This is a genomic window from Spirulina sp. LEGE 11439 (genome assembly GCF_059821285.1).
In genome coordinates this window covers 1-57,671 of the sequence record NZ_JCAMRX010000030.1, presented here as the reverse complement: position 1 = coordinate 57,671, position 57,671 = coordinate 1, and the positions used below count along the sequence as shown (strand labels likewise).

The 57,671-nt window shown below is 43.6% G+C and carries 50 protein-coding genes and 2 tRNA genes (1 of these 52 running past the window's edge); 30 read left to right on the top strand and 22 right to left on the bottom strand.

Annotated elements, in window-relative coordinates:
* Positions 1–1,086 carry the 3' portion of a DNA polymerase III subunit gamma/tau gene (locus AC6RV6_RS18865; RefSeq protein ID WP_500242425.1) on the top strand. 1,023 nt of this gene lie to the left of the window's left edge, so 1,086 of the gene's 2,109 nt are visible here — the last part of the coding sequence; its start codon lies beyond the left edge, outside the window; the stop codon is at positions 1,084–1,086.
* Between the two features lie 20 nt (positions 1,087–1,106).
* Here AC6RV6_RS18865 and AC6RV6_RS18860 read toward each other — a convergent pair whose 3' ends face one another.
* Positions 1,107–1,607: a methylmalonic aciduria and homocystinuria type D protein gene (locus tag AC6RV6_RS18860; RefSeq protein WP_500242424.1), complete on the bottom strand. Its 501-nt coding sequence runs from the start codon at positions 1,605–1,607 to the stop codon at positions 1,107–1,109.
* A gap of 172 nt (positions 1,608–1,779) precedes the next feature.
* Between AC6RV6_RS18860 and AC6RV6_RS18855 the strand changes: the two genes are divergently transcribed.
* From AC6RV6_RS18855 to AC6RV6_RS18840, 4 genes are all read left to right on the top strand, one after another.
* The gene (locus AC6RV6_RS18855; RefSeq protein ID WP_500242423.1) at positions 1,780–2,835 is read left to right on the top strand and encodes a Ycf66 family protein; all 1,056 of its coding nucleotides are present in this window, start codon (positions 1,780–1,782) and stop codon (positions 2,833–2,835) included.
* A complete protein-coding gene (locus AC6RV6_RS18850; protein ID WP_500242422.1) occupies positions 2,780–3,469 on the top strand; it encodes a TolB family protein in 690 nt (229 codons plus the stop codon). Before AC6RV6_RS18855 ends, AC6RV6_RS18850 begins: the two co-directional genes overlap by 56 nt.
* A gap of 19 nt (positions 3,470–3,488) precedes the next feature.
* Positions 3,489–3,998, top strand: a complete 510-nt coding sequence (locus tag AC6RV6_RS18845) for a TolB family protein (RefSeq protein WP_500242421.1) — start codon at positions 3,489–3,491, stop codon at positions 3,996–3,998.
* Positions 3,999–4,066: 68 nt separating this feature from the next.
* Entirely contained in the window at positions 4,067–5,239 is a 1,173-nt protein-coding gene (locus tag AC6RV6_RS18840; RefSeq protein ID WP_500242420.1) for a dual OB domain-containing protein, read from the top strand.
* Between the two features lie 15 nt (positions 5,240–5,254).
* Here AC6RV6_RS18840 and asnB read toward each other — a convergent pair whose 3' ends face one another.
* The 9 genes from asnB to AC6RV6_RS18795 form a co-directional block, all read right to left on the bottom strand.
* Positions 5,255–7,150 (bottom strand): asparagine synthase (glutamine-hydrolyzing), encoded by a 1,896-nt coding sequence (asnB, locus tag AC6RV6_RS18835; RefSeq protein WP_500242419.1) that lies wholly within the window; start codon positions 7,148–7,150, stop codon positions 5,255–5,257.
* 134 nt (positions 7,151–7,284) lie between these two features.
* Complete coding sequence (locus AC6RV6_RS18830) at positions 7,285–8,064, bottom strand: cysteine dioxygenase (RefSeq protein ID WP_500242418.1); 780 nt, start codon at positions 8,062–8,064, stop codon at positions 7,285–7,287.
* A 113-nt stretch (positions 8,065–8,177) separates the two neighbouring features.
* On the bottom strand, positions 8,178–8,738 hold the full coding sequence (locus tag AC6RV6_RS18825) for a GNAT family N-acetyltransferase (RefSeq protein ID WP_500242417.1): 561 nt from the start codon (positions 8,736–8,738) through the stop codon (positions 8,178–8,180).
* Positions 8,739–8,830: 92 nt separating this feature from the next.
* Complete coding sequence (locus AC6RV6_RS18820; RefSeq protein WP_500242416.1) at positions 8,831–9,868, bottom strand: ATP-grasp domain-containing protein; 1,038 nt, start codon at positions 9,866–9,868, stop codon at positions 8,831–8,833.
* A gap of 25 nt (positions 9,869–9,893) precedes the next feature.
* The gene (locus AC6RV6_RS18815) at positions 9,894–10,880 is read right to left on the bottom strand and encodes a DMT family transporter (protein WP_500242415.1); all 987 of its coding nucleotides are present in this window, start codon (positions 10,878–10,880) and stop codon (positions 9,894–9,896) included.
* Between the two features lie 64 nt (positions 10,881–10,944).
* Positions 10,945–11,700: a hypothetical protein gene (locus AC6RV6_RS18810; RefSeq protein ID WP_500242414.1), complete on the bottom strand. Its 756-nt coding sequence runs from the start codon at positions 11,698–11,700 to the stop codon at positions 10,945–10,947.
* Complete coding sequence (locus tag AC6RV6_RS18805; protein ID WP_500242413.1) at positions 11,693–12,751, bottom strand: Rieske 2Fe-2S domain-containing protein; 1,059 nt, start codon at positions 12,749–12,751, stop codon at positions 11,693–11,695. Before AC6RV6_RS18805 ends, AC6RV6_RS18810 begins: the two co-directional genes overlap by 8 nt.
* A gap of 39 nt (positions 12,752–12,790) precedes the next feature.
* On the bottom strand, positions 12,791–13,294 hold the full coding sequence (locus AC6RV6_RS18800) for a hypothetical protein (protein WP_500242412.1): 504 nt from the start codon (positions 13,292–13,294) through the stop codon (positions 12,791–12,793).
* A gap of 31 nt (positions 13,295–13,325) precedes the next feature.
* A complete protein-coding gene (locus AC6RV6_RS18795; RefSeq protein WP_500242411.1) occupies positions 13,326–13,688 on the bottom strand; it encodes a hypothetical protein in 363 nt (120 codons plus the stop codon).
* A gap of 575 nt (positions 13,689–14,263) precedes the next feature.
* Here AC6RV6_RS18795 and AC6RV6_RS18790 point away from each other — a divergent pair.
* Entirely contained in the window at positions 14,264–14,452 is a 189-nt protein-coding gene (locus AC6RV6_RS18790; protein WP_500242410.1) for a hypothetical protein, read from the top strand.
* Between the two features lie 62 nt (positions 14,453–14,514).
* Here AC6RV6_RS18790 and AC6RV6_RS18785 read toward each other — a convergent pair whose 3' ends face one another.
* The gene (locus AC6RV6_RS18785; RefSeq protein WP_500242409.1) at positions 14,515–16,740 is read right to left on the bottom strand and encodes an exopolysaccharide transport family protein; all 2,226 of its coding nucleotides are present in this window, start codon (positions 16,738–16,740) and stop codon (positions 14,515–14,517) included.
* A gap of 231 nt (positions 16,741–16,971) precedes the next feature.
* On the opposite strand from AC6RV6_RS18785, the gene AC6RV6_RS18780 reads away from it, so the two are divergent.
* The 3 genes from AC6RV6_RS18780 to AC6RV6_RS18770 all read left to right on the top strand — a co-directional run bounded on the left by AC6RV6_RS18780 (position 16,972) and on the right by AC6RV6_RS18770 (position 20,395).
* Positions 16,972–17,058: transfer RNA gene (locus AC6RV6_RS18780), tRNA-Ser, on the top strand.
* 286 nt (positions 17,059–17,344) lie between these two features.
* On the top strand, positions 17,345–18,466 hold the full coding sequence (gene ldpA, locus AC6RV6_RS18775; RefSeq protein ID WP_500242408.1) for a circadian clock protein LdpA: 1,122 nt from the start codon (positions 17,345–17,347) through the stop codon (positions 18,464–18,466).
* A 63-nt stretch (positions 18,467–18,529) separates the two neighbouring features.
* Positions 18,530–20,395 (top strand): R3H domain-containing nucleic acid-binding protein, encoded by a 1,866-nt coding sequence (locus AC6RV6_RS18770; protein ID WP_500242407.1) that lies wholly within the window; start codon positions 18,530–18,532, stop codon positions 20,393–20,395.
* A gap of 143 nt (positions 20,396–20,538) precedes the next feature.
* On the opposite strand, the gene AC6RV6_RS18765 is transcribed toward AC6RV6_RS18770, so the two are convergent.
* Both AC6RV6_RS18765 and AC6RV6_RS18760 read right to left on the bottom strand, forming a co-directional pair.
* Positions 20,539–21,873: an RNA-guided endonuclease InsQ/TnpB family protein gene (locus tag AC6RV6_RS18765; protein WP_500242406.1), complete on the bottom strand. Its 1,335-nt coding sequence runs from the start codon at positions 21,871–21,873 to the stop codon at positions 20,539–20,541.
* 178 nt (positions 21,874–22,051) lie between these two features.
* Positions 22,052–22,924: a helix-turn-helix domain-containing protein gene (locus AC6RV6_RS18760; protein WP_500242405.1), complete on the bottom strand. Its 873-nt coding sequence runs from the start codon at positions 22,922–22,924 to the stop codon at positions 22,052–22,054.
* A gap of 226 nt (positions 22,925–23,150) precedes the next feature.
* Between AC6RV6_RS18760 and AC6RV6_RS18755 the strand changes: the two genes are divergently transcribed.
* Both AC6RV6_RS18755 and AC6RV6_RS18750 read left to right on the top strand, forming a co-directional pair.
* Positions 23,151–23,780, top strand: a complete 630-nt coding sequence (locus AC6RV6_RS18755) for an NAD(P)-dependent oxidoreductase (protein ID WP_500242404.1) — start codon at positions 23,151–23,153, stop codon at positions 23,778–23,780.
* A gap of 36 nt (positions 23,781–23,816) precedes the next feature.
* Complete coding sequence (locus tag AC6RV6_RS18750; protein WP_500242403.1) at positions 23,817–24,314, top strand: anthrone oxygenase family protein; 498 nt, start codon at positions 23,817–23,819, stop codon at positions 24,312–24,314.
* A 99-nt stretch (positions 24,315–24,413) separates the two neighbouring features.
* Here the strand turns inward: AC6RV6_RS18750 and AC6RV6_RS18745 are convergent, their stop codons facing one another.
* Entirely contained in the window at positions 24,414–24,701 is a 288-nt protein-coding gene (locus tag AC6RV6_RS18745; RefSeq protein ID WP_500242402.1) for a hypothetical protein, read from the bottom strand.
* 197 nt (positions 24,702–24,898) lie between these two features.
* A complete protein-coding gene (locus AC6RV6_RS18740; protein ID WP_500242401.1) occupies positions 24,899–25,303 on the bottom strand; it encodes a phosphomannose isomerase type II C-terminal cupin domain in 405 nt (134 codons plus the stop codon).
* 115 nt (positions 25,304–25,418) lie between these two features.
* Between AC6RV6_RS18740 and AC6RV6_RS18735 the strand changes: the two genes are divergently transcribed.
* The 4 genes from AC6RV6_RS18735 (at position 25,419) to ccmO (ending at position 29,904) form a co-directional block, all read left to right on the top strand.
* Positions 25,419–26,246, top strand: a complete 828-nt coding sequence (locus AC6RV6_RS18735) for an ABC transporter permease (protein WP_500242400.1) — start codon at positions 25,419–25,421, stop codon at positions 26,244–26,246.
* A gap of 94 nt (positions 26,247–26,340) precedes the next feature.
* Positions 26,341–27,615, top strand: coding sequence for a M16 family metallopeptidase (locus AC6RV6_RS18730; RefSeq protein WP_500242399.1), 1,275 nt, complete (start codon positions 26,341–26,343; stop codon positions 27,613–27,615).
* Between the two features lie 58 nt (positions 27,616–27,673).
* The gene (locus AC6RV6_RS18725) at positions 27,674–28,918 is read left to right on the top strand and encodes a M16 family metallopeptidase (protein ID WP_500242398.1); all 1,245 of its coding nucleotides are present in this window, start codon (positions 27,674–27,676) and stop codon (positions 28,916–28,918) included.
* A 122-nt stretch (positions 28,919–29,040) separates the two neighbouring features.
* Positions 29,041–29,904: a beta-carboxysome assembly protein CcmO gene (gene ccmO, locus AC6RV6_RS18720; RefSeq protein ID WP_500242397.1), complete on the top strand. Its 864-nt coding sequence runs from the start codon at positions 29,041–29,043 to the stop codon at positions 29,902–29,904.
* A gap of 67 nt (positions 29,905–29,971) precedes the next feature.
* Here the strand turns inward: ccmO and AC6RV6_RS18715 are convergent, their stop codons facing one another.
* The gene (locus AC6RV6_RS18715) at positions 29,972–30,223 is read right to left on the bottom strand and encodes a TIGR02450 family Trp-rich protein (RefSeq protein ID WP_500242396.1); all 252 of its coding nucleotides are present in this window, start codon (positions 30,221–30,223) and stop codon (positions 29,972–29,974) included.
* Positions 30,223–30,873 (bottom strand): rhomboid family intramembrane serine protease, encoded by a 651-nt coding sequence (locus AC6RV6_RS18710; protein WP_500242395.1) that lies wholly within the window; start codon positions 30,871–30,873, stop codon positions 30,223–30,225. Before AC6RV6_RS18710 ends, AC6RV6_RS18715 begins: the two co-directional genes overlap by 1 nt.
* A 148-nt stretch (positions 30,874–31,021) precedes the next feature.
* Here AC6RV6_RS18710 and AC6RV6_RS18705 point away from each other — a divergent pair, with 148 nt between their 5' ends.
* The 6 genes from AC6RV6_RS18705 to AC6RV6_RS18680 all read left to right on the top strand — a co-directional run bounded on the left by AC6RV6_RS18705 (position 31,022) and on the right by AC6RV6_RS18680 (position 39,687).
* Complete coding sequence (locus AC6RV6_RS18705) at positions 31,022–31,579, top strand: NYN domain-containing protein (RefSeq protein WP_500242394.1); 558 nt, start codon at positions 31,022–31,024, stop codon at positions 31,577–31,579.
* Between the two features lie 109 nt (positions 31,580–31,688).
* Positions 31,689–31,761, top strand: a tRNA-Glu gene (locus AC6RV6_RS18700).
* 524 nt (positions 31,762–32,285) lie between these two features.
* Positions 32,286–33,755, top strand: coding sequence for a sensor domain-containing diguanylate cyclase (locus AC6RV6_RS18695; protein ID WP_500242393.1), 1,470 nt, complete (start codon positions 32,286–32,288; stop codon positions 33,753–33,755).
* Positions 33,694–35,211 carry a D-alanyl-D-alanine carboxypeptidase/D-alanyl-D-alanine endopeptidase gene (gene dacB / locus AC6RV6_RS18690; RefSeq protein ID WP_500242392.1) on the top strand — a complete coding sequence of 506 codons (1,518 nt, stop codon included), beginning with the start codon at positions 33,694–33,696 and terminating at the stop codon, positions 35,209–35,211. The genes AC6RV6_RS18695 and dacB overlap by 62 nt, the downstream gene beginning before the upstream one ends.
* A gap of 104 nt (positions 35,212–35,315) precedes the next feature.
* Positions 35,316–36,803, top strand: coding sequence for an exosortase O (gene xrtO / locus AC6RV6_RS18685; protein WP_500242391.1), 1,488 nt, complete (start codon positions 35,316–35,318; stop codon positions 36,801–36,803).
* Positions 36,804–36,870: 67 nt separating this feature from the next.
* Positions 36,871–39,687 (top strand): TIGR02921 family PEP-CTERM protein, encoded by a 2,817-nt coding sequence (locus AC6RV6_RS18680; protein ID WP_500242390.1) that lies wholly within the window; start codon positions 36,871–36,873, stop codon positions 39,685–39,687.
* A 5-nt stretch (positions 39,688–39,692) separates the two neighbouring features.
* Here AC6RV6_RS18680 and AC6RV6_RS18675 read toward each other — a convergent pair whose 3' ends face one another.
* Entirely contained in the window at positions 39,693–41,360 is a 1,668-nt protein-coding gene (locus tag AC6RV6_RS18675) for an eCIS core domain-containing protein (RefSeq protein ID WP_500242389.1), read from the bottom strand.
* A gap of 280 nt (positions 41,361–41,640) precedes the next feature.
* Here AC6RV6_RS18675 and mnmA point away from each other — a divergent pair, with 280 nt between their 5' ends.
* Positions 41,641–42,699 (top strand): tRNA 2-thiouridine(34) synthase MnmA, encoded by a 1,059-nt coding sequence (mnmA, locus tag AC6RV6_RS18670; RefSeq protein ID WP_500242388.1) that lies wholly within the window; start codon positions 41,641–41,643, stop codon positions 42,697–42,699.
* A 210-nt stretch (positions 42,700–42,909) separates the two neighbouring features.
* Here mnmA and AC6RV6_RS18665 read toward each other — a convergent pair whose 3' ends face one another.
* Together AC6RV6_RS18665 and AC6RV6_RS18660 are read right to left on the bottom strand one after the other, a co-directional pair.
* A complete protein-coding gene (locus AC6RV6_RS18665; RefSeq protein ID WP_500242387.1) occupies positions 42,910–43,515 on the bottom strand; it encodes a pyridoxamine 5'-phosphate oxidase family protein in 606 nt (201 codons plus the stop codon).
* Positions 43,516–43,586: 71 nt separating this feature from the next.
* Positions 43,587–44,210: a glutathione S-transferase family protein gene (locus AC6RV6_RS18660; protein ID WP_500242386.1), complete on the bottom strand. Its 624-nt coding sequence runs from the start codon at positions 44,208–44,210 to the stop codon at positions 43,587–43,589.
* A 112-nt stretch (positions 44,211–44,322) separates the two neighbouring features.
* Between AC6RV6_RS18660 and AC6RV6_RS18655 the strand changes: the two genes are divergently transcribed.
* Together AC6RV6_RS18655 and AC6RV6_RS18650 are read left to right on the top strand one after the other, a co-directional pair.
* Entirely contained in the window at positions 44,323–44,904 is a 582-nt protein-coding gene (locus AC6RV6_RS18655; protein WP_500242385.1) for a TetR/AcrR family transcriptional regulator, read from the top strand.
* Positions 44,885–45,169, top strand: coding sequence for a TehB family protein (locus AC6RV6_RS18650; RefSeq protein WP_500242384.1), 285 nt, complete (start codon positions 44,885–44,887; stop codon positions 45,167–45,169). Before AC6RV6_RS18655 ends, AC6RV6_RS18650 begins: the two co-directional genes overlap by 20 nt.
* A gap of 26 nt (positions 45,170–45,195) precedes the next feature.
* Here the strand turns inward: AC6RV6_RS18650 and AC6RV6_RS18645 are convergent, their stop codons facing one another.
* Positions 45,196–45,969, bottom strand: a complete 774-nt coding sequence (locus AC6RV6_RS18645; protein WP_500242383.1) for a class I SAM-dependent methyltransferase — start codon at positions 45,967–45,969, stop codon at positions 45,196–45,198.
* A gap of 242 nt (positions 45,970–46,211) precedes the next feature.
* Here AC6RV6_RS18645 and AC6RV6_RS18640 point away from each other — a divergent pair, with 242 nt between their 5' ends.
* The 6 genes from AC6RV6_RS18640 to AC6RV6_RS18615 all read left to right on the top strand — a co-directional run bounded on the left by AC6RV6_RS18640 (position 46,212) and on the right by AC6RV6_RS18615 (position 57,123).
* Positions 46,212–47,339 carry a PIN/TRAM domain-containing protein gene (locus AC6RV6_RS18640; protein ID WP_500242382.1) on the top strand — a complete coding sequence of 376 codons (1,128 nt, stop codon included), beginning with the start codon at positions 46,212–46,214 and terminating at the stop codon, positions 47,337–47,339.
* Between the two features lie 111 nt (positions 47,340–47,450).
* Complete coding sequence (gene htpG, locus AC6RV6_RS18635; RefSeq protein ID WP_500242381.1) at positions 47,451–49,418, top strand: molecular chaperone HtpG; 1,968 nt, start codon at positions 47,451–47,453, stop codon at positions 49,416–49,418.
* 138 nt (positions 49,419–49,556) lie between these two features.
* A complete protein-coding gene (locus tag AC6RV6_RS18630) occupies positions 49,557–50,264 on the top strand; it encodes a KAP family P-loop NTPase fold protein (protein WP_500242380.1) in 708 nt (235 codons plus the stop codon).
* Between the two features lie 541 nt (positions 50,265–50,805).
* Positions 50,806–50,934 (top strand): hypothetical protein, encoded by a 129-nt coding sequence (locus AC6RV6_RS18625; protein ID WP_500242379.1) that lies wholly within the window; start codon positions 50,806–50,808, stop codon positions 50,932–50,934.
* A 464-nt stretch (positions 50,935–51,398) separates the two neighbouring features.
* Positions 51,399–52,280: an EamA family transporter RarD gene (gene rarD, locus AC6RV6_RS18620; RefSeq protein WP_500242378.1), complete on the top strand. Its 882-nt coding sequence runs from the start codon at positions 51,399–51,401 to the stop codon at positions 52,278–52,280.
* A gap of 166 nt (positions 52,281–52,446) precedes the next feature.
* Positions 52,447–57,123 carry a PAS domain S-box protein gene (locus AC6RV6_RS18615; protein WP_500242377.1) on the top strand — a complete coding sequence of 1,559 codons (4,677 nt, stop codon included), beginning with the start codon at positions 52,447–52,449 and terminating at the stop codon, positions 57,121–57,123.
* Positions 57,124–57,305: 182 nt separating this feature from the next.
* On the opposite strand, the gene AC6RV6_RS18610 is transcribed toward AC6RV6_RS18615, so the two are convergent.
* The gene (locus AC6RV6_RS18610; RefSeq protein ID WP_500242376.1) at positions 57,306–57,518 is read right to left on the bottom strand and encodes a hypothetical protein; all 213 of its coding nucleotides are present in this window, start codon (positions 57,516–57,518) and stop codon (positions 57,306–57,308) included.
* Positions 57,519–57,671 lie beyond the last annotated feature (153 nt).

The following is a 57,671-nucleotide window of genomic DNA, read 5'->3' as shown; positions in this document are numbered from 1 at the left end:
ATCAAAAATACAACCCAACCGCGATTATGGTTGGAAGTCACTTTGCTGGGACTATTACCGAGTGCGATCGCAGCATTTTTATCTAATAATACAACATCTCAAAACAGTCAAAAGATAGCATCTAGTTCAACTCATATTCCGCCTCGACAAGCAACACAGAAACCGCCGCAATCTCAAGTTTCTCAATCTCGTCCTCCGGCTGAAAAAACACCGAATCCCAATATTGAAAAATCTTCACAACCTGTGGCAATTTCCCAACCTACACAAGCCTTATCCGATGAAGAAAGATTTCAAAAGAGAGTTGAAGAAAGTTGGCAAAAAGTTTTACAAACTATTGAACCTAATGCAGTACAGGCGCTGGTTAAACAAACTTGTACTTTAGTCAATTTTGATGTTGATGAATCTATTGCTTATTTGGGGATAAGGGCTGCTGGTTTATTGAAGATGGCGCAAGGAAAAGCACCACAAATTGAAGAAGCATTTGAGAAGGTTTGGCAGCAAAAAATTAAAGTACAATTTCAAGTCGAAAAAAAAAACAAGTCCCCTAGAATAGAGTCGAATTCTGGCGCGATCGCAAAAAAAAATAATGCAACACTTTCGAACTCTGCCAGTTTTTCGACGCATTCAACCCATGCGATCGCAAAACCAACTTCTGAAGTGAGAGCGAATCTTCTCCCTCAAAACAGTGTTGTTCGGGAAAAAGTAACCTCACCTCAAAAAGCTACTTTTGATTCCGGTCACGCGAAAGTCAAGGAATCGCCTATTTCACAAATTAGAGAAAAAATAGCAACAAAAAAGACAAGCGATCGCACTCCTGCTTCTCCCAGTCATTCCCCACCTCAACCACCATCTCCCGAACCGCAAATAACAGAACCCCATCAAGAAGAAGAAAACGAAACAACATTAGCAGCCCAAGAATTTGCCAGTATATTTGAAGGTGAAGTTTTAGAGTTAGAGCTAGAATTTTTAAGCGATCGCGCTGCCCGTGAAAATAATCCCGAATCTCAAGCAATGCAACCTTCTTCTCAATCGAAACAAACTAAGGTCGCACCTCCTGAAGAAAATCCCAATGATATGCCTTTTTAATCGCAAAGAGCAAACAATTATCATGATTGAAAATAATCAACCTTGTTTAATATTTCTGCAACTTGAGGAATAGAAGCAGAAGCGAGAAAAAGACAGGGATAAACGGCGGTTTGCCAATTGGAATAACTGAAAACTTTACAGCGATCGCGAGTCGAGGAGAACTCAATTTTTAAAGATTGATGGACGATTGCGACAATATCAAAATGTTTTTCGCCGGGTTGGGAATAGAGCGGAAATCCCGATCGCGGACAAATAAACTCAGTGAAAAAATTGCTCGCTTCTCGAATAGCGTCAGCCAAAGAAAGAAATTCAGCCAGCAATCGATCTTTTTCTGTGGCGATCGCCTCACTTTCTGTTGCTAATTCTGCTCGGGCTTGAAATAAGGCGATCGCAACGGTTTCAGGAATCGTTGGAAAATCCGGTAATAATTGCTGCTGATGTTGGCGAAGATAGACAGAAGGAGATGTGAGATAAAGATGAATTTTTAATCCGGTCGTCGGATCTTGCCATTGTTTGAACATTGCCAGCTTTGCGATCTCGCAGTATCTTGTGTTAATTTGTAGCACTTATCGAGATCGCCGCTTTTGGGAACAAGTCCACAGGCGATCGCAAATCGATTAAGACAATTGGCAAAAATCAGATTAAAATCAAGACAGGAGATGCGATCGAGGAACGCGATCGAGGAAAGCAAAAATGGTCAATTTCGGGTGGAACTCAGCCAGCATTCTCGGCCTTTTTTTGGCGGTATCGGGGGCAGGATTATACTTTCTGCGCTCTGTCCGTCCAGAACTGTCGCGAGATTACGATATCTTCTTTTCTGCCGTCGGACTCGCTTGCGGCATTATTCTTTTATTTAATGGCTGGCGACTCGACCCTATTTTGCAGTTCAGTCAGTTTTTACTCGCTGCATCGACTGCATTTTTCGCCTTTGAAACCGTTCGTCTGCGCGGTTTAGCTACCGAACAGGCAAAACGCGGCACCCCCATCGTCGATGACGATCGCCCGGTTAGTCGTTCTTATAAGGCTTATCGAGAACCGGATTATAACGAGATCGAGCCGGAATGGGAAGCACGAGTGAAGCGCCGTCAGTTAAAGGGAAGCCCCGAACGACGTTCTGACTACGAAGAAGAATCCCGACGCAGCCGAGGTAGAAGCCGAGACGATCGCGAACCTCCCAGCAGAAGTCGTCGTCCTTCTCGTCCCTCTCCTCCTCCTTCAACTCCAGATCGAAACCGCGATCGCCCTTCTTCTCGCCCTCCTAAAAACGATCCTTATAACAGTACGAGTCGCTATTCCGATAGCTATGACGAATGGGAAGACGACTGGGAAGAACCAGATAATAGCCAAGATCGCCCCTCCGACTACGACGATCGCCCCTCCCGAGAACGTCCTTCGCGCCGACCTCCCACTAGCGATCGCGATACAGAAACCCCGACGCGATCGCGCAAAGGTTCTTCTCGTCCCACCTCTCCCCCTCGCGGCAATCCCCCTCGCGGAAATCCCTCTCGTCCCTATGAAGACGAAGAACCGGCGACTTATGTCGATTATGTAGACTATAGCGAGGCAAACAACGAGAGTAACGAAGATTTTGAGGATTTTGACCGTTCTGATGAGGGACGCGATGATTTTGAAGATTTCGAGGGTTCTGAGGAAGGCGATCGCTACGATGACCGCAACGATCGCTATGAACCCGATGATGATGAAGAATGGGAAGACGATCGCAAAAAAGGCGAGCGGTTTGATTATTAATCAGTCACCGGTTATCAGTCACCAGTCACCAAGTATCAGTCACCAGTCACCAAGTATCAGTCACCAGTCACCAGTCACCAGTCACCAGTTATCCGTTTGCAGACGATTGTGCAAATTTAACCCCATTTCTATTATTCTGTTGGTTGCGATCGCCGGGTTGGCTGGTTGTGGAGACTCGACACCTCAAATCGGGTCGGTGTCGTTGAACAGTCGCTATAATGACCAAGAACCTGCGATTAGTGGTAACGGTCAATTGTTGGCATTTATTACCAACCGGAATGGGATTTCGCAAATTGCCGTTTATAGTCTGCGACAAAAGCGATTTTTAGATTTACCGGGTGTAAATCGAGGCAATCAAATCGCTGAAAGTCCTAGTCTCAGTCAGACAGGGCGCTATCTGGTTTATTTGGTCAGCGATCGCGGCCGTCCGGCGATCGCTCTTTACGATCGCGCCATCGCTAAAGCCGATATTTTGACCACCTCCTACCGCAATTGGATTCGCAATCCTAAAATTAGTCCAGATGGGCGTTATGTTGTCTTTGAAACCTCCCGTCGGGGTCAATGGGATATTGAAGTATTAGATCGAGGTCCCGATATTGAGTTGGATATTGCCGATGGTGCGCCGTTATTTTAATCGAGATTGAGAAGTTGTGATGAAGCGATCGGTTCAAGGGATTTTTATAGCGATCTCGGCTGTTTTGGCAAGTAGTTGCGGGAGATATCCTCGTGTTTTGAATTTTCCTTACGATGCGGGGGGACGGGGTTTAAATAGTCCCACGGGGGAACTCATGCCTCAAATTAGCGATGCGAATATTGTCTTTGTTAGCGATCGCAATGGTTCCCAAGATATTTATTTATTTGATGCCGATCGCCGTCAATTGGTAGAACTTCCCGGATTGAATTCTTTAAATGCGATCGCCTCAGATCCGTCGATTTCTGAAAATGGTCGTTATATTGCGTTTACGTCCAGTCAATTAGGAATTGCCGATATTTATCTCCACGATCGCGAAACGGGATTAAATCTCAATTTAACCAAAAAGTTACAAGCAGAAGTGCGCCATCCCAGTATTAGCGCTGATGGTTCGGCGATCGCCTTTGAAGCCAATCGTAACGGACAATGGGATATTTTAATCTACGATCGCTTTGGGAAGGCGATCGAGTAAATCACAGATAGGGCATATTTTAGGCTAAAATTTAATTCTTGGGTGTATTATTTACCTTGTAGCGAGTAATGCCGACCTTTGAAATTATCTGCTTGGCCAATTCTGTAAAACATGGCGGACGGTGCATCGCAGGGTTTAAAACCGATGGTTCGGGCTGGCTCAGACCCGTTTCTTCTCAGGCAGATGGGACGCTCCATGAAGAGGATTATACGTTAAGTAATGGCAGAGAACCGCAACTTTTTAATATTCTCAAAATTGAATGCGATCGCCCTCATCCTCGCATCCATCAACCGGAAAATTGGCTCATCAGCGATCGTCAATGGGAATATCTCGGCTGGCCGACGATTCAACAGTTAAACCAACTGTTCAAACCAGAAATTCAAAAGACAACTCGTTGTTTTACATTACTTGGAAACCAAAGCGATCGCATTGAATTAGAAACATTACAAGATTGTCCTGCCTCTACTTCGCTGTGTTTATTAAAACCTCAAAAAATTCACTGGAAAATCTCAACACCTTCCCGAAAAAGAAGATTTCGCGCAGTCTTCCATCTCAACGGAACTCAATATGATTTAGGCATTACCGATCCGCACTGGAAAAGCCAGTTAGAGCAACTGGAGGACGGTAAATATACTTGTCAACAAGTCATTACAGCATTACACTTAGAGAACTTCGATCCCGAAAAGTTTTTATTAACCATTAGTTTAAGCGAACCTTTTCAGCCTTCCCATGATGACCCGCTCTACTGTTTTAAATTGGTCGCTGCGGTGATTAACACTGCTAAGATAAGGAGTTTTCTCGATCGCGACGAAAAGCAAGCCAATACTGAGAATAATTCTCTCTCATTTAATCGCAAACTAGAAATATCTCCTTCTGTTCTTTCTTTACCTATTGAACCTTTCATTTATCAAGCCGTCTATAATTGCTGGCATTCTTATCCAGAAGAAAAGCGATCGCAACAAAAATTGCGTCAAACTTTGCAGGATTTATTAGCACAAACTTTAGAAGACTTTATAGAAAATCTAGAAGAATCTGATATTACTCAAACCGAGTATAATAAACGAATCGAAGCAATTAGAAAAAAATATCCTCAAGCCTATACAAAATGGACGGTTGAAGATGATGAAGAACTTTCTACGCTCTTCCAAGATGAAATGAGTATTCAAGATTTAGCCCAGCATTTTCAGCGACAACCCAGTGCCATTCGATCGCGTCTGAAAAAGCTGAATTTAAGAGAATAATTTGGTCACTTCTGTTTATCCATTTCCCCAATGTTCGTACCACAATTCAAAAACTAATAGCGTCCATAATAACTTCCTACGATCGGCTTTTCCAGTCATGTGTTCTTGTAACAATTGCTGCACGCAATCGACATTAAAAAAGCCTTCACGCTGCAATCTGTCGCGAGATAACATATCTTCAACCAAAGGACGTAAATCTTTAGTAAACCATTTTGCAACCGGCATATTGAACCCTTTCTTGCCACGCTTCATAATCTCTTGGGGCAAGTATTTTCCCATCGCACGACGCAAGATATATTTTGTCGTTAAACCGCGCAGCTTGAGACTGTGGGGCATTTGTGCGGCATATTCTACTAGAGTATGATTGAGTAAAGGAACCCGCACCTCTAAAGAATTGGCCATACTCGCGCGATCGACTTTCGGTAAAATATTTCCTTCCAAATACAATTTTAAATCGCAATAAAGTAACTGGTTTAAGGCTTCTTTCGCTTGAGATTGGCGCTGATGTTCAAAAGCAATCTGATAGGTATCTTTTTCTTGTAATTGCGTCCACGGTTCGAGGAGTTGGCGTTTTTGATCTACGGTAAAAGATCCCAACCATTGATGGTGTCGCATAATAAGCGGAATTCCTCTTCCGGCAATAAAACGCCGCAGTTTGAAATCAATACTGATATTATCAAAAGAAACCGGCAAGCGATCGACAAACCAAGGAATAAGACGATGGCGAACAAATCCTGGTAATAGCCACTCGTAATATTCTACTAATCGATGTGCTTGTAAGGTAGAGTAACCCGCAAATAATTCGTCTCCTCCATCGCCTCCCAAAGCAACTTTAACGTGATGGCGCGTAAATTGGGAGAGTAAAAAAGTCGGAATAATAGAAGAATCTCCTAAAGGTTCGTCGAGAAATTGAGCGAGTTGGGGAACTAAATCTAAGGTTAACTTGGGGGTTAGGGTTAATTCGTAATGTTCGGTTTGTAAATGATGTGCCACTTTACGAGCATATTGAGACTCATCAAAAGAAGGATCGTCAAAACGAATGGAAAAACTTTTGACATTTCCGGGGGAAATTTCTGACATCATGGCCGCGATCGCACTGGAGTCCAAACCCCCACTTAAAAGAACGCCAACGGGAACATCGCTGACCATTTCTTTCCGCACTGCATCTTTGAGAACGCCGATTAATTCTCGTTCGTATTCTTTAACACGCTTGGGCTTAATATTTTCACTACGGGATAAATTAATATCCCAATATTGCCAAATTTTTAACTTTCCTTCGACATAACTTAAAGCATGGCCGGGAGGAAGTTTATAAATGCCTTGAAAGATAGTTCTCGGGGTAGGAATATATTCAAAACTGAGATATTCATTGAGAGCAGCCAGATCGATCGCGCGGGGTAAATTGGGATAAGCAAGAATTGTTTTCAGTTCCGAACCAAAAATTAAGGCATCATCGTGTAAGGTATAATAAAGGGGTTTAATGCCCATGCGATCGCGGCCAATCGTCAATCTTTGTCGCCGTTCGTCCCATAAAGCAAAAGCAAACATCCCATTAAGATATTCTAAGAATTCATCGCCAAATTCTTCATAGGCATGAACTAAAACTTCAGTGTCGGTTGCAGTATAAAATTTATGACCCAAACGAGTTAAAGAAGCAGTCAGTTCTCGATAGTTATAGAGTTCTCCATTAAAAACAACCCAAATCGTTTTAGCTTCATTGTGGATGGGTTGCTGACCGCCATTAAGGTCAATAATGGAAAGACGGCGAGACCCCAAACCGACATTTCCGGATACATAATTTCCCCCTTCATCGGGACCACGATGAATAATGCGTTCGGCCATGCGATCGACTAATTTCGCATTGACCGTTCGACTCGAGTCGGCATAGACAACCCCACAAATTCCACACATCTTAATCAATGAACAATTATCACAAGGTCGGTTAGATATGACGAATTTAATTCGCTATCTCCCGACCTCAATTATCAATGAATAATGGACAATTATCAATTAAAATTTGTAGGATTTTCTTGAGAAGGGGGAATTTATTCTCGATCGCTGGACTCACTTGATGATAAGTGTGCGATCGCTCGTTCTAATTCTGCTAGTTTTAATGTTAAAGCTGCATCCGATCGCACTGTTAAAATTTGCAATACGCGATCGCGCATTTGTTGATGGTGGCGAAGGGTAGTCTCGCGATCGCCTTGTAACCCATAAACGCGATCGTTAATTTGCACCTCGGGTAAATTAAAAAATACGCCACCATCCGTGCGCTGGATACTCTCTTCCCACAGGTCAAAAAGTCGCGCATTTCCAGTTATGGTTCCGACTGCCATATTAAATCCATAAACGTGCAAACTGAGGAAATATTCGCCGCTTAAATTGCCCATTTGATGAATGAGACCGCGATCGACTAATTTTACTTCTCCGGGTTGAAAATCGCATCTTTGGGCAGTATGCAGTACTCCTTTTTCTAAAGTATAAGTGTAATGCTCTGCCTCACCAAAACACTGCACTGCACCCCATTCTGTCAAACCGTGGTCATGAATAGCACTATAATCGCGATCGCGCCAAGACATCACCATAATTTCAAAAAAACCGCCATCGTAAACCAATTTACGACCGTAACAATCCTCAATGGGATGTTCAAAATCAGCCCAAGGTAATAAATCTTGAGGATTCACATGAGAAGCAAGAATGCAATCGCGAATTGTTTCGGGAGTGAGTTGAATTTGACGGTGAATGCGATCGATCAGCGATTGTAAAGAAGCTGGAAAACACTGCGTTTTCAAGGAAGAACTCGAACGAGCAATAGCTTGAACCATTGAAAGACTCCTCTATCAATTGATAATTAGTAATTGAGGTCGTTCGCTTTAGGGTTCCCAATAGGAAGCAGAGATGGCGAATCATATAGATATAATCGACCTTTTGAAATTGATTAAGCAAGATCGGGTTGGTGAGGGAGAATATCGGGTAAAATTAACTGCATGATTGCCATATCGTGCCAATTGCCATTAAGATAACCAATTTCTTTTTGAATTCCGACCAATTCAAAACCAAATTTTTGATGAAATTCAATACTTTTTTGATTGCAAGCGAGAATTTTAGCAACAACGTGATGGTAACCAAATTCTTTAACTTGTTGCAAAAGAACGTTTTGTAATTGTTTACCATGTCCTCGACCCGTTTCGGAGAGAGAAAGGTAAATCGAAGTTTCACAACAAACGCGATAACCCGATCGCTCGCTATAGCTTTTGATAATGCCCCAGCCAATAGTGCGATCGCTCTTCTGAGCAATGAGAATTGTCTCGCGATCGCCAAACTTTTCCACCAGCGATCGCACTCTTTCAGGACTAAAAAACTCAGTATCCATTGTGGTATTTTTGGCCGCGATCGATTCATTATAGATAGAAGCGATCGCGGGAAAATCGTCAAAATTGTAAGGGCGAATCAAAAATGTATCGATTTCCCTCGGAGTAAGTTCTAAAGTAGTCCTCATGGGCAAAAAAGTTCATTTCACCAACAATCAAATATTAAACCCAGAAGCTGAAAAAAGGGATTGACTCCCCCGAGGAAAAATACAGGCAATTTTCAGCTTGCTCTCAGGGTAATTCTAGGGCTTTCTTGGGGACGCTGGGCAAACTCCTGCAACCATGCAAACAAGCGATCCATAACCGGTTGACCCGTTAAGAGTTCCAAACGCGCAAAGCCGCCAATATTACCAGCATTGATTTCGCTGATGCGCCACGTTCCCGTTTCATCCATGAGGAAATCATAGCCGAGAGTATGCAGTCCTCGCTCGTGATAGGCTTCTACCGTCGCTGCGATCGCTTCTTTTTCCTCCGAGGTAATTTCCGCTAAAAAACACTCTCCATCCCCACTAACATTATTAATCCAATGTCCGCTTGCAGAGCGACGAATATAGGCTCCGTAGATTTCCCCATCGACGACAACAATGCGCTTATCGCCTGCGTCCACGCGAGATAAATATTGCATTAAAATTAAGGGATCGTCAGGCAATTTTTGCATATACTTCATCACATCGGCAAAATCGCTAAATTCTCGTACTCCTGCGAGAAAATTATCAACCTGAAATTTTCCTGCTTGATATTCAACTTTAAAGACTCCACGTCCACCGCAACTATTAGCTTGTTTGGCCACAATGACATTATTTTGAGTGAAAAAATTAAGGGCTTCTTGCCATTCGGCTGTAATAATAGTAGCGGGAATAAAAGGCTCAGCAACTTTCAGTAAAAAGTCAGCTTGAATTTGCTCTTTTTTGGCAGTGGGACTATTGACAAACTTAACAAATTGCTCCCAATTTTGTAGTTGATCTAAATAACCGGGTGGAAAAGGTTTCAATGTTCGACAAAAAATCAGATCGATTTCTGCTAAAGAGATAGGATGATGAGCAAAATCGCCTAATTTGATGAATCTTTCGTAAGCAAGTTTGCCGCTAACAGTCGCAACTTGAATTTGGGGAGATTGGGGAGGATTAGCAAAGATGCGATCGCTCGGGATATGAAAAAAGTCGATCTGTTCCTTTTCAGAAAGGCGCTGATAAAAAGTCGGTACATCTAAAGGTGGGCGATCGTATCGCGTTGGATCGCAAATTGCAAGAAGTTTCATAATTTAGTTATTGGTTATTGATTATTTAAGTTGCCATACTCGAACTCTCTCCTGAAACTGCTATTTCTTCTGTAGGCATTTCTTTCATTTGTTTGCTTAAATTCGTGATAAAAACTCCAGTCATAATGATACAAAAAGCAATTGCTTGAATCCAAGAAGGTCTTTCACCATTGAGAATAAAAGCAAATGTTACGCCAAATACGGGAGATAGGATCGTCCATTTGCCAACGGTTTTAGAGTCCAGTTTTTCAAGGGCAAAATACCACATAAATTGAGCAAGAACGATAATGACAACGGCGTAAATTGACATGGCAATCCAGAGTTGTCCGGCAAAGGCTTCTCCGAAATGGGACGGGCCGAACAAAATGCTCACGACAATTAAAAAGACCGTAGAAGAAATAAAGTTACGGCTAAACACAATCACTCGCAAATTATTCTTCTTAGAGAGCATCAACTTGCCGATTAAAGAAGTTGTTGCATAGCATAATGTCGAACCGAGAATTAATAGATCCCCTCGATTGATCTGAAAATTGTTACTAATTAAAACAATGGCTAAAATACCAGCGATGATAAAGGAAAAACCGACCCATTCCCATTTTTGTATGCGTTTACCCAAAATTATCGCACCGACCAAAGCATAGAGAACCGGTCCAAAACGTCCCAGCAATACGGCATTGGTGACGGTGGTATCTCTCAACCCTAAAAAGATGAGGGCGGAGAGTAATGCCGCCAAACAACCATTCACCGAGAGTCCGATCCATGTCTTGGTATCAAGCGATCGCAAGTCCTCCAGAATAGGAGCAAAACCAAACCATGCCAGTACGGTTAAAGCGGCACAAAGGTTGCCGACAAATAACACATTACAAAAAGAAATCGGTGTTTCCATGCCACCGCTTAAGCGGGTTGCATTGACAACCAAAAAAGCAATTAAGGAAGGGCGCAATGCGGCCAATGCGCGGGAGATGACGAGTAATGCTTTCGGGTTAGCTTGACTGAGGACGGATTGAAGCATATTTGGAGAGAAACAAAAGGAAGCAGAGGTGTCGGGACGTTGCAAGTAACGTCCCTAAACTGAATTAAATTAACTCGTAAGTTTGCGGATCGGCTTGGAGAATGAACATATCGCCGCGTTGGATGACTTCTCCGGTAATGCGGAGGGGATCGGCGACTTTATCGAGGACGCGATCGCCAACGGACATGCCTTCGCGATCGGCGAGGACAAAATAGAGGTTATCTCCTTCGTTTTCGACGATGAATACAGGCGGAACACCGCCGCTAATACAGCGAATGGCACAACCGCGATGGATGTGAGTGCGACCGGGTTTCATGACTCCCGGATAGCACTTGCTATCGACAATTTCCCCCACGAGGGAAAATTCTCCCAAAGAGCGCTCGCGATCGATTTCCGGTACGTTGGCGGGTTCTTCCACGGGTTTGGCCGCAAGAGAGGCAATTCCGGTTAAAGTATTGCGATTGAAAGGAATGCCCGTTAATTCAATCCATTTCCCTTCCTGTTCGAGAATGGACGCTCTAGGAGCGGTTTTACCGCCTCCCATGAGTAGATAGCGGGAATAGTTAGCGGATTCCCGGGTATCCCCCGATCGCGGTACGAGAAGATGGGGAACAGGTTGCGTTTCCAGTAACCCGATAATCTTTTGTCGTCCGATGGAACGACCGTTATTAAAATGGGTGTGAATGCCGGGCAGGATAAATGCCAAAGCGATCGCGATCGCCACCACTAACGGCACAAACCAAAGCAAGTGGCGCATGAATCCGGCGGGGATTTTACCGTAATTGACGTAGAATTCATCCTTTGAACGCTGATTAGTCATTGGCCACCTCCAGAGAAATTAAAGCGGGAGAAACGGGAGTTCCGGCGGGATGGGGGATGGTTCCCACGAAGATGCGATCGCCTTCCAAACGAATATCAAAGGTGGGAACTTTTTCTGTGAAAGGAGGAGGAGAAGCCCCACAATCAGGCAAATATTGATAGCCATGCCAAGGACAAGTAATACAACCATCGATGATTTTGCCTTCCCCTAAGGGTCCGTTTTGATGCTGACAAACGCTAGAGACCGCCGATAATTTGCCGTCGTATTTGAACACGGCAACTCTTTCACCGCCAATGGTGACGACTTTGGCGCGATTTTCCACAATTTCGCCAATATTGCCGATTTCCACAAAATCATCGTTGCTTTGGGTGGCTAAATCGTTGCGATCTTGCTGCATTTCTCGCCAACCCGTGAAAAGGTGAATGCCGACGATCCAAATTAAGCCGATACCGACAGCGATCGCGATAAATGGATGGCGATGGGATTGTAACGCACCAATAACCACATGACCCACCAGCAGGGCATAAGCCGCATAAACCCCCATGTGCAGGGCTTTCCAAACTGGGGCAGTTAAATTCACCAACCAAAAATCGTGACTGGTTGCTGCCATGAAGAAGAAAATAATTAACGCACCCACCCCCAAGATTTCAAACGGAAAGCGCATGAAAGAAGAAAAATGGAGATTGCTAACAAACAAACTCACAATGGGCGGGTCGATATTGCCAAAATCGTGATACCAAGTTCGGGCGACCCGAGCGTGATTTAAGGCAAGGAAAAACATCATGACCCCCATATGCCGCCGATTGAACAGCAAGGGATAAAACTTGGCACTCAAACGCGAAAGAGGACCAATGGATAAGATAACGTGGAGTAAAATAAAGGCGGCGGAACCGTAGGCACGAATTCGCAATCCTCGCGCATCAATCGAAGGATCGATTTGATTGGCGAGATGCTGGAATAAGAAGATATACAGAGCAACGGTTCCCAGCAAGATCGCATCGTAAATAATTTTCTGGCGATTCCATTGAATCGACTTGTAGTTAACGCTCATTAGAATGGGTAATCGGTAATCGGTAATTGCGAATTGAAATTAACCCTTCAGCAAATCGGCGGGAAGGGCAAAAGCCGCCACTAATTCTTGTTGAACTTGATTGTAGAGAACTAAATACCCTTCACTTCCTCTCACTTCATCGGGGAGTGAAAATTGGCGGCGGGAGACTCCCGATAAACTACCAAGGAGTAGTGCTTCTGCCTCCAATTCTTCGGGGGCTGAATCGGTTGTTTCCCAATACAACAAGAGATCGGGACGCAGAATCGGGGCGGTGGGTTGAATGTCTAGTATGAGGCGATCGCGATCGTCGAAGCCGGTTTCCACCTTTAAGGTGATTCCCTTGTCGGAAAGCTCGGTGCTGGCGATCGTCTCTGCGATGGGAGTCACAGCAAAACCCGCTCGTTCTAATAGTTCTACGGGGGCGGGAGTACTGGTGGAAATATAGCTCGGACGCAGGGCAATCCCAGCGATAAAGCATAAAGGTAACAAGATGACCAATACAGAAAAAGTAAAGAAATGGGTTTGACGGCGAGAGAGTATCATCTCTAAATCGGTGATAGGTAATTGTGAATTATTAAAGTGCGTGTTTGGAAGCAGTCTTGCGGTGGGCGTTGCGTTCGCTGGGGTGGGCTTTGCCGCGTACTAGGCGCAGGAAAAACAACGGCCATAGCGCCGTGACTCCCGGTACGATTAAAATGCGAAAGCCGATCGCTAAATCGGTAATCACGGCTTGCAGGCGATCGAGAAAAGACGGTGCGCGATCGCCTTCAGGGGCAACATTCCAACTCCGAAAGCTGCCAAAAAATGATTTCACAGCCGGATCGACGCGGGGAATGAGAAAAAGAACAAAAAGAATTGCAAAAACAAAACCGGCAAAGACATAGGCACGGATGAGATTCAGTACCCATTCAACAACGGTAATGGCGGTATCATTCATTATTAAGATCCAAATCTGACATCAAAAAAGATGTTAAGCATCGCGATCGCGAGAAATCCTGTCAGATCGGTTCAAACTCACTCAAACAAAACGGACTATTTAGGATTCTCTCGAACGGATTGCCCAAATTATACACGGTTGCATCTGAATGCTGGCTGAGGAACACCAGAAAAATTGCTGACTGCAAATCTAAGGACGATCGAATGATAAAAAGGACGGAATGCTAATGTGGGTCGGTGTGTGGTCAAGAGGAAATGGAGTGATTGGAAACACTTGTGGGTGGATCAATACAAAGAAACTCGATTGTAAATGAACTTCCTTGACTCAGTTTGCTTTGGACAGTGAGATAAGCACGGTGATGATGAGCGATCGCTTCTTTTGTGGGGACGTGACAAGTCTTTTTCCTCGATGCAATAACTTTCCTTATTGCTGCAATTTTAATCGTTACCGTACCTAGAAAACTCATCATTCCCTACAACTAACAGGAGATGAGAACTATTAGGAGAACCTTGCAAGATGTTCGCATGGGAACGATTTGTTTCTGCCGCGATCCTCTGATTTAATATGCCTTGTTTATGCCGCTTGTTACCACGATCGCTGGAGTCGCAATTTTAGTCAATACGGTGGGTTACGTCCAAGGGATTCTCGAGTTGGTGAATTGTCTCAACCAACGGTATTTGCATGCAAAATTGCACAAGGTCATGCGATCGCGCTTTTGGATGAGTTGGATGAGATATTCGATCCGCAACCGCGAAATGAGGTAGTGACGGACATTCACCGTTTTACTAACAATTACAAATTGGTGCCGGCGATCGTCACTTATTGTTCAACGACGAGCGACATCTCGCGGTAAAGTTTTCTGGCGAGAACCATTGCTATTTGGCAAACCGGGAATTCCTTCCTCTTCCAATGCTAATTGCTCCGCAATATCTCCCGGCAACCCGATCGCTTCTTCTATGATTTCTCGTTCTGGTAAATCCATTTCGACATCATTAATCACCGCCCCTAAAATCGGCATTTCCGCCTCTACCATTTGTTCGAGGGTACTGCCCACCAATTTCCCCTCACTCACTCCCGGTCGCGTCACCACTACCATGCCATCCGTCAGAGGTTGCAGCAAAAGCGCATCATTACAACTGGTTAAAGAAGCCGTATCCAAAATGACAAAATCAAAACGTTGGCGAGCATCTTCAAGAAGGCGGCGCAACTCGCTCGACTCCACGATCGCCGCCGCCTTACGTTGAGGACCGGCACTGGGGACGAGATAGAGGTTTTCGACCTTTGGAACCAAATTAACGCACTCATTGTGAGACCCATAATAAGCCAGAGGTTCCGCTTGAGCATCGGGATCCCCTTGCAAATTAACCGAAGGCGAATTAGACGGCGATCGCAAATCTGCTTCAATTAATAACGTGCGCTTACCCGCATAAGCCGCCGCGATCGCCAAATTATAAGCCGTCGTACTTTTTCCTTCTGCCCGTCCCACACTCGTCACTAAAATCGTTTTCGTATTTTTGGGAGCAAAACGACGGATATTGCTGCGGAAGCGTTCGTAAGCATCCAAATAATTGATATTTTCCTCCAACAATAACGCCAAGATATCCTCATCTTCCGGCTCAAATAACAGGGGAAGTTCCCCTAAAACCGTAATTTCCCGTTCGTTTAAAAGCGATCGCAATTCTTGGGCAGTATATAAAATCGGATCGAAGAAAGACAATACCAAAATAATCCCCGTACCAACAATTCCCCCACCAATAATACCGACAGCGACAATAATCACAGGACTGAGCGGTCCACCCGGTTCTTCTTTTGGAGCTTTGGCGATCGCGGGTTGAGCGATCGCCAAACTCCCTACCGCTTCAACTTCTGCCGATCGCGCATCCACCAACCGCGCCTCAATGCTGTCGTGAAACTGTTTCCGCAGTTGCAATTGCTGTTGCAAATTCTCTTGTTCGAGTTGTTTGGTGGGATAGCGTTCGTAACTTTGGCGCAATTCTCGTTCGGTATCGCGCACGGCGGAAAGTTGGCCTTCTAGAGTATCCCGTTGTGCTTTTAGTTGTACCAATTGCGTGGCCAGTTGTTGGCGAATAGCATCCAAACCGCTAGCTTTACGAATCTCTACCGGCGCAACCTCAAAAACATTATCATTGCCAATGACTTCATAAGCACGTTCCGTCAATTGGTTATCATAAGTGTCTTTTTGTTGTAATAATTCTGCAAGAAGAGGATGTTCGGGACGGTAATCTTTAGAGAGGGTCTCGATTTCAGTTTCTGCTTGCAGGAGTTGAGCGCGGAGGCGGGCAATAATGGGATCGCTACTCAGGGCTAGGGAAACGGAAGCCTCTGCCGGAGTTAAACCCAACTGATCTTGCAGGCTCTGGAGTTGAGCGATAACGCCCTCTAATTGAATTTTTAACTGGCGTTGCTGTTGTTCGCTGAGACTGATACCCGAGAACAGAGTTCCATCTTGAGCGGCAATTAAGTCCCCCCCTTCGCGACGCATAAAATCATAAAATTCTCGTTCTGCCTCTTTTAAATCGACTCGGGCTTCTAATTCTCGTTTGATCAGGGCTTCGATTTGCGATCGCAGCATTGCCGTGTTAAAGAGACGACTTTGCTCTACCATTTCTGTCAGCAACAAATTTAAAGTTTGTTCGGACTTTTCTTTATCCGTCTCTTTGTATTCCACCCGAATCACTTGCGGTTCGTCTTCTTCAGGAAATTTAATTTTAATATTTTTGAACATTTTCCGAGGATCTCTGATTCTCGCCTCTTGGGCAACACTAATCAGAACGCGATCGGCGAGCAAAATATCCGGACTAACAGACGCTCTTCCCTGCTCGAATAAATTCTGTCCGGTGCTGGTGGCTGTCGGTGGAGGGGGTGCGTATTTGAGCAGCCCGACGGCTTTGTACTCTGTTGGTGGAGGCTCCGGAGGAGGGAGAACGGCAACGACACCCGCAACGACCACCACCGCGACCCCCGCGACGATACCGATGGTTTTATTCTTTCCTAAACTAATTTGAAACCGCTTGACGAGGGGAGAAGTCATTTCAGTGAACCGTGAACAATTACTGGAAGGTTTTAGGCTGAAGCTGATAGCCAATCAATCAAGATAGGGGAGGCTTGAAAATTCTTGGGGTCATCGTCAAAAAACATGGGCGATCGCTATCCTTAACTATAACAACCGTCTCGTTAGAGTTTCCCTATGATAAAACTACAAATTCAGAGAACTTGTCATTTTTTACAATACTTGCTATAATAGGAAATTGCGACCCCTTTTGGAGAGGTGGCCGAGTGGTTGAAGGCGCAGCACTGGAAATGCTGTTAGGCGGCAACGTCTACGAGGGTTCGAATCCCTCCCTCTCCGTTTTTTCGGTTATCAGTTATCAGTGAACAGTGATGGAGAAAAACTAACACTGTTTTCCTAAATATTTATTGATTTCTGTAATAGAAGTTTTCATTGCTATATCATTTTGTGTTATGTTTGTAGCATTGTTGAATTTGAGAATTAAGACCATGAAGTTTAAAGAGATCGCACCCCAACAATACTAGAAACAGCGTTCCCTCAAGAAAGCAACGCTAGATATAGGGTGTAGGGAAAAATCAAGAAAATTCGATCGCAATTTTTGCAGTCGAGGACTTAGCATAGAGGGGTGATTGAACTGTACTCTCCCTTAGATTCTTTGAAGTCGGGTCGCTGGTTTAAACTAATCTGCGGAGCTAGTTTTCAACATCTCCCGGCGATACGCTCTCTCGCTTTAGCCTATACCTTAGCGGGAACTGATTGTATCGATGTAGCAGCAGATCCGGCAGTCATTGGGGCCGCTAAAGAAGCCATTGCGATCGCCCGAAAAATTACTGATGCAGTGAAAACCAGTCACCAGTCACCAGTCACCAGTCACCAGTCACCAGTTCTGGATTCTTTCTCAGTGCCTTGGCTGATGGTCAGTCTCAATGATGCTGAAGATCCTCACTTCCGCAAAGCAGAATTTGATGCAACTCAATGTCCGTCAAACTGTCCCGCACCCTGCGAGAAAGTTTGCCCCACCGATGCGATCGCCTTTACGGAAATTGCTTCGGGGGTGATTGACGCACGCTGCTACGGTTGCGGTCGCTGTTTGTCTGCCTGTCCTGAAGACTTGATTTTCGCCAAATCTCGCGTCTCGACTCCCGAAACTGTCGCACCGTTGGTGTTGCAACAGGGAATCGATGCAATCGAAATTCACACTCATGCGGGGAATTTCGAGGCTTTTCAACGACTGTGGAAAGCGATCGCCCCGCACTGCGATCGCTTGAAAATTCTCTCGATTAGCTGTCCGGATAGTCCCGATCTACTCGATTATCTCCAGTCCTTGTACGCATTAATTTCGCCTTTACCCTGTCCCTTAATTTGGCAAACCGACGGTCGCCCCATGAGCGGCGATCTGGGGAAGAGTACCACCCATGCAGCCGTTAAACTCGCGCAAAAAGTCCTCAAATCGAGACTTCCGGGTTATATCCAACTCGCAGGGGGAACGAATCAACACACTGTATCCGTATTGAAAAAAAACGGGCTTCTCGGTGTTGTCGCTGGTGTCGCTTATGGAAGCTACGTCCGCAAACAACTCACTCCTCTCCTCGATCGCCTCGAAGCGCAAAGTTTGGCTGATGGCAGAAAACCCCACCTTGAATATTATCCCGATCTGTTGTCGCAAACCGTTGCGATCGCTCGCGAACCCATCTTGCAAATCAAACCACTTTTTTCAATGAACAATAAACAATACCGACTGCTTTAAGCAGAGGTCTGAAATCGAGAATATTTTTCTTTGCTTCTCTCTTATCAATTTTCTGAATTGGTTATGACAAATCTCAATAGCGATACTCCCTACGGGAACGCAAGCGAACGCCTTTTAACCAAAACAAATTTATCGTCTTCTCCAGACTCTACCGTGTTTAACCCAACTCAACCCGAAGGAAACCCCAAAACCAGAACAGAAATTACCGACGATCTCGATCGCCTTCTCGATATCCTCCCCCCCACCATTCGCACGGCATTAGAAAATCATGCCCATAAAGACAAAGCGATCGAAGTGGTTTTGGATTTGGGACGCTTGCCGGAAGTCCGCTTCCCCAACGATGCGGAATATCTGAGTCAAGCCCTCATTACCAAAGAGGATTTGCAGTATAGCATCGACCGGGTAGGGCATTTTAGCGGCGACAACCGGGCAGGAATCGAACGCACCTTGCACCGCATTAGTGCCATTCGCAACCGTCAAGGAACTATCATCGGGCTAACCTGTCGCGTGGGACGGGCGGTATTCGGAACGATCGGACTGATTCGGGATCTCGTGGAAACGGGACAATCGATCTTACTGTTAGGTCGTCCGGGAGTGGGAAAAACAACAGCTTTACGGGAAATTACCCGCATTATCGCCGATGAGTTAAAAAAACGGGTAGTGATTATCGATACTTCTAATGAAATTGCTGGCGATGGGGATATTCCTCATCCCGCGATCGGCCGCGCCCGTCGGATGCAGGTGGCCAAACCGGAATTACAGCATCAGGTGATGATCGAGGCAGTGGAAAATCACACCCCAGAAGTCATCGTTATTGACGAGATCGGGACAGAATTGGAGGCTTTAGCGGCGCGAACAATTGCCGAGCGCGGGGTTCAATTAGTAGGAACAGCCCACGGCAATCGCATCGAAAATTTGATTAAGAATCCCACCTTAGCCGATTTAATTGGAGGCATTCAAGCCGTGACTTTGGGGGATGACGAAGCGCGGCGCAGGGGGTCGCAAAAGACGGTTTTAGAGCGCAAAGCACCGCCGACTTTTGAAATTGCCGTGGAGATGCAAGAGCGCTATCGATGGACCGTCCACCCTGATGTTGCCGATACAGTCGATCTCTTGTTGCGGGGACGAGAACCCTTGCCGGAAGAGCGAACTTTCGATGAAAGCGGAGAACTCAAAATCGTACAAAATTCTGCGCCCCAGCCTTTTTATGTGGTGAAGTCGTCGCAAGATACCATCTCCCCTGGCTCCCCTTCTAAAGGGGGGAAAACAACGGGGGATGGAGGATGGCGGGCTTCGGGGCGAATGCGTCCTTTGCCCAATATTGCCCCACAAGAGCCAGTTTCAGATTTTGAACGAATGCTGGCCCGGTCTTGGCCGCTAGACGATGGCAAAGAAAAACTGGGACTGTCTCCCAATGGGGAAGATTTGCCCTTATCTGTCTATCCTTACGGCATCGGCCGATCGCAATTGGAGCAGGCGATCGAGGTACTAAAGCTACCCGTGATGCTCACCAAGGATATGAATAGCGCCGATGCTGTTTTGGCCTTGCGATCGCAGATTAAAAACCATTCCAAGTTGCGACAAATTACCAAAGCGCGACAAATTCCCGTTCATGCGGTCAAATCCAACACCATTCCCCAAATTAGCAAGGCTCTGCGCCGAGCTTTGGGATTGGAAGATCTAGGGAGTTCTGATGCGGTAGATCTGCGATTATTTAGTTCTAATGGCAGCGATGACGAACTCGAGGCATTAGAAGAAGCGCGGTTAGCTGTGGAAAATATCGTTATTCCCAAAGGACAACCCGTAGAATTGTTGCCGCGATCGCCCAAGGTTCGCAAGATGCAGCACGAATTAGTGGAGCATTATCGCCTCCAGTCCGATAGTTTTGGAGACGAACCCAATCGCAGATTGCGAATTTATCCGGCATAACCTTATGTCGATACTGGGGAGATGAGAGGGAGCAATGCGATCGCATTGCTCCTTCTCACTGGCTACAAAAGATTTTCAAATCGATTTGGGATTGAGATGCTCTTACTCTGACAACGAGAAATGAGTTCTTGACCCTCCCCGCTCTAAAGAGACGGGGATTCGGAAGTAGTCCAATAATGGACTCTTACAGGCGTAGTCAAAGCGCCACTACTGACTCCTTTAAGATAGAATCCTAAAGTTGCCGCTACTTCTCTTGCTTGGTTGGATATGCGGAGGAAACCTCCGCATCCCCCAAGCGCTTTTTTGAGGATATTCGCACTGCCATTAGCATCGGCATTAATCAAAAAACCATTTTGAGTACGATACAATCCACGCTTGACTCGCTTTCCTGACGCTTTCCAGCTTTCGGGTTTTGCACCGAATGTCGGCAAGAAATCATCATCTAAAAACGACGCTTGCGAGGTGTAACTCTCCTCGGTTTCAACGAACTCTATCCCGTGAAGTTCGCACAATTGCTTGATGCGGTCTTTGAGTTTTGCCGTGGGAATTTGTACGAACTTCTGGTTATTTTTCGCACCGATATCGATGCCATCTTTTTGCCCTTTATTCCAGCCAAAAACAATACGACCAATCCCATTTTCTAAGCAATGATTGATGACCAATTTTGCAGCTTTGTTGACGGCATCTCTCATTTGTCGATTGCGTTTTTCCGTGATACGAGATAGACGCTTTGACCAGAATCCGTGAGGCTTACCCTCCTTAATTGTGGCAATCTGCTTATTATAAAATTGGTTAACGGATTTTAGATGTTTTCCATCAATGATAAAACTTGTTCCCACATTCGTCACGCAGGTCAACCAGTTATCTAAGCCATGATCGATACCCAAAACTTTGTTTTTGTGTAGAGACGTAGCACTGCTACGTCCGTACATTTGTTGCGGTTCTAATTTGTAGACCCATTCAACATAAAAGCAACCATTACGAGGCAGAATCCGAATTTCTCGAATCTTTTTGAAGTCAAGATTAGTGGGAAATGGCAACAGGAACGAATCAACTCCAAATGCTGCTTTTACCTTTAAACCGAGGGGGATTCTGACATTTTCACTCTTCAGTCTTAGCGCTTGCTTAGGATAGGTAATTACCCCTAAGCCTCCCTTTTTCCGGTAGTTTGGCAAGCGGGGATGGTTTTCTAGTTCTCCATTATAGTATTTTTTACAAAGCTCCTTGTAGGACTTGAAAGACTCGGCAATTCCTCTTAAGGTTTGTTGGGCAGCTTGGGCAAAGAGAAACCTAAAGTTTTCGTTTGACTTTAACTCTTTTTCAAGGTCATATTTCCCCGTGACATAACCTTTCTTGAAGTACCATTGACGAGCGAGATATATTCCACAATTAATCAGCTTATTGGCTGTTGTACACAGATACTCTAAAAAGGGTAAGCATTTAGCGTCTTTGATTAAATTTTGTTGGCAGCCATACATGATTTATCACCTCCTTTTTCAGGATAGCAAATTTACTGCTTTTTGTTAACGAGAAATTGGATTATACGAGCGGCTAAAGCCGCCGTGTCGATTTTCTACCCCGCTCTAAAGAGACGGGGCTATCAATCTCCCGTTTTTTCTCGTATGATATTTTGATTAAATGCGAAAGTCGGGTTGTCTAATTTGCTCTGTATCCTTTTGGTGTCATCCCTGTAAATTGCCGAAATCTTTTGCTGAGATGACTGTGGCTGTTGAATCCACACTCCAAAGCAATGTTGGTAATCGATTGGTCTGTTTGTTTTAACAACTGCTTTGCGCGTTCTAGCCGTTGCTGAATTAAATACTGGTAGGGAGAGATATGTAGGGACTGTTTGAATAAACGACTGAAATGAAATTGACTCATATCGAGCAATTGAGCTAGGTCTTCAAGTTTGATCTCTCGATCTAAATGTGCATCGATGTAATCTAAAACTTGTAGCAGTTGACGTTGAGGTAAGCCACCCTCATAAATTGGTAACTGCGGTTGAGTTGTCGCGTGTTGCTTGAGTAAATTCACTGCCAAAATGTTAGCCAGCGAATCAATGTAAAGTCTGCTGCTTGCAGATTCTTGCTGAAGTTCGGTGAGAAACATCATGGCGATCGCTTCAATCTGTGGGTTACGAGTTTGAAACTCGGGTTGTAATTCTAGGCGATCGCAATCTTGTTTTACGGTTTCTCGGGCAACGCTTTGTAGAAACTGAGATGCAAGCCGAATTTGCAAGTAATTTTCATCATTCTCCCAACGAGCAAAAAGCGTCATATTTGCGGGGGTAATCGAAAAGTCTCCTTGACTATATAGTCCAGTATGGGTCTTGCCGTCCTGAACCTGCAAATAGCGAACCGGACGCGGAACAAGGGTCATAGAAATTACATGCTCTTTCTCGAAATGACAACTTCCTTCTCCAACAGGATTTTGGGATTGTTTGAATTGAATGTTCTCCCAGCAATTTGTTTGACTGGGCAATGGGGATAAGCAATTTGTTTCAACCTGTTGGCGAGCAGGATTGTTCATAATGCAAGTTAGGTATCTCTCCTGCCCATTATATTAAACGCTTCTCAGCTTTGAGCTAAAAATTCTGGGAGGGACTGTATCCGTTATTGTGTTTGAGTTGTGGGGAATTCCAGTATGAAGCTAAAAAGCGATCGCAAGATCGTGATAGTAACGCAAGAATCAGATAGTTGAGTCTCAAGCATTTTCCTAAGCTAAAAGTGTAATCGTTCAGGAGAAAACAAGGAAAATGAAATTACTGATTTTTGGTGCAACTGGAAGTATCGGTCGCCAGCTTGTCGAACAGGCACTCGAACAAGGACATCTCGTAACGGCATTTACCCGCAATCCTGCCAATATCGAGATCGAGCATACCAATTTAAAGGTAGCTCGGGGAGATGTCATGGATCTCACGGCTGTGGAAAAAGCAGTACAAGGTCAAGAAGCTGTCGTTTGCGTCCTCGGATCCGGTCAGAAACTAACAGGAACGATCCGTTCGGAAGGGACGCGACAGATTATCCATGCGATGGAGAAAACAGGTGTCCGACGCTTTATTTGTCAATCAACGCTTGGGGCTGGAGATAGCTGGGGAAGCCTGAATTTCTTTTGGAAATACATCATGTTTGGCTTCCTCTTGCGAGAGGTCTTTGCCGATCACCAAAAGCAAGAGCATGATGTTAAGCAAAGTCGTTTAAATTGGACGATCGTTCGTCCGGGAGCCTTCATCGATGGAGAGCGAACGGGTCAGTACCGACACGGCTTTCCGGGTACCGATAAAACATCAAAACTGAAAATTTCTCGCGCTGATGTGGCTGACTTCATCTTGAAGCAACTACGGAATGATGTGTATTTGGGCAAGACTCCAAGTTTATCTTATTAAACCTAGTTCCACTGACAACAATTTACTGGAGATATTATGACGATTGTTCAAAATTTGCGCTTGCCTTTAATTCTGTTTGCCGCGATCGGTAGCGCTTTGAGTGCGGGTATTTTCTTTGCCTTTTCAACCTTTGTCATGCAGGCTCTGGCTCAGCAACCCTCCGCACCGGGTATTGCGACCATGCAATCTATTAATATTACGGTAATTAACCCGTGGTTTATGGCAGCATTTTTCGGACCGGCTTTGGCTTGTATTGTTTTGATGATTTCCTTATTATTGCAGTGGCATCAACCCAGTGCTATCTATTTGCTGATAGGAAGTTTGTTGTATCTAATCGGTACTATTGGCGTAACAGTAGCGGGCAATATTCCTCTCAATGATGCTCTTGCAATTGTCTCACCTAATAGCGCTGAAGGTACAACGCTATGGGTAAAATATCTAACGGATTGGACATTCTGGAATCACGTTCGGACAGCCGCAGCATTCTTGGCAGCAACACTGTTTGCAATCTCGCTTTGCGAGCGAACATCTTAGTTACTCAGTGTCTATCTTTCCTAATAATAATATACTTCGCGATCGCATCAAGAAATCGCGAAGTTATCTATTGTAAAAATAGTGCTTAAGGCAAAGTTATTATGCGGGAACGGCCAAGCCATTGAGAAGGGTTTTTGCCCATGCCAAACCTAAAACCTCGTCATTGTGTCCCGTAGAAGCCAAGTGATTCAAGATATATTGTTGGCGATCGTGGGCGAGGTTGTCCAAACTGCCAATATGAATAAAACTTTTGGGAATGCGATCGTTTTCAAACGAATACTGACCGACGTGATAATGTTCGAGATGGTTGCGATCGATCCAGAATCCCCACCCTTTTTCCGCATCGTTAAGTTGGGCGAGGAAATCAAAGCTCGTTTTGAGATTCATCTTCTTTCTCCTAATTTATTCGCTGCTCTTATTATGTTAGGAGTTGCAGACGAATACACGCCAGATTCACGTTTATTTGTTTCTTGTTATTTTTGTTGAGATTTCTTGATGATTTGTAATGCAGCAAACAATAAGCAAGTATTGGTTAGACCAGAAATAACAGTTACTTTCACTCTCTATTGATAACTGATAACTGTTCACTGCTCGGGTTCTGCTTCAGGAAAGCGAATGATATCTTCATCCCCTAAAAACTCGCCATTTTGTACCTCAATCATCACCAAAGGAATGACCCCGGGATTTTCAACTCGGTGCTTAACATTCATGGGAACATAAGTTGATTGCTTTTGCATTAATAGCGTTTCTGTCCCATCGCAAATCAATTTTGCTGTTCCAGCGACGACGATCCAATGTTCGCTGCGATGATAGTGCATTTGCGTGCTGATGTGATGTTTGGGTTTGACCTCAATACGATTGATACGATAGCGGGGTCCCTCTTCTAACACCGTCACCATTCCCCACGGTCGCTGTTCGACTCGAATTCCGGCTTGAATTTCATGGGCTTGAATTTCTGTGGGTTGGTTATTGGTTGGTTTGTTGCTCATGACTTAAAATTGGCTCGCGATCGCTACTATCTTCTCATTTTTCTCTATTTTGTTGCCCGATCGCTAAAAAATTGTTAAGTTGCTCTTAACAAAACTTAGCATTTTTGAAAAACTTGTGAAATCAGAACTATCTCTCGATCGCGATCGCACTTTTCCCAAATCTTCCCTCTCGACCCTATTCGCTGATATTCTCACGGTCTTTTGGGGAGATTGGTTGGAATTGCGAGCGAGAATTGCCCAAGTTGCTGCAACGGGATTAATTTCCCCTCTCATCTATATTTTTGCTTTTGGATTGGGATTGGGAAGCGCCCTCGATCGCGCGACAACACCTCCCTTTGGCGATAGCTACCTCGAGTTTATTTTACCGGGGATGGTGGCACTATCCTCCATGACTATTAGTTTTGGCGGTACCACCTTTTCCATTTGTGGCGATCGCTTATTTAGCCAAACTTTTGAAGAATTATTATTATTACCCGTTCATCCCCTCGCCTTGTATTGGGGAAAAGTTGTTGCCGGAATCGTGCGCGGTTTAATGACTTCTTGTTCTGTCATTTTAGTTGCCGTGCTATTTACAGGCAAGATTTTTAGTTTTCTCAATCCTTTATTTTTATTAGTTGTGATTCTCAACTGTGCAGTTTTTGCTGGCTTGGGAGTTATTACAGGCTTAAGCGTTAAGTCCTTAGAAAGTGTCGGGTTATATAACAATTTCCTTATCGTCCCCATGTCCTTTTTAGGGGCAACCTTTTTCGATCCTGCGACCTTACCTATCGCCTTAAAAATCGTCGTTTATTGTTTACCATTAACCTATACCAGTATTTCCCTGCGATCGGCTGCCTATGCGCCTATTTCTCAATTTCCTTGGTATTCAATCCCTATTTTATTGATGGTTGCGATCGCATTGGCATTTTGGGGTGCTTACAAGTTTTCTCACCAACAAGATTAAAACAAATTTTCTGCGTTTTGTATCAAAACGATCAATTTAATGTTCCCCTAAGAGATAAGATCGCCTAAATTAACACATCGTTAAGCGCTTGACCTTGCAACAGCTATCTCAACAACGCGAAACCATTCAATTGCCAGCCCATACCTTCCGGCTGAATAACGGGCTAACCGTCATTCATCAACATCTTCCCACCACTCCCGTCGTCATGGTGGATGTCTGGGTCAAAGCAGGAGTTAGTGCAGAACCCGATCGCTGGTACGGAATGGCACATTTTTTAGAACACATGATCTTTAAAGGGAGCAAGCGCGTTGCTCCGGGGGAATTCGATCGCGAAATCGAGAATCGCGGCGGTCTCACCAATGCCGCCACCAGCCATGATTATGCTCATTTTTTCATCACCACAGCCGCACAATATCTGCCAGAAACCCTGCCTTATTTTGCCGATATTCTCTTGCACGCCAGTATTGCTGATGAAGAATTTGGCCGCGAGAGAGATGTTGTGATTGAAGAAATACGCTCTTGTCAAGACGATCCTGACTGGTTAGGATTTCAAGCCTTATGCGAAACAATTTACGGCGAATCTCTTTACGGACGCTCAATTTTAGGGACAGAAGAACAAGTCCGCGATCGCTCTCCCAATCAAATGCGCTGTTTTCACAAAACCCATTATCAACCAGAAAATATGACGGTTGCGATCGTGGGAGGACTCGATCGCGAAACGGCACTCTCTTTAGTTGGCGATACATTTAAAGACTTTCCCGTCCGTTCTGAATGTCCCTCACGGACTTTCTGCCCTCAGCCGGTTTTAACAGGAATTTGCCGCACGGAATTACGCTTGCCCCGATTGGAACAGGCGCGTTTAATGATGGCATGGACAGCCTCTGGGGTTGCCGACCTTAACGAAGCCGTGGGATTGGATATGCTATCAGTTTTGTTGGGAGGGGGGCAATCATCCCGCTTAGTGAGAGAATTGCGAGAAGAACAGCGTTTGGTTTGGGATATTGCCAGCGAGTTTTCCTTACAGCGTTATTCCAGCTTGTTAACTATTAGTGCTTGGTTAGAGGAACAATATTTAGAAGAAGTAGAAGGGAAAATTTGCGATCGCCTGCAAAAACTGCAAAATATTCCCATTGCCGATATTGAATTAAATCGGGTGAAACGCTTGCTTTTAAACGATTACGCCTTTTCCACCGAAACTCCCGGCCAACTGGCCGGACTGTATGGGTACTACAATACGATCGCGACAGTAGAACTATCCGCAACTTATCCCCAACGCATTCAAGCAATGGAAGCAGAGGAATTGCAGGCGATCGCCAAAAAATATCTTTCTCCCGAAAAGTATGCTGTCACCGTCATGAAACATCTTTAATTTGCTGGTTGTTCTGTAGTCGTCAATTATATTACCAATAACCAATAACCAATAAAATATGTCAACTCAGCGCACGATTTTAGACAATGGGATTACTGTAATTACCGTAGAAAATCCGACAGCAGATATTATTGCTGGGAGATTGTTTTTGAAGGCAGGAGGGCGCTGGGAAACGCGAGAAAAAGCAGGAATTTCTCATTTATTGTCTAATGTATTGACCAAAGGGACGCGCCATTTATCCTCAGTCGAAATTGCGGAAAAAATTGAATCTGTCGGAGCCGTTTTGGGTGCTGACGCATCGACGGACTATTTTGCCATTGGATTTAAAACCGTGACGGCGGATTTTCGAGAAATTTTTCAACTGGTGGGAGAAATTACGCGATCGCCGAGTTTTCCTAAAGAAGAAGTGGAACTCGAACAACATTTAACCTTACAAAATATCCGTTCTCAACAAGAACGCCCTTTTAATGTCGGGTTCAAACAACTGCGAGAGTCGATGTACGGCGAACATCCCTATGGGATCTCGATTTTAGGAACAGAAGAGACCGTAACAAAATTGACACGCGAAGACTTACAAAAGTATCATCAAACTTACTTTCGCCCGGATAATCTCATTATTTCCCTTTCCGGGCGCATCAAACACGAAGAAGCGATCGCGATCGCCAATGATATCTTTGGAGACTGGCAACTCCCCAATACACCCCTTCCCGAACTCGCCATTTCCTCAATTGCTTCTCAACCCACCCCCCACAAAACCCCCCGAGACAGCCAGCAAGCGATCGTCATGTTAGGTTATTTAACCCCTTCCGTTCGCAAAGAAGCCGATTATACAGCCCTCAAACTCCTGAATACTTATTTAGGTAATGGCTTATCCAGCCGCCTTTTCGTCGAACTGCGAGAAAAACGCGGACTCGCATATGATGTCTCCGCCTTTTATCCGACCCGTCTCGATACCTCTCAATTTGTCGTTTATATGGGAACTGCCCCAGAAAATACCGCGATCGCCCTCGAAGGACTCCATCAAGAAGTGAAACGACTTTGCGAAACACGCCTTCCTTCTGAAGAGGTACAAGGGGCAAAAAACAAACTTTTGGGTCAATATGCCCTCAGCAAGCAAACGAACTCTGAAATCGCGCAAATCTTAGGCTGGTACGAAACCATTGAAGTCGGTCTTGATTTTGACAGCCAATTTCAAGAAGCGATCGTGCAAGTTACCCCAGAACAAGCCCTAGAAACCGCACGGCGATACTTTAGCGGCGATCCTTATATTTCTCTCGTCGGTCCCGAAAATTGTATTAATTAACTTTAGTTATTGGTTGCTTATAATTAGTTATCAGTTATTGATTATTGCTGGTTTATTGTTATTCTAGAGATAGAGGGGCAAGAGGAACGCTCTGGGAATATTTGCGCTAGAAGAGAAAATCCATGTCTGAAATAGAAATTAAAACTCGCTTGTTGAACCAAAACTCTCGCCCCCAGCCGCTATCGCGTCCGGGATTCAATTCAGAATCCAGTCCGGGATCTCGCCCGGAATCTCGTAAAAGGATCATTCAAGAAAGCGCCCTCGGGTTAGTAGCAACCCGCAGTTTTCCCGCCGTTGTCGGTACCGCAGATATGATGCTGAAATCGGCGGGCGTAACTTTAGTGGGATACGAGAAAATCGGCAGTGGCTATTGTACGGCGATCGTGCGGGGAAAAACAGCAGATGTGCGTCTTGCCGTGGAAGAAGGGGCAAAAACTGCCGAACAATTTGGACAACTCATCGGTAAAATGGTGCTTCCTCGTCCTCTCCCCAATTTAGAGGTGATTTTTCCCATTGGCACTCATGCGATCGAGATGGCACAGGAACAACGCGGTTACAGTCGTTTGAGCAATCAATCCCTGGGTTTGCTGGAAACGCGAGGCTTTCCGGCCATGGTGGGGGCTTCGGATGCGATGTTAAAATCGGCAGACGTTCAATTAGCGGGTTATGAAACCATTGGCGATGGGTTGTGTACTGCGATCGTGCGAGGAACTGTGGCCAATGTTGCCGTAGCGGTAGAAGCGGGAATGTATGAAGCCGAACGAATCGGGGAATTTAGTGCGGTGATGGTCATTCCCAGACCTTTAGAGGATTTAGAGCATACTCTCCCCGTGGCAGAATACTGGCTGGAAAAACCGGATCCCCTACCTTTATTAATGCCCAAATCCGACCGACAAAAACAACGAGAAACTGTGGCTTTACCCGAGTTGGAAAAAGTACCGCTTCGGTTGCAAAAAAGAGAAAAAATCGAGGATTTTTTGGAGTAAGCACTCTCCTTTTCTTCCTAGTTTTTCGCGGGAAATCTTGTCACCAAGTGAAGCGATCGCAAGAAATCTAGATGCGAAAATCTTCTCTCTGCATTTCCTGTAGCGTCTTCCAACCAGCTTCCCAAAGTGCATCGTTTTTTAACTGTTGGGCATTCAGCCAAAAACGAACCGTGCGATCGCAAGAAGCCACCATCTCTGCAAACACCCAATCCCCTTCATTTTTACGGTTGACCACTTGAAAATGCCGCCAACCGAAGGTTTTTTGCTTCGCCGTCCACTTTGACCCCAACAAATGGGGAAACTTCTGTTTTTTTGCCATTATCCTCGCAAAGCCCGTCTAGCTTTACCAATGAAACGCGCGGCAATAATGCCACCAATAAAGCCAAACATATGACCCTGCCAAGAAATTCCCGGTTGAGAAGGTAAAACCCCCCAGATCACTCCCCCATACAAGAAGAAAACTAACATCGAGAGGGCAATAGAAGCCGTATTGCGTTCGTAGTAACCTCGAAAGAGAAGAAAGCCGAGATAGCCATAAATGAGGCTACTCGCACCGATATGAAACGAGCAAGGTTGACCGAAAATCCACGTACCGAGTCCGGCCACAACCATGACGATCGCCGTGACAATAAAAAAATCGCTGGTTTCTTGCAGCATGACAAACCAACCCAAGATTAAAAAAGGAACGGTATTCGCAATTAAATGCCCAAACCCTCCATGCAAAAATGGCGCAAATAGAATTCCCCGCAGTCCGACGGGATTATGAGGAATAATGCCATACTGACCCAAACTGCATTGCCCTATCCCCCTCAAGCTGCATCGTCCCACTCGGGCGGCATTGGCTAGGACGCAGCTTAACGAGGTGTGGTCGATAATCAAGAGAATCCAAAAAATCGCGACAAATGCACCCAAGATCAAAAATTGGGTTTTTAACTCGTGGGTAATTGATTTTTCCTCGGGGTTGCTCATGGTTCGGCGATCGCTGCGTGTTTCTTATTTAGCCTAACAAATTCTTTCCTCAATCCCATTTGCTCGGAAATCCTAAATTATTGTTAACATTGATTGACATCTGTGGAAATAATCCTTTGCAACACTGTGCTACAAGCCTTGAAGAACCATGTCCTCATCCAAAAAACTGACTATTCTTCTCGTAGATGGCTATAACGCCATTGGGAATTGGTCGGAATTGCAAGCAGTCCGCGATCGCGAAAGTTTAGAAGCAGCCAGACGACAGTTAATTGAATCCTTGATTAACTATGCCGCTTGGCAAAATTGGCAAACTTCCATTGTTTTTGATGCTTATGCCAGTCAAACTCCCGGCTATCGTGAAGAACACACCGAACATTTATCGGCCTACTATACGAGTTTTTCTCAAACTGCCGATACTTATATTGAAAAATATTGTGCCTCTTTTTCTCGCAGTGTCGATCGCTTCGATCGTCGTGCCATTGTAGCCACCTCTGACGGTATTCTCCAACAAACCGTGCGAGGGTATGGCGCAGAGTTAATGTCCGCCCGAGAACTGGCGATTGCGGTTAGAGGGGCGCAAAAGAGAATGAAACAAAAGCATCGACCGCAAAGACCCGCAGGTCGCTTTTTGTTTAACTCTCTCGATCCGCAAGCGCAACGACGTTTAAATCAGTGGCGAATGGGGCAAAATTCAAGCCAGATATAGCGTCTAGAGATACGATTGAAAAAAGTTTTATCATTGGCTTGACAAGTTCCGAAATATTCGTTATATTAGCAAATGTCTGAATTTTTCAGAAAAACAAGCTAACAAACAAGCCCCCATCGTCTAGAGGCCTAGGACACCTCCCTTTCACGGAGGCGACAGGGATTCGAATTCCCTTGGGGGTATAGAAAAGCGCAAGATACTATATCTTGCGCTTTTCTCATGTATTTCTAATTCTCGTTTTTTTCAGGGTACGATCGCGCTATTAGTCGCAATATTTGCTTGGCGTTATGCTCACATTCGCATATTCGGTACGCAAATTTTTTGTGTGTTTCACTACCAGTTAGCTTAGAAAACTATTGAAGCACTGAGTCCGCCAACGCAAGACGTGAAACAATTTAGTTGAAGTTGATAAATCTTAACTTAATTGTGATTTTGTATTAATTTTTCTAAATGTTCTAACTACTCTGAGTTTTTCGATATAATGGTATCTCATAAAATAGCACTTTTTTTGGTGTCAAAAATAGGGAAAGCATTTTATTCTCTACTTTGCAAAAAAAGTTTGTATTAGTTTGCATAGCTTCCCTTTTCTCTTTTAGTATAATTTCACAAAAAACGCATAATCCTTTTTGAGAGATAAACTGAAGGAAATAATTGGCTTTGTTTTCTTTTCAGTATGATCTTTCATTAACTTTATGGGAGATAAATTATGTTTCTTCAAGACTTCATAAGCACCAGCGATCGCACAGAAAATTTAAAAAAAGCAGTTTGCCTTTTGCAAGCCACCATCGATTTAACCGAAGAGGGAATTTTTGCTGTTGATAACACGGGCAAAAATATCATTTTCAATCAGAGATTAATGGAAATGTGGGATATTCCCAAAAAGTCCCATAAAAATAGTGAAGAAATTAATCTCATTCATCTGATTGGCAAGAAAATTCAAAGTCCTCAAGTTTGGTTCGATCGTCTCAAAAATACTCTGAAAAACCCTCAAGAAACCAGTACGGATTTATTATATCTCAAAAATAGGAGAATTTTCAAAACCTACAGTCAGCCTCTCTATCTCGATAATGAAATTGTCGGAAGAACGTGGAAATTCAAAGAGGTAACAGAGGAAAAAATCGTTCAAATTACTGTCAACCCCAAGCAAATTATTGCTCGAATTTCCCAACGCATTCGGCAGTCTCTAAAATTAAATGATATTTTAACCACAACAGCGAATGAGGTCCGCAACTTTTTGCGAACCGATCGTGTTATCCTATATGAAATTAAATCCAATGGTGAAGGAAATGTGACTGTAGAATCAGTCAGTGAGGGCTGGAAAAAAATCCTTGGGACAGATATTTACGACCCATGTTTTAGTGAAAAATATATTCAAGCATATCGTCAAGGCAGAACGAGTAGTATTGATGATATTTATAAAGCCAGTATTCAACCCTGCCATGCCGAACTATTGCAGCAGTTTGAAGTGCGTGCAAATCTCGTTGTTCCCATTCTACAAGGAGATAAGTTATGGGGGCTATTAATTGCCCATCATTGTCGCGATCGCCGCAATTGGCAGCCCTTCGAAATCGAACTTTTGCAAGACTTATCCATTCATGTTGCGATCGCCATTCAACAAGCCATTTTATTTGCAAAATTAGAGCAAACCAATCAAGAATTAGAGCGTCTTGCTGCTATTGACGAACTGACTCAAATCGCCAATCGTCGGAAATTTGAACATTACCTTCACCAACAATGGCACTATGCCAAAGCAGAAAATCTCTGCTTATCTCTGATTCTCTGCGATGTAGATTATTTTAAATATTATAACGATACTTACGGACACCAAGCAGGAGATGATTGCTTGCAACAAGTCGCCCAATTTTTAGCTAACATTGCACGCAATTCTAACGCTCTGGTTGCTCGCTATGGAGGTGAGGAATTTGCGATCGTCTTACCTCATGTTGAAGCCATAGAAGCGATTACAATTGCCGAAAAAATTCGGGAAGGTTTGGCGGCCTTAAAAGTCGTTCACGCTCGTTCTTCAGTCAGTGACTATGTTACAATGAGTATGGGAGTTTCTTGTGTAATTCCTACCTCAGAACTATCAGAATCAGATTTAGTCGCTCGAGCGGATGAAGCATTATATCAAGCCAAACAAGAAGGACGCGATCGCGTTTTTCTTTGGCAAAAATAATCGATTTAAATTAATTATTTTTTGGTTTTCTAGAATAGGATGGTTCGTTACGCTAACATACTCTATATTTTTTGCAATTGTCGCTAATGCAGAAGAGGTTATCTGTCCAGCAGAACTTCCGAAAGCTATTGAAAAGATTATTAATATCCCAGAATTTGAGCGATCGCGTTGGGGAATTCTCGTACAGCCTTTAAATTCTAGGACATCATTATATGCTCTGAATTCCCGCTCTTATTTCGTTCCTGCCTCGAATACAAAACTCTTAACAACAGCTGCCGTTTTACATCAATTAGGAGCAGATTATCGCATTCGCACACCTATTTATGCAACAGGAAACCCACCCGAGTTAACTGATTTACATCTTGTTGGCAAAGGAGATCCCAGCATAACGTATCAAACCTTACAACAAGTGGCACGACAATTTCGCGATCGCGGGGTCGAAAAAATTAAGGAGTTAATTGTTGAAGATCGCACATTGCTAGCAACAATTCGGCATCCAACTTGGGAACATGCCGATCTCAATTTTTATTATGGTGCTGCGGTTAATCGTTTGATTTTAAATGAAAATACCTTCAATTTAACGCTATATCCCCAACAACAAGGACAACCTTTAAGATTAGAATGGGATGACGCGATCGCAGCACGACAATGGCAATTTAACAATCAAACCCAAACCAGCAATCTCGATACACCTTACACGGTGGAGATGACTAGAAATTTAGGTCAACCCATTCTTAATATTACCGGACAACTTGCCATCAATGCCGATCCCGATCCGTGGGGAATGGCTATTTTAAATCCTGCACGATATTTCCTCGATACCTTTCGCGAATTGTTAGAGATTGAATCGATCGCGATCGCGCAAACCAAGATTAGCGATCGCGCTCAAATTAAGAAAGCCAAACAAGCGATTACCATCATTGAATCTCCTCCTCTGGCTATCTTAATTCGTGAAACCAATCAACCCAGTAATAATTTGTATGCGGAAGCACTCTTAAACCTGTTAGGGGAATATTCTTCCCAACCATCATTACAAGCCTTAGAAGCAGCCTTAATCGATTTAGGAGTAGATTCTAACAGTTATCAACTTGCAGACGGTTCAGGGCTTTCTCGGCACAATTTCCTCAGTCCCGAAGCGATCGTCCAAACCTTACAAGGAATCGCACGATCGTCCCAAGGGGAAATTTATCGTGATTCTTTACCCATTGCAGGAGTCAGTGGGACTTTAAGAAATCGCTTTAAGAATACTTCCGTTCAAGGAATGATGCAAGCCAAAACCGGAACAATGACGGGAGTTTCTGCACTTTCTGGCTATTTGGAAGTTCCCGAATATCAACCTTTAGTATTTAGTATTATCGTAAATCGTTCCGATCGCACTGTGCGAGAACAGCGAAAGGCAATCGATCAAATTGTTTTAGCCTTGAGAAAATTACAATTTTGTAGTTATTCGCGCTAAATTTCTCCATCTTTTGGACAAATTTTCCAAAAAGGCTAAAATTTGTCCGAAATAGAGATAATGAGAAGTGTAGGGAGGGAAAACCCGTGGAGAATTGTCCAAAGATGAAAACAAAAGAAACTGCGATCGCTTTGAGTTGCAGCACACTGGTTGCAGTTTGGCTTATCGTTCATATTTCAACGCTCAATTGGTTTTATACCGCATTTCGTCATACCTCTCCAACAGTACAATTAATGATGCTCGGAATCGGAGCAATTTTAATGGCGGCGATCGGGGTATCTTTATATCGAGAACGCACAACATTATCCTTAGTTCCGACAATGAGAATTTTCCCTCTCGCAGTTATTATCGCGAGTTTATTAGCAGCGATCGCCCTCAAATTTTTGGGAAATATCGCACAACTCACCGCGCTACTATTTCTCTTAGGAAGTTATGGAATTTTAGGACTCTTTATGAAAAGCGATCGCTGGACAAAAGGACTTCCTATCGCTGCGATCGTGTCTTGCATTCTGCCTTTAAGTCCTCCATTAGGAAGTGGCTTTGGTGGCTTGCCTTTACGAGTTTTAACCGCACATTGGGTCGAACAATTTCTTGCGATCGGTCAAATTAGCGCAATCTCATCTCACGATATCATTATACTCGAAAACGGCATTGCAGAAATTGATATTCCTTGTAGTGGAATTAAAAGTATTTGGGTAGGAACGCTATTTTTTCTAGGTTTAACTTGGATTGATAAACGGATTATTGGTTGGCGTTGGATGTTGATTGGCGCAATGAATATTATCCTTTTATTTAGTGCGAATTTATTAAGAGTTCTCGCTTTAGTCATTATTGTAGATGTTTTAAAACAGCCAAAATTTGCAGATTCACTGCATCTTCCTTTGGGATTATTCGGTTTTATTCTAGTTTGTGGAATAACGTGGGGACTATCGCGTTTTATTCCTCGCAATAGAAGTGTTTTAGAAACCCATGACTCCTTGCTCACAACAAATGAACCATTACCAGCTATCAATCATCTATTAATACAAAAGACTGTGTTAGGAAGTGCGATCGCATTGGCAATCGTTTATCATATTATCCCGACTTATTCTCCCGAACTGATTCAAGCGATCGCACTTCCTGAAGCAGTCGATACGACATTAATTGAACTAACTCCCGCAGAAGAGAGATTTTTTAATAGCTATCCCGAAACTTTGGTCGAAAAACATCAATTTAACTTTGATAATTTATCTGGCTCTATTTTAGTTGTTGCCAATACATCTTGGCGCAGTTATCATCCTCCAGAACTCTGTTTTATTGGCAATGGTTTAAAAGTCGATCGCGTCGAGAAAAAACAGCTTTCCTCGGCAGTCATGGCACGCTGGCTCTCTTTACAAAACGAGCAACTTTCTGCAACTTATTGGTTGCAATCAAAAGGAAAAACAACTGATGATTTTTACCGCCGCTTATGGCAGCAATTTTTTGTTGCTAAAGATAAACCTTGGGTTCTAATTTCTATTCTCTTCGATCGCAAAATCAATTCTGACAATCCTCTCCTACAAGAATTTACGGCTGAAGTTTATCAGGCGATCGACCAAAATTCATTCACTTAAAATTAATCAATACTGAATTACCTCCTTGAGTCACGAATCAAAAACTTTAGTTATCCAGATAAGAACAATGAAACGACTAGAAAGATATTTTTCTGCACTTTGCTATACCATTTTTTGGTTTTGGAATATTGCCTTTATCTGTGTTATTTATTTTGGCATTTTACCCAATATTGGCATTCCGATTATGCAAGCGGTTGCAGCCGGAGAAATTCATTGGCAATTTTTGTTAACCTTTTTAGGATTTATTGCGGTTATCACCAATTGTACTTTTTTAGGAGGCTGGTATTTTCTTAAGCGTCCTTATGCTCTTTTACAATTTTTCTATGGAGTCGAAGCTCCATTTTTTGTCTTGTGTATGGTGCGCTTGTTTGCCTTACGAGAACTCAATTCAGCGAGTAGCCATCTTTTAACAACACTCCTTTTTGGTATCTTTGCTTTCTTTCTTTATCTCATTGGTGGTTATTTGGGTAAGAAAGAGAGAATTTCTCAACCAAGGCGACATATTTTTGCATTTTTCCAGTTACTCAGCCACAGTCTTTTAGTTCTAATTGGTGTTTATGCAGGACTTTTACTACTATTTTACGCTCTTCCTATTGCTTGGTGGTTACTGAAAGTATTCTTTTCTTTTGTTTGGTTACGTGAGTTAATACCTGCTTTAACTAGACCTATATTTTATCAATATTTTTGGGTATACCTACTATTTTTCCTCGTCTTTATTTTTGGAGCAACACTTTTTGTTTGTCTGCCTGTTTCCTTTGCCTTATTTTATATTTCTTCTGGGCGAAAAGTCTTGTATGAATTTGCAGAACAATATGGGAATAAAATTGCGATCGCAGGAGTAACAGGAACGATCGCAACTTGGTTGGCACTCTTTTTCTCTTTGCAACAACAGCCTCAAACTCAAGTCTTTGAATGGTTAGCAGAAATTCCTAAAAATAATAGCGATCGCACTGCACTCGTCGCGAAATCTGACCCAATTCGCACGGGTTTAGTTAATGCTTATTTACTTCCTTATCGCTACATCAGCACTTGGGACGAAAATAATCATATTCGCGAAATGTATCGTAATAGCTTCGATCTTCCCAATGAAATAGCCGATATGCTGCAATCTTTGTATAATCAGCTAATGTCACCTTTTTTATATCAAGGGAATCGTAGGGATGTCAGAGTAGCCGAAGAACTTTATTCTCAGTTTTTTGATACTCCCATTCAAAATGGCGATCGCCAAGCCGTTGTTAAGGCTTTAACCTCCACTGCAAATCGTGCAGAAGCCAAAGCAGGATTATTAGATGTTGAAGAAAGAAAGGTATTTTTAGCCAGCCAAGAAGTTAATTTTTCCGAACATGGCGATCGCGCAGAAATTGAACTCCATGAAATCTATGAAAACCAAACTCCCCAACAACAAGAAATCTTTTACTCTTTCTCTTTACCGGAAAGCGCTGTTTTAACAGGTCTCTGGTTAGGAGAAACTAACGATATCAACTCTCGTTTTGTTTATCAAATCTCTCCTCGGGGTGCCGCACAACAAGTTTATAACGACCAAGTACAACAACGAGTCGATCCAGCATTACTCGAACAAGTCGGACCCCGACAATATCGTTTACGTGCCTTTCCCATTCCTCCTAATCGAGTTGTAAATGGTCAACTAGAAACCCCAGAAATGCACCTTTGGTTAACCTATCAAGTGTTACAAAAAGAGCAAGGCTGGGTATTACCACAACTCGCACAAAAACGCAACATTTTTTGGACAAAAAAAACAAAACGTTTCTTAAATGGAGAAAAACAGCGAAGAATTAAAACTTGGCTGCCTGCTTTTCTACCGAGTTCAGAAACCGTTTCTTTGCAACCTCATCGTATTGATTTTCCTCAAGGTTATCAACTCATCGCCAATCCTTTAACTGAGTCTGAATATGACTTTCCTCAAGATACAAAAATTGCTGTTCTTTTAGATACTTCTTACAGCATGAGAGAACGAGTTCGAGAGGTAAAAACTGCTCTTGAATGGTTGACAAAACAAGGATTTTCTGATAATAGTTCCACGAATAATGATGCAGATTTGTACTTAACGGGGACATTGGGAATAGAACCTCAACGCATTGACCAGCTAGATCGCGTCAACCTTTCTCAACGGGTCTTTTATGGGACGATCCAACCTCCGGAAATGCTACAACAGTTTCGTCGCTTACAAGGAGAGAGTCAATATGATGCCATTCTTTTATTAACTGATGAAGGGACTTACGAACTCTCCGATGATGATGCAGAAGTTCCCGCGATCGAGATCCCTTTATGGATGGTACATCTAGGCGGGAAATTTCCCGCAGCTTATGCCGATCGCGTCCTTTCTACGATTCAAGATAGTGGCGGTGGGGTCGCAGTGCAGCTTTCAGAGGTTTTGCATCGGTTGGCAACTCGTGCAACTTTAAACGCAGTTAATGTAACGGATGGTTATGCGTGGACAGTCAAAAAAAGCGATCGCCAAACTACCAAGAAAGATGCGTTTGCTTCTATTGCGGCGCGACAATTAATTTTAGGATTGGGACAGCAATTAGATACGCAACAAGTCGCCAATTTAGATATTCTGCACGATATCGCGAAAACGAACAGTGTCGTCACCCCTTATTCCTCTGCGATCGTGTTAGTTAACGATCGGCAACAAGAACAATTAAAACAAGCTGAAGCGAAAAGCGATCGCTTTGAACGAGAAGTAGAATCCGGGAAAGAGCAACTGACTTCACCTTTTAATCCTTTTGCAGTGTCGGCGGTACCCGAACCGGAATTGTGGATGTTATTGGGGATCGGTGCATTGGGTTTAATACTGATTATTTGGCAACGTCAGCGTATTTCTGTTCTTAGAGGAGGAGAAGGAAGCAATTCCCGAACCTGACCCGCTCAACCTGCATAACTGGCATTACTCTTGCGATATATCAGTCCTGACATACCAACTGGATCTTCACCTTGAACTGGGTCGCCAGCCAGCAATCCCCAGCCTGGTATTTGAGCTTCCAAGTTTTGGATAAGATTGTCAAATCCACCTTCTTCTGTGGCTTCTTCTACCTCTTTTGGGTATATCGTAACGATTTTTCCGGCTTGTTCCCCAGTCATTTCCCCATGATGCGCCACAATTTTATGTATGTAATTTTGTGCCTTTAGAAACGGTAACAATGTTGTCGTCGCAGTTGCCATTGATGCCTCGTTTATGCTGAGATGCAACTTATATCCTGTTTTGGGAAGATTGCTGAAACTTCGCGGAGCATATTCAATAAATGTTCTATCTGGCGCGTATCCCTCAACATCAAGATAGTTCGCACCGCTCTGATATAAAGGCAGAGCATATTCTGCAATATCGATAGCTTGACTGTACGTTTTGCCCGCGAATTGTTTATTCCATCCATCGCGCCACTTAAATATCATCATTTGTGGTGCGTTCTGGAAATAACCGGTAATACCTTGAATGATGTTTCTTTCATGTTGCAGTTGTATGTCAACTTGACCCATTAAGATAGTATGTAGGCTTGGTGCGATATCTGGATTGTTTTGCAAGTTTTGACTCAAGGTTTCAATTTCCCCTAGCCATTGATTGGCTGTATCTGCAAATTTTTGACAACCTGTGTCTTCATGTCGATCTATAAATGTATTTTCTATCCTATGGTTATACTCTTTGATTTGATTTACCAATCCCCCTACATCCATAGCCAGTATCTGCTCTTGGTCATTGGGAGCCTCTTTACCTAGGGAAGGATCTTGAAAAATGGCATCTGAGATTGAATCGTAATCGAACTTGCCTTGTATCTGTAGCTGTGTTCGCTTGCACTGAATCTGACGGTTTCCCCAACCTACATTTTTTACGTTCGGTTTCTCTTGGGATTCATTGCGTTGAACCGCTCCAGCATTCTGCTGCACCACATGAGTTAACTCATGAGCTATCAATTCTTGACCTCCTCGACTCTCCGGCTGATACGCTCCCTGTCGAAAAAATACATCCTGTCCTGTCGTAAATGCCTTCGCTTGAATTGACTGATTCAAGCGATCCGATCGCGCATCCGTATGAACTCGCACCCTGCTAAAATCAGCACTCATTGCCTGCCCCATCGACTGTTGCAGCCCTGTTTCTAAGGGCTGTCCGCTTCCCTTAGCTTGATTAATAGACGATTCTAATTCTGATGATGCCGCTTCCCTAGCGACAGTTTCTTTCATTCGTAGCACAAATTTCATCTGCAATTCATCATCTTCTGGGGTCTTCTGTTTTGCTATTGCTGACTGCTGCACAGTATTGGTTGCAGGAGAATTAATGTGTTGAACCACATCCTTTGCCATCCGATCGGCTTCTTGCTCGTACTTATCATTTGGTTCGCCGATCGCCAATTTTGCTTGCACTGCTGCCGCATCTCGAAGCCATTCCAACGGATTCGGCATCCCGCTTCCTCCCGGTTTCCATTCTGGGAGTTCTTTTTTAGGTTTCTTTGCCGCTTTAGGCTGAATGACAAGAGGTGGAGCAAACCGAGATTTTTTCGGATTTTGCTGTTGCGAGTAACCTCGATACTGATGAATACGTTCCATAATCGCACCAAGAATAAGGTTTTGCGATAATCTTGCACGGTCTCTTTTAACAACCAATTCTTAATAATACAATAAACTTTAGCGATGTTCTCTCCTGATAGAATCTTTAATCTGTCGGGAGAGAAGGTCGCATGGATTCCGTGGGATCTGTTTGGGGAATCTCCACATACTTTCAATTAACGTTATTCTAGGGAATTCTCCTCCTTGAGCAATGCGGAAGAGAGGGAAGATGTCAATAAGGATGCGTCATAATGGATTTACGGTCGAAATTTTTAATCCCATGTCCAAAATCGTCGTTGGTTTATCAGGAGGCGTTGACAGTTCTGCTGCTGCGGCTGTTCTCCATCATCAAGGTTATGAAGTCATCGGTTTGACCCTTTGGTTAATGAAAGGGAAAGGTCAGTGCTGTTCGGAAGGAATGGTTGATGCGGCGGCGATCTGCGAGCAATTGGGCATTTCCCACCATATCGTTGATACGCGGGATCTCTTCCAAACTCAGATTGTCGATTATCTCGTTTCCGGGTACGAGTCGGGAGTGACACCGCTTCCTTGTTCTCAATGCAACCGGACGGTAAAATTTGCGCCAATGTTGCAATATGCTCAAGAAAAATGGGGATGCGATCGCATTGCTACGGGTCATTATGCCCGCATCCGTTACGATGAAACCACAGGACGCTATCAACTTTTGCGAGCGATCGATCTCAACAAAGATCAATCTTATTTTCTCTACGATCTGACTCAAGAATTATTAGCGGGATCTGTCTTTCCTCTCGGAGAAACCACCAAAGAGGAAACCCGACGGATCGCCGCACAATACGATCTGAGAACGGCTGATAAACCGGAAAGTCAAGATTTGTGCTTGGTTGAATCTCACGGTTCGATGCAAAGTTTTCTCGATCGATATATCCAGCAAAAAGAAGGCGATATCATCGATAGTCATGGCAAAGTTTTGGGCAAACACCAAGGTATTCATCATTACACCATCGGTCAGCGTAAAGGTTTGGGGGTTTCTGCTCCAGATCCACTCTATGTGATGAAGTTAGATACCGTCATGAATCAAGTTGTTGTCGGCAGTCGAGAAGAGGCTACGCAAACTGATTGTACGGTGGGGCGCATGAATTGGGTTTCCATCGCCGAACCGTCTGTTCCTTTTCGCACCCATGCACGAGTTCGCTATCGCACGCCGCCAGTCCCTGTTAATGTCTTACCGTTGGGAGATGGACGAGTAAAGTTAGTCTTTGACGAACCTCAGTTTGGCATTACCCCCGGACAGGCTGCCGTTTTATATGAAGGCGATCTGCTTTTGGGGGGAGGAATTATCGAGCGTTTTCATTCCTAAACCAATTTGGTGAGAGCGATCGCATTACTTTAATCGGTATTATCGTGGTAAGTAGTTGGACTTAAATTTTGTTCTCTGTGTAAAGAAGTGTAAATAGGCTATACCCCCTTCTGTTCCCCGTTCCCTGTTCCCTGTTCCCTCCTTTACACTGTTAACTTTGGTATTGTCCAACTACTTATAATTGTGTTTCACAATAAGGTGGAACTGAATTTAAGTACCTTCTAATTCTTTCACTCGCGCTTCTAATTCCGCAATCCGAGTTTGTAAAGGTGCAACCCTTTCTGCAACTTCTGCTTCTGAATATTTATGAGGAATGTGTTGCGGACAATTCCAATCCCATGCCTCTACTTTAATGATAAAACCTCGTTTTACCTCGGCAGGATAATCCGGCATTTTTAACCGTGCGATGATTTCCGGATCGTCAAAAATAACTTTAGCACGTCCCCAAATTTTTAAGCGGCGGCGATTGACATAATCCATCAAAAATAGAAAAATGCGATCGTCAACGGATAAATTTCCGATGGTCAAATACTGACAATTGCCACTAAAACCAGCAAAACCTAATGTCTTTTCATCGAGAACTTTGAGGAATCCAATAGGACCACCACGAAACTGAATATAAGGCCAGCCATTTTCATTCCTCGTCCCAATATAAAAACTATCTCTCGCTTTAATAAATGTTTCTAATTTAGGGATAATTGTGTCATTTTCAGGTCCGCTCGCTTCCATGCGAGCATACATTTCGCGAGAGCCATAACGGTCTTGAAAATCTTTTACAGCAGGAGTAAAGGCAATTTGAGTAAATTTACGAGACATGATTTTGATTATTGGTTATTGGGAACAGAAATGCAGGGAAAAAATTTATTATCCCTGCCAAGAAACTCAAACTAAGCAGTTTGTAATTGAGGCGCATCGATTCCTATCATACCTACAAAACCGGGTAAGGCTTTGACTCGTTCGATCCAAGCGAGAATATGAGGATATGGTTCTAATGAGATTTTACCATCTGCGGCTAAAGCAATGTAGGGAAACATGGCAATATCAGCAATAGTCGGATGTTCAAATTCTAGCCACGATCGCTTCTCTAAATACTCGTTTAATAGAGTCAGGATCGCTTTTGCTTTTTCTGTCGCGCGATCGATGTTAATGCTTTTAACGCCAAATAAGTAATAAAGACGAGCATTTTCTGGTCCTTGGCGTACTTCTCCGGCGGTGGTTGACAGCCAACGGACAATCTGACTTGCAGCGATCGCATCATTGGGAAACCAGTCTTCTCCACCATAACGCCGTGCTAAATAAGCGAGAATAGCTTGCGCGTCTCGAACGATCGTTTCGCCATCGACAAGGACGGGAACCTGTCCAAACGGATTAATTGCCAGAAATGCAGGTTTTTTATGCTCTCCACTCATTAAATCAACGCGAATGACTTCATGTTCCAATCCCAGTAAAGAGAGCAGCAAACGGACTTTGTAGCTATTTCCGGATAGTTCGTGACTGTAGAGTTTCAACATGAGACTATTTCCAAAAAGCGATGTTTTCTGTACCGAACGTTCGGTATGTTTTTAATTTACCGAACGTTCGGTACAATGTCAATAGGTCAAAGAAAAAATTTCCATCCAGAACGTGCAAACTTCCAGAAACGAGGCTATTCAGAAACTTATTAAGGTCTTTCGTACCTATGGTTACGAAGGAACCACTCTCTCGCTGATCTCCAAAATGACAGGGTTGGGACGAGCCAGCCTTTATCACCATTTCCCCAAAGGCAAACAGGAAATGGCAGAAGCGGTATTAGTTCACGTGCATCAAGAATTTGGCGAGATCGTGCTGAAACCTTTACAAAAAGATACAAATCCTCGCGATCGCTTGCGAGGAATGTGTGCGGGGTTAAACCAATTCTACGATCGCGGCCGTGCGGCTTGTTTGATTGCTGTATTTTCCTTGGGAGGGGAGGAAAGCATGTTTCGCGAACCCGTTAAACGCGCCTTGAAGGAGTGGATCGCAAGTTTAGAGAAAGTGTTGAGAGAAGCAGGCTGCGATCGCCCTCGAGAGCGATCGGAAGAAGCAATAATGCAAGTACAAGGAGGATTGATTGTCGCGCAAGTTTTAGGAGAAACTACGACCTTTGAAAAGATGCTCGAACAATTACCCGAACGACTGCTAAGATTAAACTTTTTAGAGATTGCCCATGAAAACCCTTCCCGCTAATGTAACAGCCTACAAAAAAACACCCGTATTTACATCAGAAACTATTCCTCAAGGACTACTCGATCGCCATACAACAAAAGAGGGAAGTTGGGGGAAAATTTGCATTATATCCGGCCAGCTTTGCTATCGAATCTTAACAGACCCTCCAGAAGAACACAGATTATTGCCAACTTTACCGGGAATTATCGAACCTCAAATTCCTCATCAAATCGAAGTTCTCGGATCTGTAGAATTTTATGTAGAATTTTATCAAGAAGCGAAATGATAAACAACAAACAAAAAATTTTCAATTCAATTCTTAATCGCAACAATACGAAGGCGACGATAATCGGCAAACCAAGTATTATCATGATATAGTTTTGGGCGAGATTCTTGTTCGATCTCGCTCAAAATCTCTAAAACTTTCTTTTCTGGAATGCCTGTAAAAAAAGGATGAGCAAACATTCGCAACCAATTTTGCAAACCCGTTTCCGTATCTTTTAGAGGCGTGAAGCGATCGAACAACATTGCCAAACGAACTTCAAACCCTTGTTTTTCCAGCAATCCTGCATATTCACTCACACTGGGAAAATACCAAGGATTGAGGGAAATATTATCAGTATATCCTGCTTGTCTGAGAGCGCTTTCTATCCTGCTGACAATGGTTTCTACATTGCCTTGTCCGCCAAATTCTGCCACAAATCGCCCTTGAGGTTTGAGCGATCGCCACACTCCTTGCACCACTGCTTCTGAGTTTTTCATCCAGTGTAAAGCCGCATTAGAAAAGACCGCATCAAACTGTTCATTAAAAGTTAAACTTTCTCCATCCATGACTTTAAAATGAAGTTGTGGATAAGTTTCTCGTGCCTCTTCAATCATACTTTGAGCGCTATCAACCCCTAAAACTTCCGCGCCGATTTCCGCGATCGCGCGAGTTAAATGTCCCGTCCCGCAACCGAGATCGAGAATCATTTCATCCTGCTTGGGCGCTAATAATTCAATAACATCCTTGCCATAGCGAGCCACAAAATCATGTTCGCGATCGTATAACTTAGCATTCCATAAATTCTTTGTTTGTTCATTCATTGTCTTACGTTATTGCTTATTAGTTATTGGTTATTAGTTGGCAAACTGGTGAGATAGTCACGGTTCTCTGTTCCCTAATAACGGGTGACGAGTGAAATGGTAACGAGTGACTGACATGCACCAAAGGCCAGAAAATAAGTTAAAGTGAATAAGATTATCTGCTTTTTTGTTCTGGGTTCGCGCAATTCCAACAAAAATTAATCTCTTCTCTTTCATACCTCATCTATATTTTCACCGGAATCATGTTTGATGCCATCATTATCGGGATCTTCGTCATTGCCGTTGCTGGAGTCGGTTACGAAGCGATCGATCTACTCCCTCCTGAAGTCCTCTTCCAAGTCACCAATGTCGAAGCCGTTCGCTTTATTATTGCGGGTTTTGGTGCGATTGTTGGCTTAGCCTTGGGTTTAACTGCACAAACCACTTATCGCCGCGTAGAGGCTCGAGTGCGTCGCCAACCCGTGGAAATTATTTTAACCAGAGCCGTAGGTTTGGTGTTGGGTTTATTGTTGGCCAATCTCGTACTTGCCCCTATCTTTTTATTTCCTATACCAAAGGAGTTCGTTTTTGTCAAGCCAACTTTTGCAATATTAGCCAGCGTCATGTTTTCTGTGTTGGGAGTTGGTCTTGCGGATACTCACGGACGCACTTTTTTAAGATTAATTAATCCCGATAGTATTGAAAGTTTATTGATCGCAGAAGGGACTCTTAAACCCGCTTCTGGCAAAATTTTAGATACCAGTTGTATTATTGACGGACGTTTTGAAGAATTATTAAAAACCGGATTTATTGAAGGACAAATTATTATTCCTCAATTTATCTTGCAGGAATTACAGCTTTTAGCAGATGCGTCCAACGATCGCAAAAGAACTCGAGGACGAAGAGGTTTAGATATTCTCAACCAAATGCAAGAACGATATCCCGATCGCATTGTCGTGAACTCGGAAGATTACGAAGAAATCAATACTGTAGACGCGAAATTAGTGCGCTTTACCCGAGAAGTAAACGGCATTCTCGTTACCAATGACTATAATCTTAGCAAAGTTGCCAACTTACAAAAAGTTCCCGTTTTGAACATTAACGATCTAGCGCGATCGCTGCGTCCGATTTATCTCCCCGGGGATGTTTTAGAAATTAAAATTATCAGACCGGGTAAAGAGCCAGAACAAGGAATCGGTTATCTCGAAGATGGTACGATGGTAGTTGTCGAAGAAAGCAACAAGCATATTGGCAGCGAAGTTCGCGCTTTAGTCACCTCTGCATTGCAAACTTCCGCAGGCCGCATGATTTTCGCCAAACTCGACACCCAAGAAGGAGAATCAGAGAACAAGGGAATCCGCAACAAGAAAAACTTAACCGCAAATTCCTAAGCGAGAAATAGGGTTATCCGCATTCCTGAGGGGGGAAATTCCTACGCCATAATGAGCAAGAATCATCGACAATAAATTTTACGTTACTGCCATTTACGATTTAGAGACATTATGACAACCGTACTCGAACAAGGCAATATTACAATCCATACCGAGAATATTTTTCCCATTATCAAGAAGTCTCTCTATACCGATCATGAGATTTTCTTGCGGGAATTGATCTCGAATAGCGTGGACGCGATCGCCAAACTGAAGATGGTGTCCTATGCGGGAGAAGTGGATGGGGAATTACCAGAACCGCAAATTGAGATTAAGGTTGATAGCGAGAAAAAAACCCTCTCAGTGTCCGATAATGGCATCGGGATGACCGCAGAAGAAGTCAAAAAATATATTAACCAAGTTGCATTTTCCAGTGCTGAAGAATTCGTCGAGAAATACCAAAAAGACCCCAATCAACAAATTATCGGGCATTTTGGTTTAGGCTTCTATTCTAGCTTTATGGTGGCAAAACTGGTAGAGATCGATACCCTTTCTCATCGTACAGGTTCTCAAGCCGTACACTGGTCTTGCGATGGTTCTCCTGCATTTGAATTAACAGAATCGACTCGCACGGAACCGGGAACAACCATTACCTTGACGATGATGGATGAGGAAGTCGAGTATGTGGAAGAAGCGCGGATCAAACAATTAATTAAAACTTACTGTGATTTTATGCCCGTTTCAATTAAATTGGGCGAAGAACAGATCAATAAACAAAAAGCGCCTTGGAAAGAATCGCCCCAAAATCTCACGGATGAAGATTATTTGGAATTCTATCGTTATCTTTATCCTTTCCAAGAAGAACCTCTGCTTTGGGTTCACCTCAATACTGACTATCCTTTTGTTTTGAATGGGATTCTTTATTTTCCCGCCATTAAACCGGATGTTGATGTCAATAAAGGGCAAATTAAACTCTATAGCAATCAGGTTTTTGTTAGCGATCGCTGCGATGAAATCATCCCAGAATTCTTGCGACCTCTGCGTGGAGTCATAGATAGTACAGATATTCCGCTTAACGTCTCTCGCAGTTCCTTAACCAACGATCGCACCGTTCGCCGCATTACCGATTTTATCTCGAAGAAGATTGGCGATCGCCTCAAAGCGATGTATCGGGACGATCGTAAAGAGTATGTCCGTTGTTGGGAGGATGTGGGAACATTTGTCAAGTTCGGTTCTCTCAAGGACGAAAAATTCAAGAAGCAAGTTGAGGAAATTATTATCTTCAAAACGACTTTTACCGATCAAAAAGCAGAAGATGCACCCAAAGTTGAAGTTCAAGCAGAAGAGGGAGATGCTTGGCAAGATACCGAGGAAGTCGCAGGAAACGATGGTTACACCACATTAAAAGATTACTTAGATCGGAATAAGGAAAAACACGAAAATCGCGTGTTTTACTGTACCGATACGGGTTCCCAAGCGACTTATGTGGAACTGTACAAAAATCAAGGTTTAGAAGTCCTCTTTATGGACTCTTTCATCGATACGAATTACTTTATTCCTTTCCTCGAACGGGAATACACGGATGTGAAGTTCTCGCGAGTTGATTCGGATCTGGATAATACTTTGATTGAGGAAGAAAATTCAGAAATTGTCGATCCGAAGACCAATAAAACTCGCAGTGAATTGGTAAAAGAACTGTTTGAGAAAGCGTTGGCTGACGAGAAAATCACCATTCAGACTAAATCTCTCAAATCTGACGATCCTCAAGGGACTCCTCCTGCAATGGTGATCGTACCGGAAGAGATGCGACGCATTCAAGAAATGACGGCGTTGCTGCAACAAAAAGCCGTTGATTTCCCCGATATGCACACTTTATTGGTGAATGTGGCTCACCCGATGGTCCAAAATTTAGTGAATCTTTCTCAGGGTGCGGTTATCGGTGGAGAAGGAACTTCTAAAACAGGAGAATTGGTGAATCAAATGTGTCAGCATATTTACGATCTGGCTTTGATTTCGCAAAAGCCTTTTGATGCGGATAATATGAAGGTATTTATCGAGCGATCGAACACCTTATTAACTCAGGTTACAGAGCGTTTGTAAAGTTGTATAAAGTTTACGTTTTGTAAATGAATGGGGTGCAATCTTGCACCCTTTTGTTAATAAAAAAATCATCAATTTACTCTCGCTATTATAGAATTATCTTTCGTGTTTTATCTTTAGCGATCGCTACCCAACACCATGCAAATTCGTCAAACCGAGCTAGAAATTCCTTTAGACGATCCTTTCCAAAATGATGCTTTAAATCGGAAGGAGTTAGAACCTCCTCTGACACAGTTTATTAACCAATCTTCAGGCTCTTTTGTTCTTGCATTAGATGGTTCTTGGGGTTCGGGTAAAACAACTTTTCTCAAAATGTGGCAAGTTAAACTGGCTCGAGAGGGTCATGCTTGTCTCTATCTTAATGCTTGGGAAACAGACTTTACTCAAGAACCTCTTGTTGCAGTGATTGGAGAATTATCAAATGCTATTGAAGAATTTGCTAGAGAAAAAGGGGAGAAGGGAAATAATTTACGGAAGCAGATGAAGAAAGCTCGAGAAATAGCTGGAGACATTGCTAAACGAGCTATTCCTGTAGCCGCAAAACTCGCTACTATGGGTATAATTGACACTGACATTATAACAGAAAAAATAGCTGCTGACTTCGCATCAGAAATTGTAGAAGATCGGATTAAGGACTATGAAAATGGTAAATCTGAAATCGAAGAGTTTAAAAAAGCACTCATTTCTTTGGCTGACGAAGTAGAAAATTTAAACCCAGAGAAATCGAGTAAAGTTGTAGTCATAATCGACGAGCTAGATCGCTGTCGTCCTACCTATGCAGTACAGCTTTTGGAACGCATCAAACATTTATTTTCCGTACCGGGAATTTTTTTATCCTTGGTGTAGACCGCTCTCAGCTTAATCATTCAATACGAGCAATTTATGGTTCGGATTTTGATGCACAAGGATATTTAAGACGCTTTATTGATCTAGATTATCGACTACCAGAACCCAAAGCAGGAGATTATTGTTTGTACCTATTTAAATGTTTTGGTATTGAAAAATTGATAAAAAAACTTGACGGGTTAAATCAAAACAAAATGTTTTATTTAGAGCTTGTTTTAGGAGGGTTGATGTATTTTGCGGGAATGAGTTTGAGGCAACAGGAACCAATAGTAGCAAGATTAAGGATTGTATTGCAAACGATCCGAGTCGATCTACATGAAAAGATGAACCAACTGTAAAGAAAGCTCAAAGTATTATTTGTGTTGTTGACAATCTTAAAGATAGCAGAAATAGAACAATAATATTTAAGTTGACAGCAAAACAGCTAGAACTAACTTATAACTTCATATCGTATAATGAGTAAAATAGTAATCCAGTAAGATGCGTTAGCGATAGCGTAACGTATCCCAACTAAAATCAGAATTCATCAAAGGAAAAATAAATGTTAGATATTAGCTTCTACAATCCCGAAAAAGAAGAGTATGTCAAACAAACCTATCGATTACAAAAATTACATGAAATTCTCCGATATTTAGAAAATGAGAAATTTACAGATTTAATCTTGGATTGAATTTCAGGAGGATTTGCGATCGCTTCATCTAACAAAAATAAATTTGGATTGACATGGAAAAACTTACCTAAATGGCATAGCGATCGCCCCATAGAATAAGCGATTTTACAACCCGTTCCCATTATATCGGGATCGCACTTTGATCTGGGAGTAGTAGGTCAAATTCCTCAATTAGAAAGATTTATCGAGGGAATTTGATAAAATTCTTGAAAGCATCAATTGTTATTTATAGCACCACGATATAACGGTTCTCAAATAGATGGAGTACAGTTCAATCGAGTAAAGACAAGGCTTTTGGGTGCTGTTGATGTACCTCGGTAAATCGAGAAACGCTATAGTTGATTAAGACATATTTTTCTCTTCGTGTTTCTCTGTGACTCTGTGGTTCATTTTCTTCATGTCCTCACGGATTTGCTGCTATATTCACAACGAATAACCAATCATCAATAACCAATAACTCATAAATGAAAGTGTTTTCACCCTCGAATGCCGGCATTATCTATGCGTTTTTAGCTTACGGATTCTGGGGACTGTTGCCAATTTATTTAAAATTCTTCGAGGGCGTGCCAGCCGTTGAAGTGCTTTGCCATCGCATTATTTGGTCTGCCCTACTATTAGCGATCGCTCTCATCTTCCAACAGCGATTAGTAGAACTCAAGCAACTGATGCGATCGCCGCGACTGCTCGTCACTTTGCTTTTAACGGCATTGTTACTCTCCTGTAATTGGGGTATGTATATTTACGGCGTGAATAGCGATCGCGTGATCGAGTGCAGCCTCGGTTATTTTATTAATCCCTTATTTACCGTTCTTTTAGGCTTCGTTTTTCTCAGGGAAAAATTGAGCCTGTGGCAGATCGTCGCTGTGGGATTAGCCGCACTGGGGGTCGGGAATTTTATTTGGGAGTTTGGGCAAGTGCCTTGGATTGCCTTTGCTTTAGCATTTAGCTTTGGATTATATGGCTTATTGCGGAAAGTGACAGTAGTGCAACCGATGGCGGGATTAGCTGTGGAAACCCTGTTAATGACCCCCATCGCCCTCGCGTTAACGGGACATTGGGCGATCGCGCGATCGGGTTATTTTGGCAGTAGTTGGCTGTTGAGTATTTTATTCATCGGCTGCGGAGCGATCACTTCACTCCCTTTACTTTGGTTTAACAATGCGGCCAGACGCTTGCAGCTTTCAACCTTAGGACTCATGCAATATATCGCTCCCAGCTTACAATTAATTTGTGGGGTTTTTCTCTACCAAGAACCTTTTACTTACACCCATCTTATTTCCTTTAGCTTGATTTGGCTGGCACTGGCGATTTATTCGGGAAATTCACTAACAACAAATAACAAATAACAAATAACAAATAATATTCTTTGCTCGCTAAAATTCAGTTATGGCAGCAATAATATTGGCAATAATAATGAAAATCGGAGAGCTGCTTAAGAAAAAGACATGAAAGAACCTCGATCTTTCTTTGTAAAATGTGAAGAAGATCGAAAATTGTTAAAATCACTGAAGAATGCCATTCAGATTTCCCTTTGCTCAATGGTTTAAAACAGCCCCCAAACTCTCCCTCTATTGGATTCTCAGCGTTCCCTTTGCGCTACAGATGACGATCGCAGTTGGATTGGTTGGCTTTTTAGGCCTACAGCAAGGCGAGAAAGCCGTCGATCGCCTAGCAGAAGCTCTGATTGCAGAAGCCAGCGATCGCGTTCGTGAAAACCTCGATTTGTATCTCAATCCCCCTCAATTCCTCCAACAAATTTATCGCTCGAATCTGCGTAGCGGACTATTAAACCTCGAAGATTTTACAACCCTCGAACAATATTTTTGGTATCAACTGCAAGAAAGCAACACGATCGAAAGTTTGGCTTTTGCGAACGAAAAAGGAGAATATCTCAGCATTGAACGCAAACAGGATACCCCTAACGCCTCCCCCGACCATCGCACCTTTCGTACCACCCTTCGCACCCTACAAACCCCTCCCCAGTTACGCAGCTATCTCGCCATTCGACCAGGCGATCGCGCAGAACTCCTCGACCTGCCCGAATTCGATCCCCAGACTCTCCCTTGGTATGAAGCTGCCAAACAAGCTAAAACCAGCATTTGGAGTTCTCCAGCCTCGTCCCGAGAATCACCTCACTTAACCCTCAAAGCCGCCCTGCCCATCTATAACGAAACGGGATTTTCTGGCGCGATCGCTACGGAAATTTCCCTACATCCCCTCAATAAACTGCTGCGCCAACTCAACTTGGGTCAAACAGGGAAGGCCTATATTCTCGATCGCGATCGCCAGATTATCGCCACCTCAACCCCCGAACTTCCCATCACCCTGACCCCCCAAGGACAAAAACGCCTCAATACCACCAATAGCCGCGATCTAGCTCTACAACACATTGGCGAAAAACTCTTACCGCGTTGGGAAAATATTACCGCGCCAGAACATCTAATCCTCACTTTAAACAGAGAAAAACAATACCTGCGAATCGTGCCGTTTCAAGCAGAAAACGGCTTAGAATGGCTCATCGTTGCGATCATCCCTCGCAGCGAATTTATGGGCGCTATTCATGCCAGTCGGCGCAAGACGATCGTAATCGGCATTGTTGCTGTCGGAGGCGTTGCCCTTTTAGGAGCCGTCATCGCTCTCTTAATTCGACGTTCCTTATCCTCCTTGCAAGCCGCCAGTCGCACCCTCGCCCGAGGAGACATGAAAAGCGAGATCGCCTCTACCTCTGCAAGAGGGATTCACGAATTAGAGACGCTCCATCATTCCTTTGCAGCTTTAGTCGAATGGGTCCAAATTTCCTTTAGCCAACTTGAAGAAACCAACGAAACCCTACAGACCCGCGTTGAAGTCAACCAAGATAAACTAAGACTGTTAAAACGCGCCGTAGAAGCCTCCAGTAACGGCATTTCCATTTGCGACCTGCGCGGACGAGGCAGCGATTTTCCCATTATCTATGCAAATCCAGCGTTTGAAACCATTACGGGTTATCGAGAAATTGAAGTGTTAGGGCAGAATTTCTTATCGTTTCAAGGGCAAGCCTCCGAACAACTCGAACTCGAAACCTTAAAAGTCGCTTTGCAACAACAGCAAACCTGTCGGGTAATTCTGCGAAACTTGCGTAAAGATGGCACATTATATTGGAATGATATCGCTGTTGCCCCCGTGCGCGATCGCGACAATCTCGTCACCCACTTTATCGCGATCCAGTCTGACATTAGCGAACGTCAAGAAACTCTCGAAAATTTTCAACACCAACTCGATCGCATTTTACTCTTCAAGCATATTACCGAAGACATTCGCGCCAGTTTGGATCTCGAAGAAATCTTTACCACCGCCGCCGAACAAATCGGCAAATTTCTTCGCGTCTCGCGCTGTCATATTATGACAAAACAATCACCCATTCATCCGTCACCCATCACCCGCGATGCTCTGAGCTTGTCGAAGAATCACCCATCATCCGTCACTTCTCCATCTTTGATTCCTCCTCTCGATCGCGGAGAGGTCAACTCACAACCAGTCTTGCAACTCGTTGCCGAATACGTCGTTCCGGGTTATGTTGTTTGCGCTCCTCTGGAAATTCCCGTGGCGGGGAATATCCACGCTCAAACAGTCTTAGACCAAGATGCAGCAGTCGTTTCTCCTGATGTCTACATCGATCCTCGACTCCAAGGAATGCAACCCTTGTGCCGTCAGATGGAACTTAAATCGATGGTTGTCGTGCGAACCTCCTATCACGGAGAAGCGAATGGCTCCATCGCCGTCCATCAATGCGATCGCTTTCGTCAGTGGAGTGAAGATGACATCGAACTCCTCGAATCTTTAGCCGCAACCGTAGGAATCGCGATCGCTCAAGCCACTTTTCTTAAACAAGAAAAACAACAGCGTTTGGAACTCGATCGGCAAAACCGACAACTACAACGAGAAATTCAAGAACGACAAAAAATTGAAGAGGATCTGCGCGCTTCCCGAGAGCGTCTGGCTTTTCTGGTGGAACAAACCCCCATCGGAATTATGGAATGGAAACCCAATGGTGAGATCGTGGCGTGGAATTCCGCCGCCGAGATGATTTTTGGTTATCGCAAAGAAGAAATGTTAGGACGCTTTGGTTTTGAGTTACTCATTCCTCCAGAAATTCAGCAACATACCAACCAAATTATTGCCGACATTCTCCAACAACAGGGGGGGACTTGCAGTATCAATGAAAATCGGACTAAAGATGGGAAAGCGATCGTCTGCGAATGGCACAATACTAAATTGGTAGACGGTCGCGGTAACGTCATTGGTTTGGCCTCGATGGTGGTTGATATTACCGCCCGCAAACAGGCTGAGGAAGCTCTCAAAGAGCGCGAGGCACGCTTTCGCGCCATTTTTGAAAATTCCGGACTGGGCATTAGTTTAACACGCTTAGATGGCGTAATTATCGATAGCAATCCGGCCTTGGAAAAACTCCTCGGTTACTCGAGACAACAGTTGCTGCAACTGTATCCTGTTGATTATATTCACCCCGACGATCGCAACATTGATAAACGGAAATGGGAGGAACTCATTGCCGGAAAGCGAGAGAACTATCAAGTTGAAAAGCGCTACATTCGTCAAGATGGCAGTACGATTTGGGTGCGGCTGACTCCTTGCGCCATCGAAGACAAAGGACGGGTAGACTATACTTTCTGCACCATCGAAGATATTGACGAACGCAAACAAGCCGAACTTGCTCTACAAGAAGCCAAAGAAGCTGCAGAGGCCGCCAACACCGCTAAAAGCCAGTTTCTCGCCAATATGAGCCACGAACTCCGCACCCCCCTCAATGCCATTATTGGCTTTACCCAAGTCATGGAACGCGATCGCTCTCTCTCGTCAGAACAACAAGAATACTTGGGTATCATTAACCGCAGTGGAGAACATCTTCTCGACCTGATCGATGAAATTCTCGACCTCGCTAAAATTGAGGCGGGTCATATCAGTCTCAATGAAGAAAGTTTCGATCTCTATGGCCTCCTCGATACCATTGAAGAGATGTTACATCTCAAGGCCGATGCGAAGAATTTACACTTGATTTGCGATCGCGCTGAGAATCTGCCTCAATATCTCATCGGCGACCAAGGCAAACTTCGTCAAGTGCTTATCAATCTTCTCAATAATGCCATGAAGTTTACCCATCAGGGCAGTATTACTTTATCAGTCACCAGTCACCAGTCACCAGTCACCAGTTATCCAACAACCAACAACCAACAACCAACAACCAACATTACGTTTGCCGTTGAAGATACGGGAGATGGTATCGACGAGTCAGAATTTGAAAGTCTTTTTGCCGCTTTTGAACAAACCCAAACCGGCAGACAGGCTCAAACCGGGACGGGGTTGGGACTGCCAATTTCTCGCAAGTTCGTGCAAATGATGGGGGGCGATATTAATGTGAGGAGTACCGTGGGACAAGGTTCAACATTTTTGTTTACTCTACCGTTTCAAACCACGGATATTGTCGAAACTCTTCCTCGCCAACGACAAGCGAAAGTCTTGGGATTAGCGTCCTCTCGCACCTATCGCATTCTCGTGGTTGACGATCGCTTAGAAAATCGGCAATTGATGCTCAAGCTCTTACAAACTGTTGGGTTTGAAGTCCGAGATGCTGCCAATGGCCAAGAAGCGATCGCCATTTGGGAATCTTGGAGTCCCCATTTAATTTGGATGGATATGCGAATGCCGGTTATGGATGGGTATGAAGCCACTAAGCGTATTAAAGCAACCGTCAAGGGTCAAGCTACCGCCATCCTCGCCCTGACGGCCAGTGCTTTTGAAGAACAACGCGCCATCGTCTTGTCGGCAGGTTGCGATGATTTCGTTCGCAAACCTTTTCAAGAGTCAATTATTTTTGAAAAAATGGAACAATATTTAGGTGTGGAATATATTTATGAAGAACAAGGCGATCGAGAGATGGAGGCAGCACCACAAGAGTCTCAATCTTGTTCGACTCCCCTCGTTCTCGCTCAAGATATGTCCCGAGAGTGGTTAAATACTTTAGAACAAGCAGCCATTCAAGCAAGCGGTAATGCGATCGCCCAACTTTGCGAACAACTCCCCGAATCTCACCGAGATTTACGTCGTGCTTTGATGAATTGGGTTGATAATTTCCGCTTTGATAAAATTACAGATTTAACCGAAACCATTCGAGACAGCGATCGAGAGTTATAGAAAACTATTGTATGATTATAGATGACTCTTAAGACGCGATCGCATTAGTTTTACTTTGAATAAATTACGTCCCAATTGAGAATTTGTTTGTGAAGCATATGCGATCGCTGTTTTTCGATATCAAGCAATTAAGCGAAAAAAGCTGAAATAATAAGATTTGCTATTAAATAATTAAAGATAGTCTAAAAATCAAAATCGCAGATTTCTTGTAAAACTATTTTTTGTTTTTTAGTCAGTTCATAAAGTTCAGGTATTTTGATTCTTTTTCTATGCTTACCATCTTTATCATAGGGCTTGCTGAAAAGAGCGGGAAGGATTGCAATCGAAGGCTGAGAGAAGCCAAAAAATGGATAAAATGCAAGAAAAAGGTGTAAAATCGAGGAAATCTCTTGCACCAGCCCGAAGAAAATGTACCGAAAAGTAGAGAAAGCAGAAAGTAGCGAAGAGAAATCCCCTCTCCTTATTTGTTGATCTTCATGAAAAACCTATTAGTAACCTAAGTACAGGACAAAAATTGGAGAGAGTCAAGAAAAGCATCAAACTTGTGG

What these genes read in the sequence shown, in the direction of transcription:
- AC6RV6_RS18860 (WP_500242424.1), bottom strand. Translation starts at nt 1,607, where the DNA reads ATGTTCAAACAATGGCAAGATCCGACGACCGGATTAAAAATTCATCTT.
- AC6RV6_RS18855 (WP_500242423.1), top strand. Translation starts at nt 1,780, where the DNA reads ATGGTCAATTTCGGGTGGAACTCAGCCAGCATTCTCGGCCTTTTTTTG.
- AC6RV6_RS18850 (WP_500242422.1), top strand. Translation starts at nt 2,780, where the DNA reads ATGATGATGAAGAATGGGAAGACGATCGCAAAAAAGGCGAGCGGTTTG.
- AC6RV6_RS18845 (WP_500242421.1), top strand. Translation starts at nt 3,489, where the DNA reads ATGAAGCGATCGGTTCAAGGGATTTTTATAGCGATCTCGGCTGTTTTG.
- AC6RV6_RS18840 (WP_500242420.1), top strand. Translation starts at nt 4,067, where the DNA reads ATGCCGACCTTTGAAATTATCTGCTTGGCCAATTCTGTAAAACATGGC.
- asnB (WP_500242419.1), bottom strand. Translation starts at nt 7,150, where the DNA reads ATGTGTGGAATTTGTGGGGTTGTCTATGCCGACTCGAGTCGAACGGTC.
- AC6RV6_RS18830 (WP_500242418.1), bottom strand. Translation starts at nt 8,064, where the DNA reads ATGGTTCAAGCTATTGCTCGTTCGAGTTCTTCCTTGAAAACGCAGTGT.
- AC6RV6_RS18825 (WP_500242417.1), bottom strand. Translation starts at nt 8,738, where the DNA reads ATGAGGACTACTTTAGAACTTACTCCGAGGGAAATCGATACATTTTTG.
- AC6RV6_RS18820 (WP_500242416.1), bottom strand. Translation starts at nt 9,868, where the DNA reads ATGAAACTTCTTGCAATTTGCGATCCAACGCGATACGATCGCCCACCT.
- AC6RV6_RS18815 (WP_500242415.1), bottom strand. Translation starts at nt 10,880, where the DNA reads ATGCTTCAATCCGTCCTCAGTCAAGCTAACCCGAAAGCATTACTCGTC.
- AC6RV6_RS18810 (WP_500242414.1), bottom strand. Translation starts at nt 11,700, where the DNA reads ATGACTAATCAGCGTTCAAAGGATGAATTCTACGTCAATTACGGTAAA.
- AC6RV6_RS18805 (WP_500242413.1), bottom strand. Translation starts at nt 12,751, where the DNA reads ATGAGCGTTAACTACAAGTCGATTCAATGGAATCGCCAGAAAATTATT.
- AC6RV6_RS18800 (WP_500242412.1), bottom strand. Translation starts at nt 13,294, where the DNA reads ATGATACTCTCTCGCCGTCAAACCCATTTCTTTACTTTTTCTGTATTG.
- AC6RV6_RS18795 (WP_500242411.1), bottom strand. Translation starts at nt 13,688, where the DNA reads ATGAATGATACCGCCATTACCGTTGTTGAATGGGTACTGAATCTCATC.
- AC6RV6_RS18790 (WP_500242410.1), top strand. Translation starts at nt 14,264, where the DNA reads ATGCCGCTTGTTACCACGATCGCTGGAGTCGCAATTTTAGTCAATACG.
- AC6RV6_RS18785 (WP_500242409.1), bottom strand. Translation starts at nt 16,740, where the DNA reads ATGACTTCTCCCCTCGTCAAGCGGTTTCAAATTAGTTTAGGAAAGAAT.
- AC6RV6_RS18770 (WP_500242407.1), top strand. Translation starts at nt 18,530, where the DNA reads ATGACAAATCTCAATAGCGATACTCCCTACGGGAACGCAAGCGAACGC.
- AC6RV6_RS18765 (WP_500242406.1), bottom strand. Translation starts at nt 21,873, where the DNA reads ATGTATGGCTGCCAACAAAATTTAATCAAAGACGCTAAATGCTTACCC.
- AC6RV6_RS18760 (WP_500242405.1), bottom strand. Translation starts at nt 22,924, where the DNA reads ATGAACAATCCTGCTCGCCAACAGGTTGAAACAAATTGCTTATCCCCA.
- AC6RV6_RS18755 (WP_500242404.1), top strand. Translation starts at nt 23,151, where the DNA reads ATGAAATTACTGATTTTTGGTGCAACTGGAAGTATCGGTCGCCAGCTT.
- AC6RV6_RS18750 (WP_500242403.1), top strand. Translation starts at nt 23,817, where the DNA reads ATGACGATTGTTCAAAATTTGCGCTTGCCTTTAATTCTGTTTGCCGCG.
- AC6RV6_RS18745 (WP_500242402.1), bottom strand. Translation starts at nt 24,701, where the DNA reads ATGAATCTCAAAACGAGCTTTGATTTCCTCGCCCAACTTAACGATGCG.
- AC6RV6_RS18740 (WP_500242401.1), bottom strand. Translation starts at nt 25,303, where the DNA reads ATGAGCAACAAACCAACCAATAACCAACCCACAGAAATTCAAGCCCAT.
- AC6RV6_RS18725 (WP_500242398.1), top strand. Translation starts at nt 27,674, where the DNA reads ATGTCAACTCAGCGCACGATTTTAGACAATGGGATTACTGTAATTACC.
- ccmO (WP_500242397.1), top strand. Translation starts at nt 29,041, where the DNA reads ATGTCTGAAATAGAAATTAAAACTCGCTTGTTGAACCAAAACTCTCGC.
- AC6RV6_RS18715 (WP_500242396.1), bottom strand. Translation starts at nt 30,223, where the DNA reads ATGGCAAAAAAACAGAAGTTTCCCCATTTGTTGGGGTCAAAGTGGACG.
- AC6RV6_RS18710 (WP_500242395.1), bottom strand. Translation starts at nt 30,873, where the DNA reads ATGAGCAACCCCGAGGAAAAATCAATTACCCACGAGTTAAAAACCCAA.
- AC6RV6_RS18705 (WP_500242394.1), top strand. Translation starts at nt 31,022, where the DNA reads ATGTCCTCATCCAAAAAACTGACTATTCTTCTCGTAGATGGCTATAAC.
- AC6RV6_RS18695 (WP_500242393.1), top strand. Translation starts at nt 32,286, where the DNA reads ATGTTTCTTCAAGACTTCATAAGCACCAGCGATCGCACAGAAAATTTA.
- dacB (WP_500242392.1), top strand. Translation starts at nt 33,694, where the DNA reads ATGAAGCATTATATCAAGCCAAACAAGAAGGACGCGATCGCGTTTTTC.
- xrtO (WP_500242391.1), top strand. Translation starts at nt 35,316, where the DNA reads ATGAAAACAAAAGAAACTGCGATCGCTTTGAGTTGCAGCACACTGGTT.
- AC6RV6_RS18680 (WP_500242390.1), top strand. Translation starts at nt 36,871, where the DNA reads ATGAAACGACTAGAAAGATATTTTTCTGCACTTTGCTATACCATTTTT.
- AC6RV6_RS18675 (WP_500242389.1), bottom strand. Translation starts at nt 41,360, where the DNA reads ATGGAACGTATTCATCAGTATCGAGGTTACTCGCAACAGCAAAATCCG.
- mnmA (WP_500242388.1), top strand. Translation starts at nt 41,641, where the DNA reads ATGTCCAAAATCGTCGTTGGTTTATCAGGAGGCGTTGACAGTTCTGCT.
- AC6RV6_RS18665 (WP_500242387.1), bottom strand. Translation starts at nt 43,515, where the DNA reads ATGTCTCGTAAATTTACTCAAATTGCCTTTACTCCTGCTGTAAAAGAT.
- AC6RV6_RS18660 (WP_500242386.1), bottom strand. Translation starts at nt 44,210, where the DNA reads ATGTTGAAACTCTACAGTCACGAACTATCCGGAAATAGCTACAAAGTC.
- AC6RV6_RS18650 (WP_500242384.1), top strand. Translation starts at nt 44,885, where the DNA reads ATGAAAACCCTTCCCGCTAATGTAACAGCCTACAAAAAAACACCCGTA.
- AC6RV6_RS18645 (WP_500242383.1), bottom strand. Translation starts at nt 45,969, where the DNA reads ATGAATGAACAAACAAAGAATTTATGGAATGCTAAGTTATACGATCGC.
- AC6RV6_RS18640 (WP_500242382.1), top strand. Translation starts at nt 46,212, where the DNA reads ATGTTTGATGCCATCATTATCGGGATCTTCGTCATTGCCGTTGCTGGA.
- htpG (WP_500242381.1), top strand. Translation starts at nt 47,451, where the DNA reads ATGACAACCGTACTCGAACAAGGCAATATTACAATCCATACCGAGAAT.
- AC6RV6_RS18630 (WP_500242380.1), top strand. Translation starts at nt 49,557, where the DNA reads ATGCAAATTCGTCAAACCGAGCTAGAAATTCCTTTAGACGATCCTTTC.
- AC6RV6_RS18625 (WP_500242379.1), top strand. Translation starts at nt 50,806, where the DNA reads ATGTTAGATATTAGCTTCTACAATCCCGAAAAAGAAGAGTATGTCAAA.
- rarD (WP_500242378.1), top strand. Translation starts at nt 51,399, where the DNA reads ATGAAAGTGTTTTCACCCTCGAATGCCGGCATTATCTATGCGTTTTTA.
- AC6RV6_RS18615 (WP_500242377.1), top strand. Translation starts at nt 52,447, where the DNA reads ATGCCATTCAGATTTCCCTTTGCTCAATGGTTTAAAACAGCCCCCAAA.